This is a genomic window from Anaerococcus sp. Marseille-Q5996 (assembly GCF_946893725.1).
GTDB lineage: Bacteria > Bacillota > Clostridia > Tissierellales > Peptoniphilaceae > Anaerococcus > Anaerococcus martiniensis.
This window is the reverse complement of the sequence record NZ_CAMPPE010000002.1, coordinates 173,015-230,685: the sequence shown is the minus strand read 5'-3', so window position 1 is coordinate 230,685 and position 57,671 is coordinate 173,015. Positions and strand designations below refer to the sequence as shown.

The window sequence follows — 57,671 nt, the reverse complement described above, 5'->3', positions numbered from 1 at the left end:
ATTAGGATCTCTATCTTCCCACCATCATCTGTAAATTTTATAGCGTTGTCAATTATATTGATAAACACTTCTTTCATACGGTTTTTATCAGCATAAACCATTACGGATTTGTAAATACTTGTTATGGTAAATTCTATATTTTCATTTGTAGCACGTGGTGTAAGTTGAGTGTGGACCTGTTTTACAAGCTCTACAATATCGAGCCTATCTTTATTGTATTTAAAATTACTTGATTGTAGTCTTGAAAAATCTAGTAAATCCTCTACCATCATTGATAATCTATCGCCTTCACTTTCAATAATTGATAGTCCTTGATTGAGCATATCATGATTTTCTTGTATATCTTTTGATTGAAGGGTTATAGCCCATCCTTTTATTGAAGTTAAAGGTGTTCTAAGCTCGTGTGAAACAGAAGATATAAACTCATTTTTCATATCCTCTCTTTTTACAATATTATCGCTCATAAAGTTTAAAGTAGAAGCTAATTCAGATAATTCATCATTACCTTCTACTTTGGCTCTTTGTTTAAAATCGCCTGCTGCCAGCTTTTCAGATACTCCAATCAAATCTAAAATTGGTGCAATAACACGTTTGGAAGCTAATAAGGCTACTAAAAATGTTATAATAATAACGGAAATTCCAAATATTATGTAAAAAATCATATCATTTTTTATTCTCTGATTGACTTTACTCATAGATGAAGTTAATCTGAGAATTCCCGATTGATTCTCATTAGAGCTTAGTGGATATGAAAGTGATAATACTTCTTCATTTGTTTGATTATTTATACTTTTAAATGTGCCTTGCTGACCTTCTTTTGCATTATTAACATCTAAAGTAGAAAGCTCAACACCTACTAAATTGCTAGCTTGAGAATCGAAAAGAACAGTTCCAGAATTATCCAATATTTGAACCTGGGTTTCATTATTTCTGTAAAAAGCATTTTTATCCCCGATTATTATATCTGATAAATCATATCTATTCATATAGTTGTTAAATTGCAATTGGTTTATTCTGGCTTGATTAAGCATTGATCCAATTAGGGCTGACTCATAGTAGTTTCTTATACTATTGTAAGCAAAAATCTCAAAACCTATAACAACAGTAATTACAAAAAGCATTATAATTCTAATAATAGTTTGCCTGTAGGAATTATTTGATTTTAATATGCTGGTATTTTTTGATTCTACTTCCATCTATAGCCTGTGCCCCACACGGTTTCAATAAATTGAGGTTTTGCTGGATCCTCTTCAATTTTTGATCTTATTCTTCTGATGTTTACATCAACAATTTTGGTATCATTGCTATAATTTTCTCCCCAAGTTTGCTCCATTATTTCATCTCGAGTCATTGCCTTTCCTTTATTTTGTATAAAGTTTTTAAGTATTGCAAACTCAGTTGGAGTAACATCTATCTCTGTCTGATTTTTATAAAATGATTTTGAGTACAAATCTAAGGTAAATGGACCATCGGAAAGTGTATTTGTATTTTTATTTTCTGGTTCTGCCGAGCTAAGGTTTACCCTTCTCATAAGAGACCTAACTCTTAAAATCAATTCTTGGGGGTTAAATGGTTTAATTATATAGTCATCTGCCCCTCTTTCAAGCCCTAAAATTTTATCTATGTCTTGTGATTTTGCAGAAACCATTATAATTCCAGTTCTGGGAGATTTTTCTCTGATAGCTTGGCAAACTTCATATCCACTTATGCCAGGAAGCATAACATCTAATATAGCTACTGCTGGGTTTTCTTCTTCAAAAACTCTTATTGCTTCTTCCCCACTAGCAGCCTCAACTGTCTGGTAGCCTTGATATTCAAGGTTTATTTTCATAAACTGTCTTATAGAATCTTCATCATCTAGAATCAAAACCTTATTATTTTCCATTTCTTATCCTTTCAAAAGCAATTTTTCCAGCACCTATAACACCTGCATCATTTAAAAATCTTGCTGGTATAATGTTTATACTTTCAGTTTTATTGCAAACTTGATTAAACTTTTCTATCATACCATTCCACCAAATGTCTTTAGAATGGATTACTCCACCACCAATTACAATAGCTTCTGGATCAAAAATATTTCTTAAACTTGTCAAAAAATATGCCAAATCTTTTTGATATTGATTTAAAACTTTTTCTGCTGCTAGATCTTTATGACATAATTTTAATATTTCTTCTCCTGAAAGAACTTCTCCAGTAAGTTTTTCATAGTGTTTGCTTATAGAACTACCTGCACAATAGGCTTCAACACATCCATGTTGACCGCAAGTACAATAATCCCCATCTGGATGTAAGATTATATGGCCAAGCTCTGCTCCTTGAAAATGAGAACCAGAAAGTAGACCTGATTTTTCATTATAAACTGCCCCACCTACACCTGTTCCTAGTGTAATCATTACAATATCTTTATAATTTTTAGCAGATCCAATCCACTTTTCAGCAAGTAAAGCAATATTTGCATCATTTTCTACAAATACAGGGACATCTACAAATTCTTCTACAGCTTTCTTTAAGTTAAGACCAGTCCAACCTTCTATATTTCCAGCAAAGGTAACTATTCCATTTTCCGCATCAATAAATCCTGGTGTACCTATGCCTATTGCTAAAGCATCTTTGTAATCCAGTTTTTCTATTGCTTTTCTAATATTTTGTAAGACTATATCTCTTCCCTTGCTCGCCTCAGTAACTACATTACTTCTTTGAAGGACTTCTCCATTTTCTTCTATCAAACAAGCATTTATCTTAGTCCCACCTAAATCTATACCAATAACTTTTTTCATAATCCCACCTATAAACTAAATATTCTTTCTTTTAATTTTAGTATATCATTTGTTTTCTTAGACTCAAAAGATTTATTTTTTAAATATTCTAAATTTTCTATCTCATTAAAAACAATCTTATATGCTAATAAAATTTGGTTATTGATTTTAAATTTTTGATTTAAAAACTTATTAGTATTCTTATCTCCGTATTTTCTATCTCCAATAATAGGAGTCTTATTTTGAGCTAGTGAAAATCTAATTTGATGAGTTTTTCCCGTAACTAACTGGCATTCTAAAAGTGTGTATTCTCCATTGCTTTCAATAGGTCTAAAATGTGTTATTATTCTAGATCCATCTTTAGAGCTTTTTATTTTATTCTTATTTTCATTTTTCGAAATATTTGTAACTACTGTGAAGTTTTTGGTTATTTCGCCCTTTACTAATGTTAGATAATATTTCTCTATATTATTTTCTCTAATAGCTTCATTTAAAGCTCTAAGTGAATCTGCATTTTTTGCACCAATCACAATACCAGCGGTATTTCTATCAAGTCTATTTACAACAGCAGGGTTAAAAGTTTTATCACTTTTGTCAACTTGTTGAGTTTTATAAAGATATGAGAGCATAAAGTCAACCAGATTATTTCCATAATCATTTTTATTTGTTGAATGGGTTAAAACCCCACTATCCTTATCCATTAAAATAATATTTTCATCTTCAAAAACTATATCAAAATTAAAATCAATTGGTTTAAAATCAGTTTTTGTAATCCATTTCTCATAATTTTCATCAGAAATATACATTTTTATTTTATCATTTTCATAGACAAAAGTGTCAGCCTTGGCTCTTTTATCATTTATCTTAAAATTCTTTTTTCTAATATTTTTTTGTATAACAGATAAGGGAGCATTTTCAAAATATTTTCTTAAAAATCTATCAAATCTTTGATTAGCATCATTTTTTGATATTGTAATTTCAATCATACTAATAGGTTTTATTTACATAAGAATCAATAAGTGATTGCCTTTCTTCATCTACAAAAACTTCATGTTCTTTTAGCTTTTCTAAAATTAATTTACTTTTAGAATGTAATATGGCTTGGTCCATGTTTTTCACATATATTTCAAATATTTCACCCTTTAATCTATTTGATTTTAAAATTATGTAGTAGCTTTCCATATTTTCATATCTTAAAATCTCAATCAATCTTAAGGTAGCCATATCCTTTAAGTGATAATAATTTTCTCTTTGATTTATATGTTTGATATAAATTTTCTTTTTTCTAACATTATGAATCACTTTTTGGGCATCTAGGTTAGATTTCTTTGCTAAAAGATTGTAATAATGATAATTATACAAGGCCTCATTTACTGTATTTATTGTAGTAAATGGTTTTAAATTAAGTTTTTCTAGAAAAGATAGATTTTTTGACAAAAAAGTTTCTTTATCAACTTTTGATTCTTCTAATAAATCTATGGATTCCTTTCTGAATGTTTCAAATTGTTTAAGTTTTTCTATTTCTTTAATCATAATTAAAAAACCGTCTCATAGAGACGGCCAAATATTTAGTTATTATTTAACTTCAATAATGTTAGCTTTGGTTGATTCAGGGATATCATCTTTTGACCAATCTAAACCAAGATAGATATCAGCTTTAGCATATTCAGAAAGCTCATTTAACTCATTAGTTAATTTTTCTAAATCTTCAGTTTCTAAATCAAGTATGTCATATATACCATCAACATAAACTTTTCCGATATCATAATCACGAGCAAGGATACCTGCAATAAATCCTTTTAAAGAGCAAATGCAGCAGATTCCGTAAGATTTCGCATTGATTACCCTAACTTGGTGATCTAAGATTCTTGTTTTATCGTCATCTGTATTAATAAATACGATGTTATTTAGATTTTTTTCTCTTTCTTTATTAGCCTCTTCAATTAGATATTGAGTTTTACCTGTTCCTGATTGTCCTAGTACATAATAAATCATGATTTATCCCCCTTTATTTTATCAAAAATAATTCTTTTGGATCTATCACCTTGGATATATCCTTTATTATTCATAGTTTCAATTATTTCATCTCTTATAAGCCACCATGAAGTATCCCGATTACAAAAAACTGTATCTTCTTTTGGAGCCCTACCTACAAGTCTTTGAATAGCTATATCTGGTTTTATTAATCTTAAAAAATCGATTACATTATCTTCATATTCGTCTTTACTTGGCATTTCAAATTCATTGTTTCGATACATTTCATATAGTTTTGTATCTTTAGTTATAAACAAAGAATGAATCTTAACTTCTTTTACATTAAGTGCATTTATAATTCTAGCTGTTTGTCTAACATCTCTAGTATCATCCCATGGTAGGGATAATATAACGTGAGTGCAAATTCTAAAATTAAATTTATTTAATAGATTGCAAGCGTATATAAAATCAGCTAAATCCTCTCCCCTATTTAATATTTCTAGGGTTTTATAATTTGCTGTTTGAAGTCCAAGTTCAAATATGATGTCTTTTCCAGTTTCTTTTGACCATTGGTCTAAAAAAATTAATTTATCTTCTGTTACAGAATCAGACCTAGTTGATATAGAAACCGCAACAATATAATCTTTATCACAAGCTTTAATTATTTCCTTAAATTCTTCTAAGGACATGTAAGTATTTGTGAAATTTTGAAAATATGCAATAAACATATTTGCCTTATACCTACTACCTATATAATCTTTATTTTCTTCAAGTTGTTCATCTACTGTCATATAAGAAGGTAGATTTTCAAAACTCCCACCACTTTCTCCACAAAATATGCAACCTCCATAACAAGCTGCTCCATCCCTGTTAGGGCAAGTTAGAGAAAGTTTTATAGGTAACTTATAAATTTTTTCTCCGTAGGTATCTTTGTAATATTCACTAATGGAATAGTATGGATTACTCATCTATAGAATCAGAATCCTCAAGGATATCTTCTTCGTCAATTCCATATTCAAAGTCATCCTCATCTTCAAATCCATCAAAGTGTTCGATGTCAGAATTGTACTCTTCTACAAGGTTATCAAGTGCTTCATCATCCCAATAATGAGTAAATAAGTGGAACACTTCTTCTAATTCTTCCTCATCTTCAACTACTTTCAAATCTATCTCATCATTTTCAAATGAGTCTTCATAATAGAAAATATAAATTTCATTAGTTTCACTAGAAATTAGAGCTACATAATCTATTTGATCAACTGTAAAAATATCTATTAAATAACATTCATCAGTTCTTTCGCCTAGATCTATTTCTATTACAGCCTTGCCGTTGTTTTTTAAAAATTCTAGCTCATGTCCATGAAGTTCAATTTTTTCTGTCATATTAGCTCCTTATTTTAAATGTACGATAACACATCATCTATAAGATTTGTCACATTAATTATCTCTGATAAATCAGTAAAAAACATGTTATCTTCTCTTTGTTTATATTCTACCCCTATTGACACAATCTTAACATCTAGGTTAGAAAAAATCATACTAGAATCTAAAGAATATTGAGTTTTAACTATTTCCAAGTCTTCACCCACCAATTCACGATAAACTTTAGAAAAAGCTTCTGTTAATAAATCATCCGAATTTTTCCACCTTGGTAGGCTCAATCCAATTTTAATTTTGCTTTCACTAATACTTGCAGCAGTTTGCATCTTCTCTAGCATTTCATTCATGCTTTCATCAGATAATGATCTGCATACAATTATAAAGTTAATATAATCCTCAAAAGTTCTAGCGGTTGATAAATTTATAGAGCTTATTAGTTGATTATTATTTGAATTTACTGAATAAGCACCAGTCGGTATTAACTCTACAAAAGATGATAGATGACTAAATGACTTATCTGAAATTAAACTATTAGCATCTGATTCAATTTCTTTAAGTTCTATATCCATTTCTGGTTCATATTTCAAATTTTTTTCAATATATTGATTTTTGAACAATTCAAATGTATTAATTAATTCATTTTCAAAATTAGAATTTATAATAAAATCAATACTTGCAAAATTTGGTATATAGTCATATCTATCCCCACCTTGTAATTTTACAATATCTAGGTCTACCTTTGATTTAATTTTTCTAATCAAACCCAAACAAGCTTTTATGGAGTTAAGTCTTACTTTATCTAAATCTTCTCCTGTATGGCCACCAATTAGATTAGATAAAGACAATCTAAAAGTTTTATAGGAATTATTTATCTCGTTTCTTATAATCGGTAATTTTATATTTAATAAATTAAGTGCACTAAATTCATCAGCAATACATTTTGCCTGACGAAGATTTAAGTTGATTACCTTATCACTTCTAATAACATCTTTAAGACTACTATAATTTTTTATGTCATTTTGTATATAGTTATTTGTAATTAGAACATCAAAATCATTGGTTGATAAATCAAGTAAGTTTGCTAATACAAATATAGCATTAAACAAGTAAATATTTTTCCCTGCTATAATTCTTTCTTTATCTGTTTGTTCAAATTCTAAATTTCTGTACAAAAATCTAGCGTCTGCATTTAGATGTAAAATAGCTTTTGGAGATACGCCTTTTTTGATGTAGTAAGAATCATTTAATTCTACTATCTCGTATTGATGTGATCTAGCTTTTTCTAATATAAATTTATTTACAACATCTGCAGCTGTTTCTACATCATCATAGGCCATAGTATGGTCGATATTTAATTTTAGATTATTGGTTAAATTTTCATAATCCATAAAGTTTGCCTAATAATACTTTTTAACCTCAGCCTCTTTTGAAAGTTCATTTACTAAATCTAGATATTTTTCTTGTCTTTTTAACATTTCATAGGTTGATTGTACTTGCTCTTTTGATTGCTCAAATGAACTTTGTGTTTCACTTTTATCATCTAATTTAATTAAATGATAACCAAAATCTGTCTTAACTGGTTTTGAAATTTCACCAATTTCAATCGAATCAAGGCCTTCTTGGAATTCTTTTACCATTACACCTTTTGGAAATGATCCTAGTGCCCCACCATTCATTGCTGATGGATCTTTAGAGTATTTTTCGGCAGCTTTTGCAAAGTCTAGTCCATTTTTTATTTCATCATAAATTTTATTTGCTTTATTTTCATCATCTACTAAAATATGACTTGCAGTATAGGTAACTGGCGAAAATAAGGTATCTTTGTTTTCATTATAATAATTTTCTAATTCTTCATCACTAATACTTACAGATTCAAAGACCTTATGCATAGCATAATTTTTTAGCATATTATCCTTAACAATTTCAAGTTCATCGATGAATTCTTTGTCTTGGTCATAATTTTTCTCTTTTGCATCTTTAAGTATTAATTCTTGATTTACTAATTCATCAGCAAGAACATTTATTCCTTGCTCATTATTAAATCTATCTTTATCTGGCATTCCTTGCATAAGTTCATATACATCGCTAAGATAGATTTCTTTTCCGTTTACTTCCGCTAATAGTTTATTTTCAGTCATTATATCCTCTTTATCAATTCAATTTTGTTATCAAATATTTTAATATCGTTGTTCTTATAAAGTCTTCCAATTGCTCTTTTGAAACTAGCCTTACTCATTCCAAAAGTTTTATTTATTTTATCTGGGCTAGATTTATCAGATAGATAGACAATCCCATCATTATCGTAAAGATAGTCTAGAATTTTATCACTATCATTATCTATTTCTAAATGTGCCCTTTGTCTAAGGGAAAGCTCAATTTTGCCATCAGATTTTATTTCTTTAACTCTGGCATTAACTAGCTCTCCTTCTACAAATACCCCTTTTAATTCATCAATCCTTAATAAGGAATCATATTTATCATCAATAGCAATAAATGCACCTATGGATTTATTAATTGAATAAATCCTACCGCTAACTTCATCATTTTCTTCAAAATTATGGTCAGTAGTTAGCAAATCCCTTATCTTAGAAGTAAGAAATACTTCTCCATTACTATCAACTTTAAAGGCTACTGGATAAATCATATCTACTATTATCCTATAGGTTCTTTCTGAAAAAGGCATAAAAATATGATTTTTATTTGGCATTTCAAAATAGACACCTTTTTTGTCAATTTTTACTGCTCTTAAATCGTAGACCCTTTCAAATTCATAAGGGAATTCTTTTGTAGCTTTTAGTACATTATTTAAATCTTGATATAGATAAACTTTAACATTATCCCCTTGATTAAGATCCTTAACTTCTTTTTTATCTATTATGGCGTCCCCAAACTTTGTAGCAAGATATGCCTTGTTTTTATTAAATCTTTTAATTCTATACTCTTTAATAATCTAACTCCTAACGTAACTCTTTTATAGAGAAGCCTTCCCCGAAAACTTCTGAGATTGTATATGAGAAGATGAATGCCTTATCATCCATTTTTAATATTTCTTCCCTAATAACTGGAAATCTACGCACACTTGTAATAGTTAGAACTAATTTTTTCTCTCTACCTGTATAACCACCTTCAGCATGAAGCAATGTAACTCCTCTTTTGTATTTATTTACCAATAAGTCGTTTATTTCAGCATACTTATCACTAATAATAAATACTGCAATTTTTCTACCCAAACCTTGGCTGACATAATCAAGGCACATAGATTGGATAATTATGGCTAATACTGCATACAATGATGGTTCAAATCCTAATATAAACATAGCCATAATTATAATAGTAAAGTCTGTAAGAAATAAACAAATATGGATGGGGATCTCAGAATATTTATTTATAATAGTTGCGATAACATCTGTCCCTCCAGAAGATCCTCCATTATAAAAAATGAGTCCTAATCCCACAGCAACTATTAAAGGTCCAAATATTACATTTAAGATTAAGTCTTTAGTTAGGATAATATCAGGCAAAAATCTTTCTAATAATATAATTGTAAAAGATACTGTGGCTGCTGATAGTATCGATCTTTTTGCAAAATCTTTACTAATAAAAATAGAACCTAACAAAAGTATGACTATATTTAAAACTAAGTTTATAGGACCAATAGGTAGTCCTAAAAGTCGAGATAGTACAAGTGATATTCCTGAAATACCTCCAGCTGCTATATTATTTTGAAGTAAAAAAAAGTATAGACCAACAGCAACAAGTACTGATCCGGTAACTATATAAGCATTTTTTCTCATATTAGGCCCTCCGTAATTTTCTATTAAAAGTCTATCACAAAAAATATATTTGTACAATTGCAGAAAATAAAAAGAAGGCTATTCACCTTCTTTTATCCACTTCGGAACATCTGTATTAAAATTATCATACATTTTTAGTAAATTCTGTAAATCATCCTTAGTATAAATACTAGGTTTTTCTTGCCTATGAGCGACAATATTATCTAAAATATTATATGCTTCATATAATGCCAAGAGTCTAAAAAACTTTATGGGTGCCTTTTGATGTTGAAAATATCCCTCAAAGCAACCTAGGGCAAAGTCTTTAGATTCTAATGCCATATTATTTATTTTTACAAAGTCATATACACCATCACCAATCTTTGTGAAATTTATTCCAGAAATAATTATATTTTCATTTTTATCAACAAAAATATGATTAAAATCAAGATTATTAAAAATATATGATTGGCGGATGCTTTTAGTTAAATGACGATTATGATTAATGTAATCAATTAATATATAGTCATCATCACCTATATTTTCATGTATTCCATGCATATAGAAAAGATAATTTACTTTAGTATTAAAAAAATCAAACCATACTACTTTTTCCTCTGGAACAATTGTGTGAATTTCTTTAAGTAAGTTCCCAAATCTTAATCCTAGTTTATAATTTTCTTTTTCATTGTGGTTTTTTAAATATTCTTCTAAATTAGTTAGATTATCAGATTTACTTATTTCAAAATAGTGATTTTTATCAAAAGAACCGGTCTTGATAGCAGATTGATTATGAATAGATAATTTTTTAAGCTTATCCAAGCTATTTTCATGAAAAATATGAAGTATAAAATCATCATCATCCGTGACGATTTTATACATTTCATCATTTAAAAAAATTATATCCTTGATATTTAAATTATTGTTTTTAAAATAATTTATTTCTTGAATTTGATTTTTTATATTAGCAGGCATTTGTCTAATTATGTTCTTTTACCTTTTCTTCAACTTCTTCTGGAGTTTCTAAATCTAATAGTCCATTTGCAAACTCTTCTTCTTCTTTAAGGTTTGATTTTATAATTGTATCTTTAACTTCTGCAATTTTTGATGAGGATGCTGAAAATTCATCTAAGCCTAAACCTAAAAGTAATTTTGTTGCTTCTGGATCAGATGCAAATTGACCGCACATACCTGTCCATTTGTAAGCACTATGAGATGCATCAATTACATGTTTTATTGCTTTTAATACGGCTGGATTGTAGTTAGAATATAATTCAGATATATTTTCATTACCTCTATCTACTGCTAGGGTATATTGTGAAAGGTCATTTGTACCAATTGAGAAGAAATCAACATATTTTATAAATTGATCAGCCATAAACACTGATGCAGGAGTTTCTATCATAATACCTACTTCAAGATTTTTGTTGTATTCAACCCCATTTTGATCTAACTCACTTTTAATTTCTTCAATAATTTCTAAAGTTCTTTTAAATTCAGAAATATTGATGACCATAGGAATCATTATTTTTAGATTACCAAATGCTGAAGCTCTAACTAAGGCCTTTAGTTGAGTTCTAAATATATCTTCTCTATCTAAACAAAGCCTAATTGCTCTATATCCTAAAAATGGATTTTCTTCAACTGGGAATGTAAAATAATCTAAGCCTTTATCACCACCTATATCCAAGGTTCTAATAATAAGTGGTTTTTTTTCAAGCATTTCTGTAGCTTCTTTATAAACTTCAAATTGTTCTTCTTCAGTTGGAAAATGATCATTTTCCATATATAAAAACTCTGTTCTAAACAATCCTACACCATCACATCCATTTTCAATGGCGATTTTTAAGTCTTCAATGTTTCCTATATTAGCAGCAACCTCAACTTTTTTACCATCTTTTGTGATAGCTTCTTTATCTTTAACTTCCTTTAATCTCTCTTGTTTTTCTTTTTGTACTTTGATTTTTGATTCATAGTCAGCTATTAAATCTTCTGAAGGATTTAGGATAATTACTCCCTCATCTCCATCTATTATTGCTTTTTCTCCCCCCTGTACTTTTGTTGAAATATCTTGCATACCAACTAAAGCGGGAATATCTAAAGTTTGTGCGATAATAGAAGTATGGCTTGTTTTACCACCAAGATCTGTAGCAAATCCTGCTACATTTTCCTTATTCATATTAGAAGTATCTGATGGTGTTAATTCTTTAGAAATTACTATAGAGTTTTTTTCAATTAAAGATAGATCCTTAGGTTTGATGCCCTTTAATTTATACATTAATTGATAGCCTATATCTTTATAGTCACTAGCTCGCTCTTTTAGGTATTCATCATCAATTTGGCTCATAATTTCCACCATTTCATTAACAGTTTCATTTAAAGCCATCTCAGAGTTTTTCAATTCATTTTCAATTTTTGAATTTATTGTATCTGAAAAGTAAGGATCTTGTAATAATTCTTTGTGGGCGTTTGCAATATTAATTTGAGCTTCATTTGCACCTTCAGTATTATCTAGCTCGCTAATGTAATCATTAATAGATGTTTCAACACGATTTTTTTCATTTTCAATCATGTTTTCTTCTATCTTTGACTCATCAATTGTTAATTCTTCCCTATTAAACAGGTAAATAGTCCCAATTGCTATTCCATTGCTTGCTTTTATACCCTCGTACCTTGTATTCATATTTATCCTTTCCTAATTATTTATAAAAAAAAGGATACTAATCAGTATCCTAAAATGTTAAATATTATTCTGATAAGTTATTAATAAAATCAACTAATTCATCTGCAAATTTATCTTCATCTTCTCCTTCAACTACTAAAGTAATATCAGTTCCTTTAGCAATTCCAAGGCTCATAACATTAAAGATTGATTTTGCATTTGCTTCTTTACCATCTTTAATAATTTTTACTTCCCCTGGATAATTTTTAACAAATTGAACTAGAGATGCAGCAGGTCTTGCGTGTAAACCAGTTTCATTTTTTATAACAACATTTCTTTCAGCCATAATTTCCTCCTCTTATATCTATAAATATATTATAGTGTTTTATAAACGTTTTTTCAACTAACTTATTTACTAGATTCCCTTGCTACAACAGTACATTCTATTACCCAATCATCAAGTAATATTTCTTCTTCATCTTTTATTCTTTTTATAAGTGCTCTTATAGCAATAGCTCCTATATCATAATATGGAATCGAAACAGTAGTTAAGTTCGGCCTATAAATATTTGCAATAGAAGAATCTCCAAATCCAACTACGGATAAATCATCTGGAACTTTTATTCCATTATCAGCACAATAGTCAATTAATCCTATTGCCATCTCATCATTCATAAGTGAAACTGCAGTAATATTGTTATCCTTGCAAATTTTTATAGCTTCCTTGCCTATGTTATACCCATCATTGCTTGATAATCCATCAATTTTTAGTACAAAATTTTCTTTGTTTAATTCATCAGCAGCTTTGTTGTATCCCGCAAATTTTGCATTATTAAGTACATTATCTTCGCTATTTCCAATATATAATACATTATCATGACCTAAGTCATAAAGATATTTTATAAGTTTATACTGTTCCTTGCTATAATCAATTTTGACAGTGTTAAGATTTTTATATGCATGATATTTATCTAGCAATATAAAAGGAACTCTTGTTTCACGAAGCTTTATTAAAGTTTCATCTGTAAGATTTTCTGTAATAATTATCAATCCCTCAACTTGTTTTGTAGCTAAGAAATCAATAGAATTGTTAAGTGCTTCTTCGATACCGTATGAACTTTGAAGTAGAATATCGTAATTGTAAACTCTTCCTATCTCTTCAATTCCTCTAATAAGCTGAGCCATATATTCGATTCCAATATCTTCAACTATGACACCTACTAAATTAGATCTTCTCATTACTAGAGATCTTGCAAGTTCATTTGGCTTAAAATCTAGCTTTGCTATAGCATCTAAAACTTTTTGCCTAGCTTCAGGACTCACTGGTTTTGAGTTATTCATAACTCTAGAAACTGTAGATATTGAAACTCCGGCAAGTTTGGCTACATCTTTAATTGTTGGTTGCCCCATATTTACCTCTTTTCAAAAAAAAGGTCATCTCATGATGACCTTAATTTATAATTATCTACCTGATATTACGTTTTTAACTATATCAACAACATCTATAACTAAGCTTGAATAATCACCTACTGATGCAATTCCTGCACCAACTGTATCAATACTATCTATAGCTGTTTCACCAACATAGTTTACTGTGTCTCTAATATCATCAGTGATACTATTAACATTAGTCATAGTGTCATTTGCTTTTGCTATAGCCATTCTCAAGTTAGGATCTTGAACAACTGTATTTACGTTGTTAACTAACATATTGGCTTGATCAACAACACCAGGAAGTTTGTCAATTACTTGATCAATATTATCTTCGTTTTTGTCTAGTACCCCATGGATTTTTTTAACTAGTTCATTTGCACTTTTTAGTGTCAATATTAAGTAAACAAGTGCAACAATTCCAACAATAGTTAAAATAATGTTTCCAAGAAGATTAAAGTTAATTGTTAGCATTTAAAACTCCCTAGTTATTTTTATTTTTTTTATTTTCGATATCTTTTTTTACTTGTTTAAGATTTTCTTTAGCTTCTTCAGCTTCATCTTTTGTTTTATCGATAGCTTTGTCAGCATTTTCTTTTATTTCTTCTTTGCCTTTGTTAGCTTCGATAGTGATTTTTTCACCTTTTTCATCAGCTACATCTTTAACATCTTCAGCACCAGCTTTAACATCATCTGCTACATTACTTGCTGTGTTAGAAACGATTTTTGATACTTCAGAAGCACCTTCAGAAAGATTGTCTTTTACGTTTCCAGCTGTTTGTGCAATTTGATCTCCAGTTTGTCTAGCGATTTCTTTTCCGTAGTCAAATCCTTCTCTAACTGGTTCTAAATCTGTGTAAGCTCTGTATTTGATATCTTCATAAGTATCTTTAGCATTATCAACTAAATCAGCTGAAGTTTCTTTTACAGTTCTTACTGTTTCATCAAAAGCTTCACCGATGTCTTCTCTAGTTTCTTTACCAGATTTTGGTGCTAATAAAATACCTGCTGATACACCGATTAATGCTCCAAGTAAAGCACCTTGAGTTCTCATTCTGCTATCGTGATTTTTAGCTTTCCAAATTTCATATTTGATTTCTCTTTGTTTAGCTCTTGCTCTGTCTTCAATATAATCTGCTATTGACATATATATTCACTCCTTTAAATTGTACTAATTATTATATACCCAGATAAATTCCAATATAACATTAATATATAAAAAATAACAAAGTATATAAAAAATCCTAAGGTGGCCCTTACTTTAATACCTTCGTTTGTGTGAAGGTGGGCAAGCTGCCTAGCATTTCTGAAGTCCACTCTACGGAGGCATGTCATCCAAGCTAGGACTACGCAATCCCTTATAAAAGTTGTAGGTTTAAATTCGGACCTGTTTGCCTTAGGATAAGTTAATTATAATATATCGTTAAAATATTTGCAACAAAAACTTTTTCATTAATGTTGACTTTTTATCTAAATTACAACATTAATAGCTTAGAAAAGTATTTCCAAATTTCAAAATTTATTTTAGTTATATTTATATTTATGATTTTCCTGACTATGATATAATATTTGTGAGAGGTATAGATAAATGACAAATATTATCAATGTTTTTAAAAATAGATCAAAATTTAGTAAAAGTGTATTTTATAAAACAAAAGAAGCACTTGAAAAACACGGCTTTGTTGTAAGTAATTCTTATGATACTGAGGCTATTTTAAACCTAGTTATTGGAGGCGATGGTACTTTTTTAAAGGCAGTCCATGATACGGATTTTACATCCATTCCTTTCATAGGCATTAATACCGGGCATCTAGGTTTTTACCAAGAGGTTGAAGCAAATGAAATAGAAGACTTTATACTTGCTTTTAAAAATGGCCAATATCAAACTCAGGAGCTTACTATATTACAATCTACGGTAAATAAGAAAAGATTCGATTCTTTAAATGAAGTTGTTGTAAAAAGTAACAAAAATCAAATTCTAAGATTAAAAGTTTTTATAGATGGCAATTTTATAGAAAATTTCTCTGGTGATGGATTAATTATTTCAACTCCTCATGGATCTACAGCTTATAACCTTTCTTGTGGGGGTTCAATTCTTCATCAGTCTTTGAAGGGTTATTCTCTAACACCTATTGCTCCTATTTATTCTAACTTAAATAATGCAATAATTAGCCCTATTGTCTTGCCAGAAGATGCTACTGTGGAGATTTTAGTTTCTAAAAGAGATAACTACCACACTGTATTTATATTTGATGGCAAGGAGTATAGCAGCAAGGATTATAAAATTACTATAAAAGTTTCAAATAAGACAATAAAAAAACTTATTCTCGATAAAAACCATTATTGGTCAAATATCAAAAATAAGCTTATATAATTAATCTAATCTCACTTGATTAAATATGTCTCTCATAAGATTTCTCGCTATCGGTGCTACAGTGACACCACCAGTATCTGCTGCATCTTCGACAACTATTGCAATAGCAATTTGTGGATCATAGGCTGGTGCAAAACCAACAAACCAGGCATCGATAAATCCATTTGATTTATCGGTGGTACCAGTTTTTCCTGCTACTTGGATGCCATCAATATAAGCAGCCTTCCCAGTTCCTTCATTTACTACATCAACCATCATATCCCTAATATTGTTTGCTCGTCTTTGACTTGTTACAATTGATAATTTTTCTTCCTTGGCCTCATATAATTCTTTTCCTTCTTTGTCAGTAATTGTTTTTACAAGTCTCGGTTGCATCATAACTCCACCATTTGCAATCGTAGAAGTTACCATTGCCATATGCAGTGGAGTTACCTGACTTTTACCATAACCAAATCCTGTCATCGCAAGATCTACTTGATTTAACTCTTTATAAGGAATTATGGAATCGTATTTTTCTAAATCAAATGGATAAGTTTTATTAAACATATAACGATCTGTCATATTTGCTAAAGTTTCCTTGCCCATTTCATTCGTTTTAGCTGCAAAATAAGTATTTGAAGAATACATAAAGGCTTTTCTTAAGTCAAGATTTCCAAATGTCAATCCATCAAAGTTTTTAATCTCAAAATTTTGTATTAATTCTGAACCTGTATCTTCATAATTTTCATCAATATTACTTTCTAACATTGCATTTGCTGTTACAATTTTAAAAGTTGATCCAGGTCTATATAGTCCAGTTGTAGTTCTATTAACAAGGGGTCCATTATTATTTGCAATTAGATTATCCCAATTTGCATCGATGTTATTTGGATCAAAGGTTGGATTTGAAACCATAGCAAGTATTTCACCTGTTTTTGGATTCATAACCACTGCTGCACCAACGTGATCACTCATATAATTATAAGTCAAATTTTGTATGTTTTGGTCAATTGTCAAATGTAAATCATTGCCCACATCATTTGTCACCACCATTTTTCTAAAATTACTCATATTTTCATCTTTTAGATTAAGTAGCCATTTATTAAATGTTTTTTCAATGCCAGTTTTACCATAGGTTTTTGAATTATATCCAGTAACGGTTGATGATGCTTTTCCATAGTTATAATATCGATATTGATTACCATTTTGATCGTAGTCACTATATGCTAAAACATTGTCATTTCTATCTAAAATTTTGCCGCGAGCAATTGTATCTTCATTTATCCAATTTCTACGGTTATTTTCATTGCTCGCTATTGATTTTGCTTTAAAAAGTTGAAAGTAAACTAGATATAAGGCAAGCCCCATAAAAAGTAACACAAAGAAAATCATTACAAAAAGTAGTCTTTTGTTTAAAGTTGATTTTGATAGAACCTTTAACTCTCTACTATTTTTCAATCTTTGGTTTTCTTCTTTTCTTTTAATTTTGTCTAAAAAACTCTCATTTGATGTACGTTTTTTATTTGCCTTTCTATTATTATTTTCACTCATCTGTCTCATCTCCATATTTTATATCACTTGCACAATATTGTAGGCATCCTAGGAGGATAAAACCTGAAAGCATTGATGACCCACCTTGGGAAATGAATGGCAAGGTTACACCTGTAAGAGGAATAATTTTTAACACGCCCCCAAGAATTATAAAAGTTTGGAAAGCAAATAATACTCCAATACAAAATGCAAGTATAGATAAAAATTTATCTTGTTGAATTAGGGAAATTTTAAATGATCTGTATACCAAAATCATAAATAATAGTATAACTGCAAGTCCCATAAAAATGCCCATTTCCTCAGAAATTGCAGAAAATATAAAATCTGATTCTGCAACAGGAACATAATCTGGATGACCTAATCCAATTCCAGTACCAAAAAGTCCTCCGCTAGCAGTTGCAAATAGTGCTTGAGTTATTTGATAGCCTGTCACATCAATATCTGACCATGGATCTAACCATGTTGCAACTCTTACTCTCACGTGTCCGAACATAAAGTAAGCTAGGATAGATCCAAAAATCATTGCTACAATATTTAATGTTATTAAAACCCTATCTTTTTCATAAACAAATTGACTTAATATCATAAGTCCAAAAAATATAAGGGCAGTTCCCAAGTCTTTTTGTAAGAATAGAAAACCAATAAAAATATATATTAAAATATTCATATAGTATCTACCAAAAGGCTTCATAGAAACTTCATTATATCTTGAATAAAAGCTTGCCACAAAAAATGCCAATGGTATTTTAATAAATTCAGATGGTTGTACAGTTATTGGTCCTAAAATAATCCAGTTTTTGGCTCCTCCAATATAAGAACCAAAAACAAGGGTAGCCATAAACAGAGCTACTGAAATAGTTACATAAAATAAACTTATCTTATTCCAAAACTTAAATGACTTTAGAATAAAAAAAGTTAAGAAAAATAGAACTATACCTACCAAGTAAAATTGCAATTGTCTTTTCCCATAAGATGGATTTAATCTATAAATCATGGCTACCCCAATAGCAAAAAGCATATTTACTATAAGCAGCAATATGTTATCTGCCTTGGTAATCTTGGGTGTAAGAATAGTTGATAAAACTATTACAACCAGAATAGCTATGTAAGTGTAAATATCAGTTGTACTTACATTTGAAATATTAAAAATTAAGGCTAAGGATAAGGCTAAAAATGAGAAAATAAACAGTAGAAAAATTGATTTTCTTATATATTTTTTTTCTTTTTGTTCTACATCTAAAGTTTTAAGCATTTTCTTCACCTTGGATAAACAAAAATTGCATTTGTCCTATATGGATAATGTCATTTGTCTTTAGTTCAATCGCATCTTCTATTTTTTCATCATTTAAAAATGTTCCATTTGCAGATTCTAGATCTTCTAGGAAATAAATATCCTCATCTTGGATAATGCGGGCGTGAAACTTGGATAAATACTTATCCTTGATACAAATAGTATTTCTATCGTCACGGCCAATAGTGTTGTCCTCACCTATAAAATAATATTCTTGGACAATAAATCTAAATCCGTCATTTCTATTTAGTAATTTTAAATAAGTATCTGATTCTTGTTCTTTTTTCAATGTTGTTCTTACATCATAGTAAATAATTCTAATAATAGAATATATAAAATAAAAAACTACTATGACAAAAATATATTTTAATATTGTTGAAAATAATTGGTATAGGGTTAAATTTCCTATAACCTGTACTGAAAAAACATCATCAATAGCTTTCAAAAATTTTTCCATATAAACCATCCTTTACGATTTGTATATATTTTACCACATATGATTTATTTTTGAACTTGATAAATGTTTAAACAAAAAAACTAGGGCTAATACCCTAGCTTTAATTTATTCTACACTGTCAATTATTTTTTGCATTTGATCTTCTAATTGTTCTTTTTTATCGTTTGCTGCTTTTTCATTATCCTTAGAAACTGCGTTGATATATAGTTTTATTTTTGGTTCTGTACCCGATGGTCTAATAGCTACCCAAGATTCATCTTCAAAGTAGTATTTAAGTACATTTGATTTTGGAAGACCTGTTTCATCTAATTTATAATCTATAATTTTTCTAGTTTTTAAATCCGCTAGAGATTCTATAGGATTGTTTCTAAATTCTTCCATGATTCTACCTATGCGAGCTTTTCCATCGAGCCCTTGTAGGGTAATAGAGATAACATCGTTTGAGTAGTATCCGTGTTCTTTATACATATCATCTAGTACATCTAGTAATGATTTTCCTTGTTTTTTATAATATGCCGCCATTTCTGCAATCATCATTGCAGAGTTTACAGCATCTTTATCTCTAACAAAGTCTTTATAATTGTAACCAATTGATTCTTCAAAACCAAAGATAAATTTTCCGTCGTTATTTTTCTCAAGTTCATTTGCTACGGCATAGATGTTTTTAAATCCAGTTAGTACATCATATTTTTTGACACCATACTTTTTAGTAACCGGAGCTATCAAATCACCAGTTACAATCGACTTAACAACTGCTCCATTTTCAGGAAGTTCTCCATTTTTATCAAGAGCTTCTAAAATGTAGTTTGTAAGTAGGGCACCAATTTTATTTCCAGTTAAAAATACAAAATTTCCATTTCCATCATTTATTTCTACTGCACATCTATCAGCATCAGGATCGGTTGCAAGTAGTAAGTCTGCTCCAACCTCTTTTCCTAATTTTTCTGAATATTCAAAGGCTGCTGGCATTTCTGGGTTTGGATAACCCACAGTAGTAAAGTTTGGGTCTGGGTTTTCTTGTTCTGGAACAATGTGGATATTTTTGAATCCTCTTTCATCAAGGATTCTTCTAACTAGTTTATTTCCAGTTCCATTAAGAGGTGTATATACAATATTTATATCTTTGTCAATATCTTCATTTATAGTACAATCTAAGACTTTTTTTACATAATCTTCAACCACACTTTGATCTACCCATTCAATAATTCCATCATCAATACCTTTTTCAAAATCTAAACGTGGAATTTCAAAAAAATCAGGGTGTTCGGCAATATGGCCTAAAATTTTATTAGCAGTTTCATCTAGAATTTGGCTTCCTTCTGCATTATAAGCCTTATATCCATTATATTCCATAGGATTGTGGCTAGCTGTTATCATTACTCCTGCTGATGTTTTTAATTGTCTGACTGTATAAGATAAAACAGGTGTAGGTTGTATTTCTTTATGGATATAAACTTTTATGCCATTAGCTGCAAACACTTCTGCAGTTATTTTTGCAAATTCTTCTGACTTGTGACGTACATCATAGGAAATAGCAACACCAGCTTTTTTTGCATCTTCTCCCATTTCAGCAATTGTATCAGCAAATCCTTGGCTAGCCTGAGCTACCATATACTCATTCATACGGTTTGTTCCAGCACCTAGTTTTCCACGAAGACCTGCTGTTCCAAATTCCAGTGAATTATAAAACCTATCTTTTATTTCTTCATCATTTCCTCTAATTTCTTCTAATTCTTTACGGGTCAAATCATCAAATTTTTCATTATTTAACCAAGATTCATAATTTTTTATATAATCCATTTTTTTCTCCTAATATATTTTATATACATTTACTGATAACTTATCGAGGCTTATATCCTCTTCTATATTATTATATTTACCCTCTTTATCAAAAATTTTCTCTATTATAAAATCATTATATCCTATAAAAGAATTTAATCTTTTAGTACTAATAAACTTTTCTTCAAGTCCTGCATTAATAGCAACCAAAATAAATCCTTTTTTAGCTTTTATTTTATAAATTATAAGAGAATTTTCTAAATTATCCATAAAACTTAAAGATTTTCTAATATGATTAGGGTCTATTTTATTAAATACTTTTATATTTTTTCTAAGAGCAATTATGTCTTTTGTATAATTAAATACGTCTATGTTTTCCTGCTTATCATTCCAATTAATAGCATTTATAAACAAGGGTGAATTGTAGGAATTTCTGTCATTATTTTTGCTATGGTTAAATTCATTTCCTTCATATAAAAACGGTTTACCAAAGGATAGCATAATTAGTCCAATAGCAAGCTTTACATAATCATTTATATTGTCTAAATTATTCAATGAAATTTGTAATTTATCATATAAAATTAAATTGTCATGGCAATTAAAATAGTTTACTGTTTCAGATGCAAAGTCAGTAAATCCCCATCTTTTTTTATCAAAATGTATTGATCCAGCAATTGCCTCTTCTATAGTCGGTTTAAGAAAGTGATTACCTTGAATATAGCCTATGCCAAATGAATTCGTATCACCCTTTATAGCATCCCTATATATATCATTAAAAACTCCAAAATCATTTGATTTTTGGGATCCCTTCACAATTTGCTTTTCATAAGGCAATGTTGTACCAAGGGCCATCCATGGCTCTCCATAGATGATTAAATTTGGATTTATTTCCTTTAATTCCTCTAATGCAATTTTTATAGTGTCTATGTCAATTAAGGCCATCAAATCAAAGCGAAATCCATCAATCTTATACTCCTTGACCCAATGTTTTAAGGAGTCTATTATTAGCTTTCTAACAAAGGGTCTTTCACTTGCAATTTCATTTCCAACACCAGATCCATTTGAAAATGTTCCATCATTATTCATTCTGTAATAATAATTTGGCCCCAAAGTATTTAAATTGGAATCATATGACTTAAAAGTATGGTTGTAAACTACATCCATGATTACAGCAATATTTGCTTCATGTATAGCTTGAATCATCTTTTTGAGCTCATAGACCCTTGATTTTGAATCTTGTGGGTCAGTTGAATATGATCCTTCAGGAGCAAAGTAAAGTTCAGGATCATAACCCCAATTGTAATTATCATCATCAAAAAATCTATCGCTAGATTCATCTACACTTATAAAGTCATAGATTGGTAATAATTGCAAATGTGTTATGCCAAGTTCTTTCAAATGTGAAAGACCTGTTTTAAATCCATGGTAACTAGTATTTTTTTCGCTAAGTCCTAAGAATTTTCCTCTGTTTATAACTCCGCTGCTTTTATCGGCTGTGTAGTTTTTAACTGACATTTCATAAATAATTGCTTCTTCTTCGGGTATTTGTGGCACTATACTTTTTCTAAACCCCTTAGGATCAGTTTCTCCCATATCGCAAACCACTGAATACATTGAGTTTATAGAACTTGTAAATGAATAAGGATCAGTTACTTCAAATTTATCATCTACAATATAAGAATAATAATATCCATCCAAATCTCCACTAACTTCTATCTCCCAAACTCCCAATTCATTTTGCTTCATAGGAAAAATATCTTTTCGGGGATTATTATAATCAGTAGTTAATGTAAGCTTTACACTTTTTTCCGGAGCAAAGACTCTAAAGATAGTTTTTTCTTTAGAGTAAATGGCTCCTAATTCATAGTCTTTTATTTCTTCATAGGTAAGTTTTCTATAATTTTTTATCAAAACTCATATCCTTTTTTATGTGATTTAAATTAAATTCATTGGCCCATAAAATATTTTCAATCTGTTTTTGAGTCCAAATTTCTTGATGAAGATAATCATTGGATACTTTCCTTCTAATATTGACTAAATTTTCCAAGTCTAAAAATATTTCAAAAGAATCATTATACAAAATTATTTCTTCATATAAGCTTTTGAAATCATAAGGAAAGTTTTCTCGAGATTCTTTTAGTAAATTTTCTATAGTATATTTAACTTTTCTATTCTGACTAATAACATCGTCTAATTTATGAGATTTATTTTCTCGTCTCTTTTCATAAGTTTTGTAGCTATCATCTAAGAGATAAAATTCATTATCTTTTTCTATATTATCCACAATGCCTCCTCTAGTTGATATTATATTTGACATATTGAATATAGAATTTAAAATATCAAAATTTTGGTTATCGTAAAGTGGATAAGTCAAATTGGAGTAGACATCACAAGCTGGATATAATTTTCTTAAATCTCCAACTGATAAATTTTCTACATATACTATTTTTAATTTTTCTCTAATTACCTTATCAGATTCTAATAGATTTTTTAAAGCAATTATAAATTTAATAGTTTCTTTTGCCATAAAATAGCCTTCATTGGCCTTCCCGGAAAATATATAAGTTTTTGGAATTGCATATGCATTTCTGTTATCTCTTAAAAAGTAAAATTCATAAGCGATAGCCATTGCATTTAATATCTGTCTTTTGCTTTCATGCATAATAGATAATTGCATATCAAATATTGAGTAAGGATTTATATTTTTTTCTTTATCATTTAATGATTCTACAAATGATTTTTTATTCTTAAATTTAATTTTCTCAAGTCCATCTAAAAAATCCTTATCCTTAACAAATAATTTGAATTTATTAAAATCATCAGTTTTTGTAATATCTATATCATAGTTTTTCAAATACTCAGTCAGATTAGAATTAGCACTTTTAGCATACATTAGCCTGTCTGTACCAAGATTAACATAGGAGTAACTCCTATTACTTTTTCTATTATCAGATAATGATTTTGATAAAAAAAAGTAATCCTTACTTAGGGCTATATTTATATTTCTAAAGATCACAAAGCCATCTTTAATAAATGGATTGAAATTTTCTTCAGCTATTAACTCGTTTTGAACATCAGTTATGGTTGTTAATATATCAGGATTCATTTTCCTAATTTCATCAACTGGATAACGTTCCAAAGAATCATCAGTTATTGAAAATACCAAATGATAAAAAATATCTCTAGTGTATTGAATAGCTAGTTTTGTAGAAAAATTATAGTCAGATTTTAATATTCTTATAAATTCTATAAGGGCAAGGGTTGGATGAATATCATTTATAATTACATTTGTTTGCTTATTAATATTTTTTATGTCTTTATAATATAAGATATATCGACGAATGAAATCTCTCATAGCAGATGCTGAGAAAAAATATTCTTGTTTAAGCCTTAAAATCTTACCTTCATAAGAAGAATCATCTACATATAAAAATTCTGTAATTGCGCTATTATTGATGTAATCATCATATGCATCTATAATATCACCTTTTGAAAATTTGCTTAAACTAATACTTTTACTTGGTTCTGACTTAAATAATCTAAGGGTATTTATAAAACTTGCATCATCAGAGATTACTGGCATATCATAGGTTATAGTTTTATGCTTTTTTCCATAGATTTCTATTTCATTTGTGAAAGATTTTCTATGTTCCCAATTAGATCCATTTTTAAGCCATGATGATGTTTCTGCCCTTTGCATTCCATCTTTTATCACTTGCTTGAAGTTGCCAGATTCATAACGTAAGGCATAAGCAGTTGCTTTTATTTTTTTGTTTGAAAGTTCATTTATCAAATAAGATGAGCCTATGCCCATATCTGCAATTCCTAGATCTGGTTCTGGATCATGTTTCAAAATATTTTCATAAGAAAATCCCATTTCATCGAGAGCTGATCTAATTTCAGATTCTAAATCTAATTTATATATTACATTTCCTAAAAATCTACCAGGTAGGTATTCAAAGCTTAAAATGTAAACTTCATAACCTTCTTTTATTTTCTTTGTATCAACCCATTTTTTGCCAACTATCTCCATAAGGTATCTACAAAGACAATCATAAATCTCATTTTCCCTAGCCGTTTTTATGTCTTTAGCATAAAAAGAATACAAATAATTTTGTATTCTTTCTATAATTATTTCTTTATTTGTAATCATCCTAAGCTTTTATATCCTCATATAAGTCTAAGTATTTAGTAGCTGACATTTTCCAGTCGATGTCTTGGATCATTGCATTTTTTATTAATCTATTATGATTTTCTTTTTGAGTATTATAGATGTTTATAGCATTTTTTATTGTAAATAAAAGCTCATGGGCATTAATATTTGAAAATGAATATCCAGTACCTTCCACAGTATATTCGTTATAAGGAATAACAGTATCCTTTAGTCCACCAGCCTCACGAACTATTGGTAATGTACCGTAACGCATAGCAATTAATTGGCTAATACCACATGGTTCAGATATAGATGGCATAAGATAAAAATCACTAGCTGCATATATTTTGTGGGCTTCTGCTCCACCAAAATAAATTCTACTAGACATTTTTTCTGGATATTTCCATGCAAAGTAATTAAACATTTCTTCATAAGTATAATCACCTGTTCCAAGTAAAACAAATTGAATATCCTCTTGCAATAATTCATCCAAAATATATCTTATTAAATCCATACCCTTCATTTCATTTAGTCTAGAAACAAGTCCTATCATAGGAACATCTTCCCTTTTTGGTAATCCATAGGCTTCTTGAAGGGCAAGCTTATTTAAAACTTTTTTATCAATACTATCTACATCAAAGTTTTGATCTATCATTTTATCAGTTTTTGGATTCCATTCTTTATAATCAATACCATTAACAATACCAGAAAGCTTGTAGTCATATTGGCGGATAATACCATCTAGGCCTTCTCCATAAAATGGATAATGAATCTCTCTAGCATAATTTTCTGAAACTGTATTTACAGCTGTCGCATGAATTATTCCAGCTTTCATAAAGTTAATGGCATCATAAAATTTTAAATCATTTTCGTTAAAATATGAACCATCAAGCCCTGCTAATCTTAAATTCTCAGGGTCAAATACTCCTTGATACTTTAAATTGTGAATAGTAAATAAGGTTCTAATATCATCATAGTAACTATCTCCACGCCTATAATCATTTACTAAAACATTTACCATAGCTGTATGCCAGTCGTTTGTGTGGATAATATCTGGTTTAAAATTAATTTCTTTACCTAATAGTGTGCAAGCTTTAGAATAGAATATAAATCTTTCTGCATCATCATCAAATCCATATGGATGGTCACGGTCAAAATATTCCATGTTATCAATAAAATAATATTTCACACCATTAAATTCAAGACCGTATACTCCAGCATACTGGTGTTTCCAATCAAGATCGACATAAAATTCCGTAATCTTTTCCATCTTTGATTTATATGATTCATCAATTGTGCTATAAAGTGGCAATACAACTCTGACATCTGCTCCAAGATTAACAAGTTCTTTTGGAAGGGAACCTGCAACATCTGCAAGTCCCCCTGTTTTTACAAAAGGTACAGCTTCAGCTGTCAGAAATAGAACATTCATTAGTAACTCCAATCTTCTAAAACTTCATTTTTACTTGATACGAAAGGATGAGATCTATTTCCAAATAATTTCACATTTTTTCCTACATGGGTGCCCTTCTCAGTAATTACAAAATTTAATATAGAGTCTTCGCCAATAATACTATCTTGGAAAATAATTGAGTTTTTAATTACAGCACCTTTTTTTACTTGAACTCCCCTAAATATTATCGAATTTTCTACCTCGCCTTCTATAATTGCGCCATTAGCTATCAATGAATTCTTTACTTTACTTTCTTTAGTATAGGAAGTGGAAGGCTCATCTTTTGATTTTGTATAAACCAAACCGTCGTTGTAAAATAAATTGTCAAAATATTCTCTGTCTAGTAGTTTAATATTGGAATCAAAAAATGAATTGGTATCCATTACGATTTCTAGTTGATTATTAACCCTATAAAAGTCTATGTCTAAATTTTCAGGGTATTCAAAAATTGCATTTAGTAAATTAGAAACAGAATTTTTTTCTTCAGCATATCTTAATACTTTTATAAATAATTCACGCTTAATTAGAATAGATCCAGCAAATAAATCAAATTCATCACTTGTGCCTAGATTTAAGCCTGCATTATCTGGCTTTCCTTCTTCGTTTGAATTAATTATTTTACGGTTTAGGAAAAAACCATCCTTATCTTCTGTTTTTTTTGTAAATATCAGAACATCGTTGCCTTGATTTTTAAGTTGCTCTTTTGCATCTCCTATATCAACTTTATTGATATACATAGGATTTGTAACAAATATATAATCGGCATTACTTTCTTCAAATGCCCTTAGGGTATCAAAATATCTTTCTATTTCCGAAGCATTTTTAACATCGAAATTAGGAGGATTAATTGTAAGTCCACCTCGTCTTCTATTAAGCTCCCAGCTTCTACCATCGCCAATGTGATCTAGGGTAGAACGCATCCTGTTTCCTGCATATAAAATTACATTGCTAATGTCGTAATTTGTTAAATTTGATAAAGTAAAGTCTATAATCCTATATCTACCAGCATATGGTAGCATATAATCAGGCCTAACCTTACATAATTCACCATAAGCCGCTGGATTAAATTCTGAGCTGTATACTAATGCTAAAACACTATCCATATTATTCCTCCCCAATGCCTTCAGAACTTACTAGATATACTTTATCAGTATTTTCATCACCTATATCTTCTGTAATTTCTATATCTTCAGCTACTACACAATTATAAATTTTACATCCAGCTTTTACTTTTGAACCATTTAATAAGACTGAATTATAAACCTCTGCCCCTTCTTCAATACTTACGTTTGAAAATAAAACCGAGTTATTAACTGACCCGTCGATTACACAGGCTTCATTTACCAAGGCATCATTGAGTTTGCCATTTGGCCCAATTCTATGTGGTGGTAAATTTAAGCTAGTTGTATAAATTTTCCAATCTTCATCATATATTCCTAATTCATTATTTGGATCTATTAGATCTAGGTTTGCTTGCCAATAGCTTCTTACTGTACCAACATCCTTCCAATATCCATCAAATTTATAGACATAAAGTGGTTCACCCTCAGCAAGCATTTTAGGGATTATGTCCTTACCAAAGTCATTGGAAGAATCTGGATTTTCGTTATCTTCTATAAGAGTTTTTCTTAAAACTTTCCAGTTAAATACGTAAATTCCCATTGATGCAAGATTTGATTTTGGATTATCTGGTTTTTCTTCAAATTCAGTTATTCTACCATCTTCATCAGTATTCATAATTCCAAATCTACTTGCTTCATCCCAATCAACTTCCATAACTGCAATTGTAGCATCAGCACCCTTTGCCTTATGTATATCAAGTAGTTCTCTATAGTCCATTTTGTAAATATGATCACCAGATAATATTAAGACGTATTCTGGATTTACTAAGTCTAGGTAGTTTATATTTTCATAAATGGCACTAGCAGTACCTTCAAACCATTTTCCACCTTCTTCTGTATAGTAAGGAGAAAGTATTCTAAGACCTCCATTATTTCTATCATAATCCCAAGCCGCACCTATACCCAAGTGGCGATTTAATAGTTGTGGTTTATATTGAGTTAAGACACCAATATCTTTAATTTCTGAATTAGTTGAATTACTTAATGCAAAATCTATGATTCTGTATTTTCCGCCAAAAGGAACAACTGGTTTTGCCATATCTTTTGTTAATGCTTTTAGTCTAGATCCTTGTCCACCAGCTAAAAGCATTGCTGCTGTTTTGTTCGAATTTCTCATATGCCCTCCTTCACAAAAGACTTGATTGTTATAATATATTAATACCCTAAATAAAATATAAAATGTTAAAAAAACCTTTTCTTAAATTATATTTTACAAAATCCTAGCTACTTTGACAATATGATAATGGACAAGTATAGTATAAGTTACCTGGGGATGCCATGGTTTCGACGTGGTCGAGGAATTATTAATAGCAAGTCGAGTGTGGAACGTAAATCTACAGTTTAAATATAAACGCAAACAACAATAGCGAAGCTAACTTCGCACTAGCTGCCTAAGAATCTGGTAGCAATGAATTGTAGGTTTGCCACGAACTTACAATTTGTTTCATAATTTTAGTGGCAACTAATATACCAAAGCTTTGAGGTATATTCAGTAAGATGAAGCTAGCATAAAAATTATTTGTAAGTTTACTGGTTTTTATGCGAATTTTCTAAACTTACTAAGCTTGTAGAGGTTAATAAGGAGACTTCCACGGACATGGGTTCGACTCCCATCATCTCCACCATAATAAAGTTTTAAGCGTTAAAAACTTAGTGTTTAAAACATATAAAGTTACAAATTTTATAACAAATTAGTATGTATAAAATTTGGTATAAAAAAAGAGCCCTTTGGGCTCTTAATTTTTTCCTTACTTTTGATAATACAAATCGTCGGATGGTATATTTTCTCCAACTAGTGATTGATCAATTTCTTTTAATTTTTCAAGGAACATTTTATAAGTATCTTCCATCTTGTCTCCATCTATAAATACTGGATGGGATTTTTTTAATGCCATTTGTGCTTTTTCTTCTGAGATGTCATATTCTTTTAAAATCTCATCAGATATTTCTATATCAAAGTCAGTTTCTTCTAGTTTTTGTGTAGCTTCTTTATAGTCTTCTAAAAACTTATCAAACTCGTCTCTATTGTTTTTTAGATAATCTTTATTTGCTATAATTATTTCGCTAACAAATTCCCCTTTTGAAATTGGAAGTATACTTGCGAGATCTGAATCATAGTATCTTTTATCTGTAACTTTAGAAAAATAAGGATCTGTTAATAATGTCATGAAGTTTGAACTTTTTGACATTTTTTCAACTATATCATCCATATTTTTATAATATTCTAGTTTTAATCTTAAAACGAAATTTAGTGGTCCTATTTTCTTGTCTATAGCTTTTGATAGGTTACCAGCTGGATCTGGTATTAATAGAGTTTTGCCCCTTAAATCATTTTGATTTGTAATATTTTTATCTGCTACTATATGGATATTATCAAGAAGTGTAATAGCTGCAATTTCTATATTTTGATTTGTTTTCTCATAAAAATATGGTCCGAGATAGCCTGGAACTACAGCAATGTCAAATTCTCCTTGCTCAATCTGTGCATAGTTTGGGTTTGAAGCAATGATATAGGATATATCAGAAGAGTTTTTGATATTTTCTAATACATTTTTTGATGCAAAGCTTGTAGCTTTGATGTTTAGTTCTTTTTTTACTGTTTTTTCTTGCTCTACTTCAACTACTTGTGTATCATATTCAATTACTTCTTCCTTTTTGCCACAACTTGTTACAAGGGCAAAAATGGATAGTGCCAACATAAATTTACTAAATTTAGTCACGGATTTCCCTCCTATCCTCTATTGCTCGCTCTAGGGTAAGCTGATCAAAGTATTCTAGATTTGATCCGACAGGAATTCCTTGGGCTATTTTTGATACTCTCACGTCTTTTTCATTTAAAAGACTGGTTAAAAATAGTGTGGTAGTTTCTCCTTCTATAGTTGAAGAAATTGCTAGGATTATTTCATTTATACCTTCATCATCTATTCTTTTTAGGAGTTTATCGATGTTGAGCTCATCTGGTCCTATGCCTTCTGATGGAGCTATTAATCCACCAAGTACATGATATTTACCATGAAAGGCCCCAGATTTTTCTATAGCTATTAGGTCCTTTACATCCTCAACTACACATATAAAATCTTCATCACGGGTAATATCTTTGCAGACATCACAAATCTCTTGCTCTGTAAGATTTCCACAAATCTCACATTTATGAATCTTTTCTTTTACTTCCATCAAGGCCTTAGAAAAATCATTTATATCAACTTCATCACGTTCTACAATATTCATTGCAAGTCTTTCGGCAGATTTTCGGCCAATAGTAGGAAGTTTTTGAAATTCTCCTATTAGGTTATTTAAAGATTCTGGAAAAATTGCCATTACATAAATCCAGGGATGTTTAGCCCACCTGTAAGTTTGCCCATTTTTTCTCCACTGTATTCATCAGCTTTTTTAAGTGCATCATTTACTGCTGCAATTATTAAATCTTCTAGCATTTCGCTATCTTCTGGGTCTATTACATCTTCATCAATTTTTAGTCCAACTAGCTCTTTTTTTCCATTTACAGTTGCAGTGACAACTCCACCACCTGAAGTTGAATCAAATTCTTTTTCTTCGATGTCTTGCTGAGCTTTTTCCATCTCTGCTTGCATCTTTTTAACTTGTTTCATCATATTGTTCATATTTCCCCCACCTGGGAATCCGCCTCTTGCCATAATTTTCTCCTATTCTATAATTAATTCATTACCAAAGATTTCCATCAGTTTTTCTGAGTGATCTTCAGTTTTTTTTTCCTCTATTTGATTTTCAGTTTTACTTATATTATTATTCATATTATCAAATGAATCAATAGTAAAACTATAATCAGCTGCTAGTATTTCTTTTAAATTAGCTTCTATTTCATTTATTTTAGTTTCTATAAAGATTTTATAAAAATCATCTTTGATATAGAAAATAAAGTTATTCTGATTTATATTATAGTTAAATCCTTCATCAGCAAATAGTCCATTCATTACACCACCTGCTGTTTTTGTGAGCATAGTTTTGATTTTTTCTTCATCTACTGATGATAATTCATTTTTATCATTTGCCTTATCAAAAACTTCTTCTTTTTCATATTCTACTTCTATATTTTTATTTTCTACTTTTTGATTTAATTCTGGATCTATTGGTTTTTCGATTTCTTTGCTAGTTTGTGTTATCCTATCTGTGGAATTTAGATTAAAATTAGCTAGTTTACTATCAACTATCTTTGTAACCAAATCTACTATATCATCACCAGTGTTTTTTTCTAAATAAGAAATTCTAGATTCTATGTTATTTATATTTTTTAAATTTAGAAGTCTTAATATACAAACTTCTGTAAGGACGTCGGTATTTTCTGTAAGTTTTAACTTATTAGAATATTCTATTAAAACATCTAAATAATCTCCTAGCTCGACATCTGTTATCTCTTCAACTCTCTTTGTAAGAAAGTCTAAGTACTCACCATTATCAAAGTAAGTATCATCAGCTGTCAATTTTAAAATTAAAATATCATTAAAATAAGAAATCAGACTATCGATTATATCTTTATTGCTCTTATTATTTTCTCTAAGTTTAAATACAATATTCAAGCTAGCCTTGGCATCTTTATTAATAATTGATCCTGCTAGGCCATCTACATCATAAAAATCAACTACACCCAGCAAACTCTCAACTTTTGATAAGTCGTAGGACTTTTCGCCATATGAAACAACCTGGTCAAGTATGCTTAGGGCATCACGCATAGCTCCATTTGCTTTTTTGATAATCAAATCGATAGCTTCATTATCAATAGATATTTCTCTATCTGTTAGGATTTGATTGATTTGACTTTTGATATTTGAATCATCTATTTTATTAAATTCAAATTTTTGGACACGAGATAGGATTGTACGTGGCACTTTTTCTATCTCAGTTGTTGCCAGTATAAAAACTAGATGGCTTGGTGGCTCTTCCATGATTTTAAGTAAGGCATTAAATGCTTCGCGAGTAATCATGTGGGCCTCATCTATAATATAAACCTTATATTTTAGTTTATTTGGTGGATAAATGACATTATCTTTTAAGCTTCTGATGTCATCTATCCTACGATTGCTGGCAGCATCCATTTCCACAACATCAATTGTAGATTCTTCCTCAATTGCCTTGCAATTTTCACATTCTAAACAAGGTGAACCATCTTTAGGATTTAAACAATTTATTGCCTTTGCAAATATCTTTGCACAAGAGGTTTTCCCCGTACCTCGCTCACCAGAAAATATGTATGCGTGGCTAATTTTGCCAGTTTTTACTTGGTTTTTAAGGACATTTGTGACCCTATCTTGGCCTAAAACTTGGTCAAAAGTTTTGGGCCTATATTCTCTATATAATGCTCTTGCCATAATATTCCTTTCTAGTTTATTATACCATATCAAATATTTTTGCATTTATAAAAATTCATAGTATAGTCTAATAATGTAATCATATGGAGAGCTGTCCGAGTGGTTGAAGGAGCACGATTGGAAATCGTGTATACATATTTCATGTATCATGGGTTCAAATCCCATGCTCTCCGCCATGCACTAGACGGGGAACTAGCGATGCCTTGTAACCTGCAATCGCTATAGCAGGGTCGAATTCCCAGCCGAGGGATATTTTCTTACTACAAGCCTATATAAACTAGTGTAGACTGCTGGGTCTTGCGCAACAGGAAACTATGAACCATGTCAGGACGGGAACGTAGCAGCATTAAGTAGATCTTTCTGTGTGCCGCAAGGTCACCTATCACGAGCTAGATTTATATAGATACTCTAGTGAGTTTTTATTTCGAAGCTGGGTGTGCTTACATAACCTCGAGGTTTATCCTCGGGGTATTTTTTTACTTTATTTTTATCTAAAACTAGTTTATAATCTTAGTAAGGAGCTAAATATGATTGGTAAAAATATAGAAAAAATGTTTAAAGAACCTACCGAAAATATAATGATTCCTGCAAGTGATGTAGCAATTGTTCGCGAAGATGATTCGCTAGTCCATGCCATCCTTGTTTTATCTTCATCTGGATACCAAACTATACCTGTTCTTGATAAAGAAAACAGGGTGAGAGGACTAATTTCTATTTCATATATAGTTACTAGCACTGAAGACTTATCTATTTTTGATGAAGATAGACTTGCTCAGATCAAAGTAAAAAAGGTAATGAACCAAGTTGTGCCAATTCTATTTGATAACTACAATCTGGAAGATGTTTTAAGGTTGCTTGTTAACCATAACTTTATATGTGTTACCCACAAAAACGGATATTTTGTTGGTATCATTCCTAGAAAAATTATATTAGAAAGATTTACAAATATAGCACATAACTTGGAAAATCAATATACATTAACAAAAAAATAAAAAATAGGATGAGAAATAATTCTCATCCTATTTTATTTTAAAAATTGCCGAAGCAAATGGCATTATATTTATAAAATCACCCTTAATTGTTGTCCCATTTATATTGCCATTTCCTCCATAATCAAGATTTTCTGAATTAATGGTTTCTTCTAAATCAAATGGACTTTGAATTTTGTATTCTATATCAGTAAGATTTATAATGACTAAGTATTTCTTGTTCTCAAATTCCCTAATAAAGGAGAAAATACTATATCCGCCAATATCTAAGATCTTGGTATTTGATAGATTTAAATTTAATTCATTGTTATAAAAATCTACCAAATCATTATAGAACTTATTAAAGGCCTGATTCTGCTTATTATCCGAATTTATATTCTTAGGCTTAAATACTGAAAAAATTTCAAAATCTGCAAGCTCATCCCCCATAAATAGCATTTTAGAAGAATTTAAGCTATATAAAAGTGTAAAAAGACTTTTTAATTGACTGATTTTATCTTCTCCATACATTTTCATAGCAAGGCTAGCCTCATCAAGGTAAGAATCTACATATGTAAAACCCAGTATTTTATTACTATTATCAGCCATTATTAATTTTTGCACTATATTTTTATAATTATCCCTATCAAACGGTGCTTTCTGCATTATTCTTATTATTTCTCTAAAACTTAAGTCATATATATAATCAAAATTTACATCTAAATCATAAACCCCATTAAAACTAGCTAGAACATAAGCATCATTTTTATGAATCAAGTCTATAATATCTTTTAGTAGTAAAATCCAATTCTCATTAAGTCCCCTATTTTTATCTCCCTGCCAATAAATTGCATTTTCAATATTAGCTAGCATAATTCCATCAAGATTAAATTCATTTAACCAATAATTTATTACAGATAAAAGATAAGATTTACTTATATTTTTGCTTGGGTCAAAATTTACTCCACCATAATAATTGTACTTTATATCCTCATAATCATATCCGAAAATATTTGACCCATCAAAGTTGTCTAAACTAAATTTATTATTGTCAAACTCATAAATATCTAATTCTGCTATTACACCAATATTATTTTTATGGGCCAGGTCTATAAACTCTTTAAATTTATCTGCTTGTCCGTATCTTTGAGAAAAAGCAAAAAGACTCAAGTTTTTATATCCATAAGACTTATAGTTTTCGTATTCTGCTAAGGGTAAGAAAGAAATCCAGTCAAAGTTATTTGATTTACAATGATTGATTAATTTATCAAAAGAAAATTCCTCATCCTTAAAAAGTGACCCTAAGTGAACTTGGTAGATGTTTTTAACTTTTGTTTTTACTTTTTTATTTTTAAATATATATTCGCTATCGCCAACAAGAGCACAATTTTCATCAAGTGAAATCTTTCTTGCAAATGGATCTATCTTTATGATTTCTGTGCCGTATTGATTATAAATTTTATGCTGATACCTATCATTTTCTTTTGCATTTTTAATAGTTGTCGAAAACACTCCGCTACTATATCTTCTTAAATTTTGTCCCTGCCAATCATTAAAGTCTCCAATAATTTCAACCTTACTTGCATTTGGCGCATAGACTCTAAAGATATATCCTTGATTTTTCTTATGGTTGCCAAAAAATGTATAGGCATTAGTTGATCTTCCTTTTAAAAATGATTTTGTATCCATAATTCCTCACTATTATTTTAAAAAAAGACAGGTTACATTCCTGTATCATCTTTAAAATTTTCAATCATTGCGTTTGCAACTTCTATCATCATCCAATTTACTTTTTTTGACCAATCTGGGTCTGTTGCATAATTTATACCAATGGCATCTGTCGAAATACCATTATAATATGGCCCTTCACTTGATAAATAATTTTCCTTTAAGTGTTTTGCTACTGTATTTATGGAATCAGCAGGAGTATTAAAATCTGTGGCCATATTGTAAGGATCATGGTCAACTGCATTAAATCCAAATAAATTATTCTTATTTATAAATAATTCACTTGTTCCATTGCCAGTTTCATGTTTTGCCATTGCCATTAGCAATATTGGATTTACTCCATAAGTATCTCCCGCATTTTTAAAATCTTTGCCAAGTCCAGCTAAACCAGTACCATCTAAGGCAGTTTCATACTCTTCTTCGGTAAATTCTGGTACATTTAGAGCATAAAACATATTTTTAGAGTCAATTTTACTTGAACCTTTGTCGTAAAAAATATTTAAATCATCTTCTAATTTAGAAAATTTTTCTGCCCTAGTTTTTTTGAGCAGACTTGATTCGTAATCTATTTTATTTATCCCATTCAATAAATTTGATTTTGTTTGATCTTTTGACGCTAATACAGTTTTTGCACTTAATATAATTAGGCAAAATGTTATGGAAATAAGTCTTAAAATTGATGACGTCATTTTTTTATTTTTCATATATAAATTAAATCCTTGCTTTTTTATAAATTATATTAGCTAGGAAATAAATACGCAAATTATTGTATGATTTTTCTTGACCCAGGTTTTACAGCTTCTGTATTTTTTAAGTGTTCTGGTAAGTCATCTGCGTCATAAGTATTTACGTCTATTTTGCTTGCAGAAATTATTGGCAATCCATTTATTTCATCTTTATTTGATCTATTTACTATAGATGCAAGAGCAACAACTTCAGCCCCATATGATCTAATTACATCTACAGTTTCAAACGAAGATTTGCCTGTGGTAATTACATCTTCTACTACAATTACCCTTGCCCCTTCTGTGATTTCAAATCCACGTCGCAAGGTCATTTCATTATCTACTCTTTCTGTAAAAATTGCATTTGTTCCAAGAACTTTTGCTACTTCATAAGAGATAATAACTCCACCCATGGCAGGTCCTACACATAAATCAACATCAATATTAGCTTCTTTTAATTTTTCTGCAATTATTTCAGAAACTTCCTTACAGTATTCTGGGTGTTGGATTAATTTTGCACACTGGATGTATCTATCAGAGTGTTTTCCGCTTGAAAGTAAGAAGTGACCTTCTAAAAGAGCATCTGATTTTTTTAATAATTCTATAGTCTTATCCATATTCTCTCCTAAATAATTCCTGTGATTTCTTTTATATCTTCTATATTATTTTCCAGTAAGTAATTTTCTATACCTAGAGCAACATCTAGCATGGTATTGTAGTCTACAAAATTTGCAGTCCCTACTTGGATAGCAGATGCTCCTGCCATTATAAATTCTAGGGCATCTTTGTAATCCATTATTCCACCCATGCCAATAACTGGAATATCTACTGCATGAGCTGCTTCATAAACCATTCTTAAAGCTATTGGTTTTATGGCTGGTCCCGATAGACCTGCAGTTTTGTTTACAAAAACTGGAGCTTTTGTATTTATATCTATGGCCATAGCGTTAAAGGTATTTACTAATGAAATTGCATCTGCCCCATTATCCTCAGCAAGCTTTGAAAAATCTGAAATAGATCCTACATTTGGAGAAAGTTTTACTATAAGTGGTTTTTTAGTTTCTTTTTTTACTTTTGATATGACTTCACTGGCCTTAATTGGATTTGTACCAAAGGCCATACCACCCTCTTTGACATTTGGGCAAGAAATATTTAGTTCTATCATAGGCACATCAGTTTTTTCTAGGATGCTTGCGCCTTTTACATAGTCTTCTATTGAATGGCCGCCTAGGTTTGCAATTGTAACTGTATCCTTGCTAAGTAAAAATGGAAGTTCTTCATTTACAAAATATTCTATACCTGGGTTTTGAAGTCCAATTGAGTTCATAATACCTGATGGGGTTTCGTGGATTCTTATACCGGCATTGCCCAAGTTTTTATTTAATGTAAGGCCTTTAGAACAAATACCACCTAGCTTATTTAAGTCTATATAATCTGCAAATTCTTTTCCAAAACCAAAAGTTCCACTTGCAGCTATAACTGGGTTTTTAAAGTGGATACCACAAATATCTACTCCTATATTCATTCAAAAACCTCCCTTGCATCAAAAACTGGGCCGTCCTTGCAGACTCTTAAAAATTCTCCATCAGCACTTGGCACTGTACAACCAAGGCATGCTCCAATCCCACAAGCCATATGCGCTTCCATGGATACTTGTAGGTGTGCTTTGATATTTTTGTCATGAATTGCCTTAAGCAAACCATTTGGACCACAAGCATAAATTACGTCATAGTCATCTGGATTTAAATATTCTGTGATAAACTTTTTATCATTTTTAAATGAGGTAGTAGTTACTGATTTTACATAGGGTCTAAAGTCATCTACAAAGTAAGGGTCAAAGGTAAATCCTGCGTAAAAATCTGGTTTATGAGGTAAATTTTTTACTAAATCTAAAAGTGGTGCTATACCTATTCCTCCAGCTACTACAGCAACTTTTTTATCCTTAGCAAGGTCAATATCAAATCCTCTGCCTAAAGGACCTAAAAGCTTTACCTTATGGCCTGGAGTGAGTCCTGCCATAATTTCAGTGCCTGCACCTACCACTTGGTATAAAAATGTAAGCTCTTCATCGTCTTGATCGCAAACTCCAAAAGGACGAGATAAAAGTGGCTCGTTTCTAAAACTTTCTGTTCTAAACATAAAAAATTGGCCAGATTTTGCCTTTAAACCTATATCGACTTTCATTTTCCAAATACTAGGAGCTATTTCAATATTTTCTGTAATCACACCATTTTTATAGGTCTTCATTTTTTAAAATATCCTCTCTGGTTTTTAAAACAGCTTCTCTAGCGTATTTACCAATATTATCTGCCCCATCTTCGTAGTTCATATAAGCTTTTAATACGCCACGGGAATTATTAACCACTCCACCGTTATTGTCATTTAAAAGTTTATAAACATTTAAGCTATCTGCTCCTTGGGCACCAAAACCTGGAATTAAAAAGAAATTATTTTTATATCTTTCTCTAATTTCTTCAACTTCTTTGGTATGGGTTGCTCCTACTACAAAGCCTACTGGACCATAACCGGATTCTCCTATATATTTTTCATTTAGCTCTTGTAATTTATCTCCTACTTTAAAGAACAATTCTTCTCCATCTGTTTTTAAGACTTCAAAGTCGTTTGCCCCAGGATTTGATGTTCTTAGTAAGACAAAAACTCCTTTTTTACCACTTGCTAAATATTCTTCATAAGGCTCAATTGAGTCCATTCCCATATATGGATTTAGGGTTATAAATTCTGTTTCAAAATCTCCCTCAAAGTGGGCTTTGGCATATTGACTTGCAGATGCTGCTATATCTGATCTTTTAATATCACCTATGGATAATAAATCTTCTTCTTTTAGATATGCTAGAGTATCCCTATAAGCAAGCATTCCTTCAATACCGTAAGACTCATAATAGGCTATTTGAAGCTTATAGATGGCTGTTATGTCACAAGTAGCATCTATAATTTCTTTATTGAAATCAAAGATAGCCTCATGAATGCTTTTACTTTCCTTATTTTTTTCTGGTATGTAATCGAGGGAAGTGTCAAGGCCTACACAGACAAATCCCTTTTCTTCCACTTCTTTATATAATCTATCTATTATCTGCATATTTTAGGACACCTTTCTTATAAACTTTTTTAACCTTGCCAAAAAGTTCTTGATCTATAAATAAAGAATTTTTTGATTTTGATTTTATATCTTCTTCTTTATAAATATAAGATTCATCTAGGTCTATTAAGGTAAAGTCTGCTTCATATCCTACTTCAAGTTTTCCTTTATTTAACCCCAATAATTTTGAAGGATTTGTTGCCATTATTTTTATCAAATCGTTTAAAGAAATTTCACCCGATTTTACTAAAACTTCATAGCAAGTTGAAAAAGCAGTTTCTATACCAATAAAACCTGGTGCACCTTTTCCCTTATCTTCCTTACTATGAGGAGCATGGTCTGTGGATATTGCATCTACAGTACCATTTTTAATCATTTCTATTAAAGTTTTTCTATCCTCTTCTTTTCTTATAGGTGGATTTACTTTTACTTCTTCGCGTCCTTTATCAGCTAATAATAAGTGGTGAGGAGTAACTTCGCAAGTAATTGGTGCACCTAAATCTTTAAAGTATTTTATAGCCGTGATAGCACCCTTGGTTGAAACGTGAGAAAAATGTACAGGGCAATTTAATTTATAAGCATAGTAACAATCACGAAGGGTCATAGCATCTTCTGCAATTTCATAATCCACATCAGAAACTTCATCAACTTCTTCATGTAGGGTCATAACAACGCCTAGTTCTTTTGCTTTTTCCATAGCCTTATACATAACCATATCATCATTTACTCCATGCCCATCATCTGAAATATATTTTACAGATTCTGGCATATAATCTAGGTGGTCTAGTGTTTTACCATCAAAATTTTCAGTAATAGTATATACTTGGTCAATATCAATTAAATCTAATTCTTTTCCACGCTTTATAATGTCATTATAAATATCTGGACTAGATACAGTTGGTTTTGTATTTCCCATTAAAAGTACAGAAGTATAGCCACCTGCAAGGGCTGAGTGAGATCCTGTTTCTAAGTCTTCTTTGTAAGTAAATCCTGGATCTCTAAAATGTACGTGCATATCTACAAAGGATGGGACTAGGGTTAAGTTTTCACAATCAATTACTTGATCAGCTTCATTTTCTTTAAATGCCTCAACAATTATTCCATCTTCAACATAGATTGGTTTTTTTGAAATCTTTACATCATCAAAGGCATAGCAATTTTTAAATATCTGTTTCATTATTCTTCCACATCATAAATGTGATCACAGTAGGCACATTTGTATTTTGTTTCTTCAGGGTTAATAAGGATGAATTTTGATGTTACTGATCTTTCTGAGGTTGAAATACATTTTGGATTTTGGCAGGTAAGAATATTTTCTATAACTTCTGGTAATTCCAAGACCTTTTTTTCTACTACTTCTTCGTTTTCGATAATATTTACAGTAGCAGTAGGATCTATAATAGATACTATATCTAGGTCTAAATCTTGGTGGTTTTCCACTTTGATTATGTCTTTTCTGCCCATATTTGATGACTCAGCATTTAATATTAAGGCTACTTGATCATCAAGATCAGCGAGTCCTAGTAGTTCAAATATTTTTATTCCATTTCCTGGCTTAACGTGGTCAATAACTATTCCGTTTTTTAAACTTGTAATCTCAAGCATTATTCGCCTCCAATAATTTCACAATAAGAGCCATTCTTATATACATGCCGTATTTTACTTGATTGAAGTAAACAGCTCTTGGATCTTTGTCTACTTCTGTTGCAATTTCATTTACCCTTGGAAGTGGGTGCATAATAATCATATATTCTTTAGCTCTTTTAAGTTTTGCCTTATCTAGGATATACGAATCTTTAAGTCTTGTGTATTGGCTCATTGAAAAGAATCTTTCCTTTTGGATACGAGTCATATAAAGAATATCAACTTTATCCATAACCTCATCTAGGTTGGTTGTTTCGATATAGTTTTGCTTATCTTTAAATACATCTTCCTTTACATATTGAGGTAATTTTAATTCTTCTGGGGAGATTAGAATAAAGTTATTATTATCAAATAAATTCATAACCTTTAAAAGCGAATGCACAGTTCTTCCGTATTTTAAATCTCCTACTAGACCAATAGTATGATTTTCTAAAGAGTCCTTGTATTGGCTAATGGTTAATACATCTGTTAGAGTTTGTGTAGGATGTTGGTGTCCCCCATCACCAGCATTTATTATAGGACAATCTGCAGTTAATGATGCTAAGTATGCCGCACCTTCTTGCGGATGGCGCATGGCAATGATATCTGCATATTGGCTAACTGTTCTCACCGTATCTTGCAAACTCTCACCTTTTGTAGATGAAGATACATTTGCATCGGAAAATCCAACCACAGATCCACCAAGCCTAATCATAGCTGATTCAAATGAAAGTCTAGTCCTAGTTGAAGGTTCAAAAAAAAGAGTCCCTAAAATTTTCCCCTCACACATATGAGAAAAATCTAGTGGACTCTTAATAATTTCATTTGCTAAATCAACTATTTCGTATATATCGTCTTTAAAAAGTTCTTCTGATGTCAATAAATTTTTAATGCTAATCATTTATACTCTCCTTTAATCCTTAAAGATATTACACGAAATATTTCTTTTAGTCAAGTTTTTACATATTTAATTTTGACCTAAGTTCTGTAATAGATTCAGTACTTACGTTTTTTTTGTCAATATTTAGATCAGCTAATATCTCATCCATCATATCCCCATTTGTAAATTCTATCTCCATATATGGGTCTGGATAAGTTTTTTTATCCCAAATATCGATATCAAATCTTTGGCCCTTATATGAGTAAGAAATACGTTCTTTCTCTCCCTCGTATTCTAAATTTATACCAATTTCTTCCAGAATTTTAATCATCATAGATACAGAATCAATATTAACTGTGTATTCGTTATTTACCCTAAAGTCATTATCACTTTCAACTCGTTTAAAGGTAAGCTCTATATATTGTTTTTCTCCATCAATTTCTGTTTCACGAATTCTTAAATATCCGTGTTCAAATTCTCCTTCTTTTGGGGCAAAAGTGTAATTTTTTTGGAACTCATGGGAGATTTTTTTCCCACCTAAATTATTTAATTTTTCTTCAATTTCTTTTGGATTTATATTTAATACTTTTACTTCAATTTCTCTTTGCATTTATACTATCCTCACCGGTGTAAAATTTATATAATCACCTGCTACGCATTTGATGTCTATGCCTTCAAATTTTCCTTCTTTAATAAGATTATGGCCAATACCATGTAGGTGACCATAGATTAAATATTCTACATTATTATCTAAGCAAATATCATAAAACTCATTAAATGTTTTATCCTGGTTAATTGGCGGATAATGAAGCATGATAATTTTTTTATTATCCCCGCTTGCCCTTAATGAATTACCTAATCTCATTAGTTCACGGGTGAAAATTTTTTCATCATGGTCAGTAAAATCCTTATGGTCTCTTGGTATCCATCCTCGTGTCCCGCAGATATCGTATCCATCAATATTAAAAGAATTGTTTTGTAAAAAATCCACGGAATCTAGACCCAAATTATTGATTTTATTTAAAGAGGTCCACCAATAATCGTGGTTGCCTTTCATTAGGATTTTTCTGCCATTTAGCTCATCTATTTTTTTTAGATCAATGGCTGCATGATCTAAGTCCATGGCCCAGGAAATATCCCCTGGAATTAGAACTGTATCACCAGATCCTACAACATCGTTCCAATTATTAAAAATACGGTCCTGATAATTTTCCCAATTTAAACCGAAGACTTCCATGCTCTTTTCCCCTGTATAATCAAGATGCAAGTCAGCTAGGGCAAAAATCATATTTCCTCCAAATCAATCATATTAAATTCGATGTTTTCATTTTTTAAAACCTCTTCTTCTCGATTATGGCAAGTAAGATATATAATTTGCCTATCATTTGCTAAATCAAGCAAAAAGAACAAGGCTGATCTCAGTCTTTCTAAATCATAGTTTATAAATGCATCATCGAAAATAATAAAATTATCTAGTTTATTTTCATTTATCAAAAATTTAAGGGCAAAGTTAATTTGATCATAAAATCCAGTTGAAAGTTTATCTATACTTAGAGATTCGCCAGTGTTTGTTATGATACTTGGATTAAGTTCAGTATCATAAGAAATATTCCTATATCTATCCTTGCTTATAGTAGAAATTAAATCTGATATTTTTCTATCAAATTCTTTCCTGTCGGTATTAGAACTTTGGCTTATTTCTATAATCTTATCTTTGGCAAGATTTATGGCTTTTATTTGATTTTCCATATCATTTAGATTTTTCTCTAAAGTATTTAGCCTATCTACCAAGTCCACCTCATTGTTTAGCTCATTTTCAGCACTTGCTAGTTTTCTTTCCAAGTAAATATTATTATTTCTTAAGTCTTCTAGGTCATTTTCTAGTTTTTTTATCTTAGCTTCAGTATCCTTAATATCAAGCTTTTGAATCTCTTTAATACTTGACCTATCCCTAGTTTTATCTTGATTTTCTAGGACTCTTAGAACTTCTTGGATTTTTTCCTTTTCGTTAACCAATCTTAAATATTCGATGTATCTCTGATCATTATACTTTTTATCATCACTATCTGAAAGATTTGCATCTTTTTTATCAATAGCAATCATCATAATTGGCAAAATTATAGCTATGGCTAGCAGATAATTTTGCTTAAAATATCTCCAAAAAAAGATTAGTAAAATGGAACCTAGAAAATATAAGCCATAGTGTTTATAAAGTTTTTTATCAGATAAGTTTTGAGTTTTTTCCTTCTTTTCTAAATTTTCAGAATTTATAAAATCATCGTATTTTTTAAGTTCATCCTCTACATAATTAAGCTCATTTTTATACTTAATCTCATCTTCAAGATTTTTATAAGCCACATTTTCCCTATAAGCATCACGGGTGTTTTTTAATTGCTTAAGCTTTTCTGTTTTGTTTTTAATATCATCGCGGTTTCTATATAATTTAGCAAAGTCTATATTCGTTTCATTTCTAAGACTTTTTAGTTCTAAAATTTCTGCTGAAATCTCTTCTATCTCTGCTTTAGTTTTTGCATATGGCTTGGTATATGCACGGTTTGTTCCGATTTCAGAAAGTTTGCTATCTAAAATATTTATAGCATCACTTGCTGAAAAATTGTAGTCATCTCGATTGGTAATTAGCTCAACAATTTTTGCCCTTGCCATATCAGATGACTCCTGTGCCTGGTAGTTAGAGATGATATTTTTATATATTTCGTAGGGTATATCTAGTAAAAATTCTCCTGGATAATTTAGGTTAATAGCCTTTGCATCAACCACTTCATTATTATTTAGATCAAATATTTCGTATTCACCATTATCAAAATTGCGGCTGATTCTATAATTTCTGCCATTTTTGTTAAAAAACCCAAAACCTGCATACTTATAAGAGTTTAAAGGTCTATAGATTTCTTGTTTTTTGTTAAAGTGGCGGACACGGTTACCATCATCAAAACCGTAAAGAAGTCCCTCTATAAAGCTTGCAATAGTTGATTTCCCAGATTCATTTTTGCCATATATTAGGTTAAAACTTTCAGTAAAATCAATACTTGTATTTTCAAACTGGCCAAATGAAATTATATGGAGCTTTTTAATATATATAGTCATTTTTTACTCCTTAATATTGCCTCTAGGCCAACTTGTCTAGCAAGCATGCTTATTTGATCATCAGCATTTTCAAATTGCTTGTCAAATTTGCTTAAAAGGGAATTTGGATATAAATCTCCTAGATTAAATAAATCCTTATCGTAGGCTTCATTTATTTCCACATATTCAGCATTTATTTTTTTCTTTAAGTTCTTATAATCAATTTCTGATTCTTCTTTGAGATTTATCCTTAAAAAATTTATCTTATTACTAAGTTTTTGATTGATAAAATCTAATATTTCAGCCTCAGATTTAAAATCATTTGGATATATATCTAGACTATTAAAACTTAAAAGTGATGAATCAATGTGGTTGATTTTACCATCATCGTAGCGGATATATCCATAGTCATATATATCAGTAAAATCATGGGGCTCTATGCTACCTGGATAGTAAATATTATTAATATTTGAAGCCTTATGTATGTGTCCAAGGGCGATGTAGTCAAAGGCTATTTTATTTAACTTTAATGGATCTAAGTCTAAGTAATTTGTAGGATTTGGACTGATGTCACCATGGACAAGTAGTATATTAAAAAATTTATCATCCAATATTAAATCATAAGGAAAATCATTTTTATAGATGCGGTCCTTATATGATAGTCCATAAACTCTAAGATTTTCTTTTTCAAATAGGGATAGGTTTTCTTCGGTAAATATATGGAGGTTATTCGGCTTATTATTTAAGAAAATAGTATTATAATCATCAAAATAATCATGATTTCCACTAACATAGTAAATATCTTTGCCAAAGTTTTTAAAAATATCAAAAAGTTTATCAAAATCTTTGGGTGAAAAAAACAGTCTTTCAAATAAGTCTCCTGCTATTAGAGCAAAGTCTACATCTTTATTTGCCATAAAAATATTATGAAAAGATTCCCAAGATTTTTTCCTAATCATAGATCCCATATCATTATTAAAACAAGACTTATCCGCTAGGTGAGCGTCAGCTAGGTGGATAAATTTCATAAAAGATTTACACTTTCTATAATTTTTCTATCTTCTTCAATCCTAAATACTGTAATAGACCCATTTTCTAGCCAAAATCTTTCCCAATTTTCCTTATCTTTGAGTAGCCAAAATAAAGAAGATTTGATGGCCATGCCGTGGCTTATGCAAAGGATATTTTTATTATTCCTTGATTTTTCTTCAAAGAATTCACTAGTTCTTTTTATGACATCGTTGATAGACTCTCCACCAGGGTACCTTAAATTAAATAGGTCTTTTTTTTGCTTTTCAATAAACTCAATTTCACTTGCCCTAATATCATCAAAAAACTTGCCCTTAAATTCTCCAAAATCAAGTTCATTAATACGACTGTCGATTATGTAATCTGTATATCCAAGCCTTTCTGCAGTTTGCTGGCTTCTTTTTAGTTCTGATACATAAACTTCATCTATATCATATTTTTCTAAATTTCTTCTTGTATTATTTAATACACTAAATCCACTTTCGTGCAAAATAGTATCTTCTAAGGAATAAAATTTCGAAATATTTGCTTCACTTAAACCATGTCTAACTAAAATTATTCTCATTATTCTCTCCTTTCATACTATTATATCTTAAAACTCATAAAGAAAAAAACAAGGCCATAAGACCTTGTTTTAAAAAATTAAACTATATTTACACCCTTGATAAGTTTTTTGCCATCCTTTATATCAAAAATGGTTACTGATCCATTTTCTATCCAAAAACTATCCCAATCAGATTTATTTTTTAAAATCCAAAATAGGGCTGATTTTATAGTTAATGAGTGGCTAATGCACAGAGCATTTTCATCCTTTTCAACTAGCTCATCTAGAAAATCGCCTACCCTTTTTATAATATCATTACGGCTCTCATTTCCAGGATATTTTACATTGAAAATGTCATCTTCATTTTTTAAAACACCCTCATAGTGTTCGTTGATTTCTTCTAACAATTGACCGCTATATTCACCAAAGTCCAACTCATTTAATCTAGGATCAATTGTGTAATCGTGGTATCCAAGCATATCAGCAGTTTGGGTAGCATCTTTTAATTCTGAGGTGTATACCTTATCAATATTATATTTTTCAAGATTTCTTCTAGTATTAACTAGGACATTAAAACCACTTTTGTTTAATTTGCTATCTTCAAATGATTCAGTTCTAGCCCTATTTGATTGGGTAAATCCATGTCTTACTAAATAAATTTTCATTATAACTCCTTAAATAATTATTCACCACTACTCATAGCCTCAGCCATATTAATTTTTTTAAGCCTTTTATGGACTATAAATAGTAATATTATTGAAATAGCGATTGTTATCAATCCACTATATAAAAATGGGTTTAAGTGGACCCTGTAGGATAATAAAATATCAGATGGTGCCACTACGTATATTATATACCTAAACATAGCATATCCTAAACCAAATCCTACAAAAATTCCAAGTATGGTAAGGATAAATATTTCTCTAAATATATAAGAAGTTACTTCTCTTGGATAAAACCCGAGAACCTTTATAGTTGCAAGTTCCCTTTTTCTTTCACTAACATTTATATTAATCAGATTATATAAAACTACTAGGGCCAGTAGACCAGAAATAATTGTTATAATCCCTATAACTATATTTAAATTAGCTAGTAGTACATCCATAGATGCATAGATTACAGATGCATTAATTATTGCGCTTACCGCCTTTTCATTTTCAATATTTTTTATTATATGACTTGCATCTCCTCTAAGATAGTCAGCGTTAAATTCTGGATTTTTGCCAGATATATTTTCAAAGTTTTCTTTTGAAATATAAATGTAATGGCCGGTGTAGTTTTCTGCAATATTCGTGACTGGCAATTCAAAATCCTTGCCATGATAGGAGAATTTTATCTTATCGCCTTTTTTAATACCTAGCTTATCAGATGCTTTTTCTGTAATAACAGCCTTTTCATTTGATAAATCTATTGGTCTTCTATCTAGACTTTTAAGGCTTACAAAGTCATCTATTTTCTTATAATCCTCAGGAATCACTAGATTTACATTTAATTTATTAGCCTTATTATTGATATTTGCTTCTTCAAAACTAATTGATAGAGAGTCGTAGTCATTAATTTTTTGTTTATAATTTTTGAACTCTTCATCTGTAGCATTTTCATCCACCATGGCTATGACATCATAGTGATTAATCCTATTTTGCTGCCAGTCTACAGTATCTTTTATAGAATCAATCATTGCAAATCCAAAAAATGTAAGGGCTGTACATCCACCAACTCCAAAAAGGGTCATAAACATTCTGGACTTATATCGAAATAGATTTCTTGATGTGATTTTTTGCATAAAGGAAAGATTTTTCCAAATTGGCTTGATTCGTTCAAGAAGTATTTTCTTTCCAACTTCTGGTGATTTGGGCCTTAATAAAGCTGCTGGTGTCTCTTTTACTGTTTCTTTTGATGAAAAATATACTGTAAGGGCAACTAGACCTATTGATAAAAGTATGGCCAGAAGTATATATGGGAGAGAATTGACATAATCTATACCAAGATTTCCAAACCCAGATGAGTAAGCATTTATTATGACACGACTTACTAAAAATCTCCCTATTAAAGAACCTATTATAGATCCTATAAGTGTTGGAATGATACCATAGAGGTAAAACCTTTGGCTGATTTGCTTATCAGAATATCCTAGGGATTTAAGGGTACCATTTATAATTCGTTGCTCATCGATATATCTTTTCATGGTCGTAAGGGTAACAAGCATAGCTACTAGATAGAAAAATGTAGGAAAAACTTTGGTTAGGTCATCCATATTTAAAGAATTTTGGTAGTAGGTATCTATACCCTCATTGTCAAAAATAGTCTCTACATCATATTCTGGGTCAACTAATTTTAATAAGGCTTCTTTGTTTTCTTTTATCTCATCCTCTCCCTTGTTTATATCATCAAGGGCATCTGACTTTTCTTTTTTGAACTTATCTAAATTTTTCTGGTACTCATCTTCCCCATCCATAAGCTTTTTATATGAGTCTTCTAATTTTTTTTGTCCGTTTATTTTTTCTGACTGAAGTTTATTAAGACCTGCATTATAATCATCCCAACCAGCATCTATATTAGCTTGATTTTGGTCAAGTTCATTTTTAGCTGCACTTAAGTTAGACCAGCCTTCATTTTTTTGAGCCTCTAATTCTCTTTTTCCTTGATTAAGTTCTTCCCATCCTGCATCTAGCTCTGATTTTTTATTATTTATTTCCCTTTGCCCTTGATCTATTTTTTCTTTTTCAGACTGATAATTTGATTCTAAGGTATTTTTACCTGTTTCGTATTCCTGAAGTCCTTGTTCATATTGATTCCTTAGACTTTCAATCTCTGCCTTTAATTGATTAAGGTCTTCATAATTTATATTTAAATTATCATCTTCCAAGCTGGACAATTGATTTTGTCTTTCTTCTAAGTAAATTTTTAAATCATCTAATTGGGATTTTTTTCTAGTTAATTCTGCCCTTGGCTTTTGAAATTCATTTTCTAATTTTTGATAACCAGCATTTAGGTCAGCTTGCGCTTTTTCCAATTCACTTTGTCCAAGATTTAGCTCTTGCTCTTTAGAATTTATTTCATTTTGACCAGCATTTATTCTATTATTATATTGATTTAGATTTGTATTATAGGTGTCTCTACCAATATCAATTTGATTCTGGCCATCGATTAGCTTTTTCTTTGCAGCTTCTAATTCATTTTGGGCATTTGTTGTTTCTTTTGCAAATTTCTTTTTGCCCTCTTCATAATCTTTATAGCCCTGGTCTAAATCTGCTCTAGCTTTTTTTAATTCCTTTTCAGCATTAGAAATCTCTGTTTTTGCATCATCAATTTCATTTTGGGCATCATCCAAGTCATCATTTGCATCTGATCTTATTTTTTTAAGCACCTCTCCCGGACGATTTGCTATAGCATTTTCCAAATTTTCTTTTTTATTATCTACAAAACTTTGATAATCATAAGATGATTTATCTAAATTTTTAGTACTTTTATAGATAATATTAGCTTCCCCATATTTATCAGTATCAAAATTTTCATCAAGGACATAAGCATATCCATTAAGTTCTTTTTTTGCACTAAAAGACAGCTCTCTCATATCCTCCATAAAATAATCTGATGTTCTAAAAAATCCTACAACTTCATATTCCAAATTATCCATGACTTCTTCGTCAAATTTTGGATTATCTACATATGAAAATTTAATCTTATCACCAATTTTATATTTGTCTTTCAAAATTCTATCTAAAATTATTTCATTTTTCTTTTTCGGTTTACGTCCATTTATTATTACCGATTTTGGGATAGTTTCATTGTAGCTTTTAACCCTGATTAAGGTCTCATCCTCCAGTAAATCAGCAGTTTTTACCAAGCTTATCTTATCTATATCTTTATCCTTTTTTATAATCATCTCATCTTCATAGTCAAGTCCATAAGTTGATTTTAAGATTAAATCTGGATGATTGTATGTTTTTAGGGAACTATTTAAGGTTTTCCTCATAGTAGGGCCTGTTAAGGTCAAAGCGACCACAACTAAAGCAGCAAGTCCAACCATGGTTGCAATAGATGTTACCTTTCCCTTGGTATTTTTTATATCCTTTAGGATATTTTTAAAATATGTTTTATTCACAAAGATCACCACTCAATATTTTCAACCGGTGTTGGGTCAGTATTTTCATAATTTTTGATTACTCTTCCATCACGCAACTCAATAACTACGTCAGCCATTGGCTTTATTAGTGAGTTATGAGTAATGATGATTACTGTCGCTCCTAGTTTTCTTGATGCATCTTGAAGTAGCCTTAAAATATTTTTCCCAGTTTCAAAATCTAGAGCCCCTGTAGGCTCATCACATAATAAGATTTTAGGATTTTTTGCTAATGCCCTTGCAATAGCAACCCTTTGTTGCTCCCCACCTGATAATTGGGCTGGGAAATTTTCTGATCTATTTTCTAATCCTACATTTGCTAAAACTTCTTCTGACTTTAAGGGATTATCAGAAATTTCTGCAGCTAGTTCTACATTTTCAATTGCAGTAAGATTTGGTATGAGATTATAGTGTTGAAATACAAATCCAACATCATTTCTCCTATAAGTAGTAAGGTCTTTGTCATCAAGTTTTGTTAAATCCTTGCCATCAATTAAGATTTGTCCGCTACTTGCTTGCTCCATACCACCAAGTATATTTAAAAGAGTTGTTTTTCCAGCACCAGATGCACCAACAATTACTAAAAGTTTACCACGTTCTAGATCAAAACTGATATTATCATTAGCAACAATAGTTGATGAACCAGATTTATATTCTTTTGATAAATTATTTAATTCTATATAAGCCATTTAATAACCTTTCTAAGCTGTGCTAATACAATAATTATACCAAGTTGTATGACTATGTCATTTTCCCTTTACCTTGATACGATTATTATCATCTAAATAATAATATAAATTAATGACAAATCTTTAGCATTATTTTAGTTATCAATCATCTTTATATTGGGGACTACCTTTCCTAACCTTATATTTTGTTTAAAAAATAATTACATACTATAGTTCATGGTTGATAAAAATATATATTCCATTATCTGAAAGTTATTATATAAATTAAATAATATATCTTTGCCCTTAAAAGAAAGATTAGGATAATTCAGATAACGATTTTAAACTAAGGTATAATTATCACCACCTTTTTGACACTCATTAAATACTCCTTCATTTATATATAAAGAGAAGAAGGTCGGAAATTATCCCATAAAGATTTCTATTTGCATAGGGTAAACAATTTCTAATATTATCTGAACATAGATTCCCATGTGTGAGGGATAAACAAAATGTTGCATATTTTCTTTTCTAGCGCAATATTCTAAATTGTCTAATCTATTGTTTGTTTTGTCTCCATCGATATTGTTTACATCTAGCCACGAAAACTCATTACTCGACCCAAGTTAGACACATAATAACTTCCGTCAGTCCATGTTAACTCTTTGAGACGTTTTCTTTATACTCTTTATTCATTCCATACTCCGTTCGGGTAATTTAATAGTATTCCCACGGGATTGTCTTTCGGTTTTCCCGTTAACATCACCTATATTTAATTTGGCGTTAGCTAATGTCGACCCTGTGGCTAGGTGTATTCTATCGTGTGTCCTTTTTATATCAGAGGCAAAAGCAAAAATATTATCTACTGTTTTACCTGCCCTTACCGCACCCTCAGCTATGTTGTAGGTATTCTTGGTCGCTTGTCTTATATACTCCTTGTGCTTTTCTTTAAAGACAAAGTCTATTGTTTTTTTTACTCCTTGTCATCTAGCAGCCCGTATATTTCCTCCTCGATCTCGGATAAATCCTCAATCTCTTCACCTATACCTTTTATTTTATCAATCTCCGCTTGTAATTTAGCAATTTGCACCTCGCGTCTTTTGATTTTCAATGATTGGTATGCCTCCCTGCTAATTCGAGCTTATTCCCTATCTTCCAAATCTTTTCTAGCACATAAAAATAATTGTGTATTTGCAGTGCGTATTCCATTTATTTGCATATCTTGATAAGAAAGCTTCATCGCATTATACGTCATTTTTTGACTTTCTGCAGGGTCATATATAAAATGTTCTTCATATTCAGCCCTTTTAATTTCCCTAAGTTCTTCAATTCTTTTACTTACTTCTGATTTCGTTCGTAATTGATATGCTTTAGAGGCTACAGATTGATTTTTCCATTTTTTGGATTTAGGATAAGCTGAACGATATGCATCTGAGTAGCTTTTCTCTTTTATTATCTCTTCAATAAATTTCTCTTGTTGATTGGTAATAGCCACATTAATGCACACCTCCTTTTTTATAAAGATTTATAAACTATATATCATCTATATATAATCTTGATTAAAGCAAAAAGACGGGCTTTTATTCCCGCCTTAATTTACTATTTATTATCTCTTCTTTGTCTAATCCATTCTTCAATTTGTTTCAAATCTTCTTCATCTGCCCAATCTCTAATATAAATCTTTGCACTTGATTTATACCTAGACTTTTTTACTATATCTGGGTTTTTAGCATTCCGCTTTTTACTAGCTTTGATTTGGGCATCACTAGTTTTATTTTCTGTCATTGTTATTTTTTGTATTGCTATATGCCTTAATAGAAATTACTAAGGCAATTATAGCAATTATCAATGCTATCACTCTAATTATCATTGATTTTTTTAATGAATTTAATATAATATTAATAACCCCTATTAGGGGGAGGATAATTATTTATCCTCTTTTTTACTAGCCTTATACGCTATAATCGCAGCTGCTAAACTGATTATTGCCGTTATAAGGCTTATTATTTTTTCTATTAAATTCATTACTTCCTCATTTCTGATCACAGTATACATCATAAAGTATATGAGAGCAAGCATTTGGTGGTCTTTTTTTGTCTATTTTTAGCAGTTTTGGAGCGGTTAGGTCGGACTCGCACCGCCTTTTCTATATTGGATATATAGCGTTTTACTAATAAACTATAACCACATATAAAAGGGACTATCTTTTCTCGCCCCTATACATACCTGCACCCGATTCTTTGATTTTATAAATGGTATTATAGGTACATTTAATTTCGCTTTCTTATCTATGTTTTATATAAAAGCTCTTATTTTAGCATCGATCAGTTCACTAGCAATTATAAGAGGAACTTCTTCTAAACCTAATTTCTTGCTAGCTAATAATCTTGTATGTCCCGCCACCACCTCATTTTTACTATCTATCACAATAGGCTGCTTAAAACCAAAGTTTTTAATTGATGAAGCTACAGCATCGATTGCATTTTCATTATTTCTAGGATTATTTATATATGGTATTAATTCATCTATACTTTTATATACAATATTTAATTTATTATCCATTGATTGCCTTTCTTGTTTCACATAAAAATAGCACCATAAGGTGCTAATAATATTTTGATTATTTAATTTGTAATTCTTTTTTTAAAGCTTCTTGTAACACTAACGAGAAGTTTATATTATTTTCAATTCACGCTTGATTTAAATAGCTAGGTATTGTTAGTGTCTTTTCAACTATTTTTACGCTAGTTTTTCTTACGTATTCAGATAAATCTAATGTTACATAGTTTTTAAAACTACTGTTATATTGAAAATATTCTAAGTCATCATCATCGATTTTTATTTCTACATCTTCGATTTTTGATGAATTAGGCATCTCGTTTGGTTTATTATAATATTCGAATAGATAAGCGCCCAAAACATCTTGCGCCATTTCTAATGCATCATAAACATCATCTCCACTAGTAACGCACCCTTGCAAATCTGGGAAAGTCACAGTATAGCATTCACTTTCTTTTTCTTTTAAAAATAAAGCTGGATAAGTTACAAACATATAATCCTCCGTGTATTCTATAAATGAAGGTAGGGTCTCATGTCAGTATACACCACAAAAATATATAGTAATACTTTAATACCTCTCTATTTTTGATATTAATCATTATACGAGTATAGGCTTATCTAATAAAGCCCTTAAATCAAAAAAATCCATAACGCCCGCGGAATTCAAATATAAATAGGTGCATAATGGGTGGCGTTATGGACATCAGAGAATTGATTGACTTTAATCTGACTAGGAAAGAGTTTAGAATTCATTTCTAACTCATATTCATATTATAGGATCACCCCCGCGTATGCGGGATAAACTGGAATTTTCTATAAAAAAGATGGGATTGTGCAGGATCACCCCCGCGTATGCGGGATAAACTAGCTAATGTAAAAAGTGCAAAGAAACCAAATAGGATCACCCCCGCGTATGCGGGATAAACAGCTGGGGTGGACCAAAAGAACATCGAGCCTTAGGATCACCCCCGCGTATGCGGGATAAACTATTAGTGCTATAGGAGGGTCTTTTGATTAAGAGGATCACCCCCGCGTATGCGGGATAAACTAACTTTTGTACGTAACAATATGCCTCCTATCAGGATCACCCCCGCGTATGCGGGATAAACGAAACTTGCAAAGCATAATGTTTTTTAAGTTGAGGATCACCCCCGCGTATGCGGGATAAACTATTTACGATTGATTTCAAAATTTGCTATAACAGGATCACCCCCGCGTATGCGGGATAAACAGTTGAAGATTTAACAAAACAAGCTAATGATTAGGATCACCCCCGCGTATGCGGGATAAACATAAGAAACATCCTCATCAAATTCCTTAAAAAAGGATCACCCCCGCGTATGCGGGATAAACCTGGGGCGTGTTTGTCTTTGGCTGTGCAAGGTAGGATCACCCCCGCGTATGCGGGATAAACTCATAAGTAATACCACCCGTTTCAGCATCAGTAGGATCACCCCCGCGTATGCGGGATAAACAATCTTACAATTTGCGTATCCCTAGCCCTTACGGGATCACCCCCGCGTATGCGGGATAAACGTGAGGAGTGGCTGGAGTATAGGCAACTTGGTAGGATCACCCCCGCGTATGCGGGATAAACGTTCTTAACTTCTTCAAATCCATCCTCTAAAAAGGATCACCCCCGCGTATGCGGGATAAACATACCACGTTTTGAAAGGATTGAGAAATGAATAGGATCACCCCCGCGTATGCGGGATAAACGTTTAGAGAAAATTTCAAGCTCGTTTTTTGAATAGGATCACCCCCGCGTATGCGGGATAAACATTCTATGTACTTTGATATGGATATTGAAGATAGGATCACCCCCGCGTATGCGGGATAAACGTTGGATTTGTTTTTCTTAATCCACTCATCATAGGATCACCCCCGCGTATGCGGGATAAACTTAACTTAACTATTTTGTCTTTCTCATAATCTAGGATCACCCCCGCGTATGCGGGATAAACACACCTATCAAAATTGTTTGATGTATCTATTGAGGATCACCCCCGCGTATGCGGGATAAACATTTTTTCTAGTTAAATGTAAAGCATTTCTATAGGATCACCCCCGCGTATGCGGGATAAACTTCAATGATGATAATAAAAATGGTAATGGTATAGGATCACCCCCGCGTATGCGGGATAAACAGTAATTAGATCCCTATTTTTAGCCCTTCAATTTTATTTTTTCTTTAAAAAAATTTACTTTTGTTGAAAGCTCATAGGTTAATCTGGCATCAGCTAGAGCCCTGTGTGGTACTTTTTTATCGATCCCATATGATTTTAATGCTGTTTCTAGTTTATAGTTTTCTAGCATTATTTTTTCTTTTTTTACATATCTCATTAAGTCTATGGTCTGATTTTTTATATGTCCTAAATTATGTTTATTTAGAGACTTATTTAAAAAATTAATATCAAAGTTATTTCCGTAATTTACTATGGTTAACTCCTTGATAAAATCTAGTAGTTCTCTTAGAGCTTCTTTTTCATCTTCTCCATTTTTTTCTAAAAACTCATCAGTTATTCCGGTAAGGTTTACTATTTCTTTAGGTAAACTATGATCTATTTTTATGGATGTAGCAAATTCTTCTAAATTTCCATTATAGAGTTTTACACATCCAATTTCTATTATACTATTTTTATTAAAATCTAATCCATCTGTTTCTATATCTATTACTACATATGATGGTGATTTTTTTGTTTGTTTTTGAAATTGTCGTGCTTTTCTTAATTTTGAGGCTCTACTGTATCCTAATTTCGCTTGATCATTTACTTTGATTTTTTCTTTTTTATCTACCATTACTAAAGGTATGCCATCAAAATCTATAATAGAAATATCTTTGCTGTTTGTTTTAAAGTCATAACCTATTTCATTGCGTGAAGCATAGCATATTGTAGCTTCGCCTTCTTTTACATTTTCTATTACTCTTTTCCAAAGCTCTTCTCTTACTTTGCTATTAAAGTTTCCTATATATACCCCTGTATCTATTTCTTGCATCCATTTTGTAAGATCACCACGGAGTGATGAAGGAGTCTTTTTTAATGTTATTACTGTAAATGGCATTAATACTCACTATAATTTATTCCATATTCTACATGCTTTTCTTTATCATCCCATAGATGAATTTGATCTATTTCTATTTCTTCTTCTTTGGGTACTTCCAAAAG

The 57,671-nt window shown here is 30.5% G+C and carries 58 protein-coding genes, 1 tRNA gene, 2 other RNA genes, 1 pseudogene and 1 CRISPR repeat array (2 of these 63 running past the window's edge); of the genes and pseudogenes, 5 read left to right on the top strand and 57 right to left on the bottom strand.

The genetic code is table 11. The annotated features are described in order from the left end of the window. The 19 genes and pseudogenes from OC526_RS03615 to OC526_RS03525 all read right to left on the bottom strand — a co-directional run. Positions 1-1,196, bottom strand: the 5' portion of a protein-coding gene (locus OC526_RS03615; protein ID WP_262122225.1) for a sensor histidine kinase. 253 nt of this gene lie to the left of the window's left edge; 1,196 of the gene's 1,449 nt are visible here — the first part of the coding sequence; it begins with the start codon at positions 1,194-1,196; the stop codon falls past the left edge of the window. Further along, positions 1,187-1,885 carry a response regulator gene (locus OC526_RS03610; RefSeq protein ID WP_262122224.1) on the bottom strand — a complete coding sequence of 233 codons (699 nt, stop codon included), beginning with the start codon at positions 1,883-1,885 and terminating at the stop codon, positions 1,187-1,189. Before OC526_RS03610 ends, OC526_RS03615 begins: the two co-directional genes overlap by 10 nt. Further along, positions 1,875-2,777: an ROK family protein gene (locus OC526_RS03605; RefSeq protein WP_262122223.1), complete on the bottom strand. Its 903-nt coding sequence runs from the start codon at positions 2,775-2,777 to the stop codon at positions 1,875-1,877. The genes OC526_RS03610 and OC526_RS03605 overlap by 11 nt, the downstream gene beginning before the upstream one ends. 8 nt (positions 2,778-2,785) lie before the next feature. Continuing rightward, positions 2,786-3,742 (bottom strand): RluA family pseudouridine synthase, encoded by a 957-nt coding sequence (locus OC526_RS03600; RefSeq protein WP_262122222.1) that lies wholly within the window; start codon positions 3,740-3,742, stop codon positions 2,786-2,788. Between the two features lies 1 nt (position 3,743). Further along, positions 3,744-4,289, bottom strand: coding sequence for a DUF6648 family protein (locus OC526_RS03595; protein ID WP_262122221.1), 546 nt, complete (start codon positions 4,287-4,289; stop codon positions 3,744-3,746). A 42-nt stretch (positions 4,290-4,331) separates the two neighbouring features. After that, entirely contained in the window at positions 4,332-4,751 is a 420-nt protein-coding gene (locus OC526_RS03590; protein WP_262122220.1) for a hypothetical protein, read from the bottom strand. Further along, positions 4,748-5,698, bottom strand: coding sequence for a TIGR01212 family radical SAM protein (locus tag OC526_RS03585; RefSeq protein ID WP_262122219.1), 951 nt, complete (start codon positions 5,696-5,698; stop codon positions 4,748-4,750). Before OC526_RS03585 ends, OC526_RS03590 begins: the two co-directional genes overlap by 4 nt. Beyond that, positions 5,691-6,113, bottom strand: coding sequence for a DUF1292 domain-containing protein (locus tag OC526_RS03580; RefSeq protein WP_316043766.1), 423 nt, complete (start codon positions 6,111-6,113; stop codon positions 5,691-5,693). The genes OC526_RS03585 and OC526_RS03580 overlap by 8 nt, the downstream gene beginning before the upstream one ends. Positions 6,114-6,127: 14 nt before the next feature. Beyond that, the gene (locus OC526_RS03575; protein WP_262122218.1) at positions 6,128-7,498 is read right to left on the bottom strand and encodes a hypothetical protein; all 1,371 of its coding nucleotides are present in this window, start codon (positions 7,496-7,498) and stop codon (positions 6,128-6,130) included. Between the two features lie 9 nt (positions 7,499-7,507). Then, positions 7,508-8,248, bottom strand: coding sequence for a peptidylprolyl isomerase (locus tag OC526_RS03570; RefSeq protein WP_262122217.1), 741 nt, complete (start codon positions 8,246-8,248; stop codon positions 7,508-7,510). After that, positions 8,248-8,817 carry an RNA-binding protein gene (locus tag OC526_RS03565; protein WP_262122216.1) on the bottom strand — a complete coding sequence of 190 codons (570 nt, stop codon included), beginning with the start codon at positions 8,815-8,817 and terminating at the stop codon, positions 8,248-8,250. The genes OC526_RS03570 and OC526_RS03565 overlap by 1 nt, the downstream gene beginning before the upstream one ends. 90 nt (positions 8,818-8,907) lie before the next feature. After that, a pseudogene (locus OC526_RS03560) lies at positions 8,908-9,042 on the bottom strand (S1-like domain-containing RNA-binding protein); the annotation flags it as partial. 25 nt (positions 9,043-9,067) lie between these two features. Then, positions 9,068-9,904 carry a YitT family protein gene (locus OC526_RS03555; protein WP_262122215.1) on the bottom strand — a complete coding sequence of 279 codons (837 nt, stop codon included), beginning with the start codon at positions 9,902-9,904 and terminating at the stop codon, positions 9,068-9,070. Between the two features lie 78 nt (positions 9,905-9,982). Further along, complete coding sequence (locus OC526_RS03550) at positions 9,983-10,858, bottom strand: kanamycin kinase (RefSeq protein WP_262122214.1); 876 nt, start codon at positions 10,856-10,858, stop codon at positions 9,983-9,985. Between the two features lie 4 nt (positions 10,859-10,862). After that, positions 10,863-12,566, bottom strand: coding sequence for a phosphoenolpyruvate--protein phosphotransferase (gene ptsP, locus OC526_RS03545; protein ID WP_262122213.1), 1,704 nt, complete (start codon positions 12,564-12,566; stop codon positions 10,863-10,865). A 64-nt stretch (positions 12,567-12,630) separates the two neighbouring features. Beyond that, positions 12,631-12,891 (bottom strand): HPr family phosphocarrier protein, encoded by a 261-nt coding sequence (locus tag OC526_RS03540; RefSeq protein ID WP_262122212.1) that lies wholly within the window; start codon positions 12,889-12,891, stop codon positions 12,631-12,633. A 62-nt stretch (positions 12,892-12,953) separates the two neighbouring features. Beyond that, positions 12,954-13,955, bottom strand: coding sequence for a LacI family DNA-binding transcriptional regulator (locus OC526_RS03535; protein WP_262122211.1), 1,002 nt, complete (start codon positions 13,953-13,955; stop codon positions 12,954-12,956). A 51-nt stretch (positions 13,956-14,006) separates the two neighbouring features. Then, positions 14,007-14,450 carry a hypothetical protein gene (locus OC526_RS03530; RefSeq protein WP_262122210.1) on the bottom strand — a complete coding sequence of 148 codons (444 nt, stop codon included), beginning with the start codon at positions 14,448-14,450 and terminating at the stop codon, positions 14,007-14,009. 10 nt (positions 14,451-14,460) lie between these two features. Continuing rightward, a complete protein-coding gene (locus tag OC526_RS03525; RefSeq protein WP_262122209.1) occupies positions 14,461-15,123 on the bottom strand; it encodes a YtxH domain-containing protein in 663 nt (220 codons plus the stop codon). Positions 15,124-15,564: 441 nt separating this feature from the next. On the opposite strand from OC526_RS03525, the gene OC526_RS03520 reads away from it, so the two are divergent. Then, entirely contained in the window at positions 15,565-16,350 is a 786-nt protein-coding gene (locus OC526_RS03520; protein WP_262122208.1) for an NAD(+)/NADH kinase, read from the top strand. Here OC526_RS03520 and OC526_RS03515 read toward each other — a convergent pair whose 3' ends face one another. The 9 genes from OC526_RS03515 to OC526_RS03475 all read right to left on the bottom strand — a co-directional run bounded on the left by OC526_RS03515 (position 16,351) and on the right by OC526_RS03475 (position 29,251). Then, positions 16,351-17,880 (bottom strand): peptidoglycan D,D-transpeptidase FtsI family protein, encoded by a 1,530-nt coding sequence (locus OC526_RS03515; protein ID WP_262122207.1) that lies wholly within the window; start codon positions 17,878-17,880, stop codon positions 16,351-16,353. Beyond that, the gene (locus OC526_RS03510; protein WP_262122206.1) at positions 17,873-19,132 is read right to left on the bottom strand and encodes an FtsW/RodA/SpoVE family cell cycle protein; all 1,260 of its coding nucleotides are present in this window, start codon (positions 19,130-19,132) and stop codon (positions 17,873-17,875) included. Before OC526_RS03510 ends, OC526_RS03515 begins: the two co-directional genes overlap by 8 nt. After that, complete coding sequence (locus OC526_RS03505) at positions 19,125-19,628, bottom strand: FHA domain-containing protein (protein ID WP_262122205.1); 504 nt, start codon at positions 19,626-19,628, stop codon at positions 19,125-19,127. The genes OC526_RS03510 and OC526_RS03505 overlap by 8 nt, the downstream gene beginning before the upstream one ends. 105 nt (positions 19,629-19,733) lie before the next feature. Further along, the gene (locus tag OC526_RS03500; RefSeq protein WP_262122204.1) at positions 19,734-21,428 is read right to left on the bottom strand and encodes a phospho-sugar mutase; all 1,695 of its coding nucleotides are present in this window, start codon (positions 21,426-21,428) and stop codon (positions 19,734-19,736) included. A gap of 9 nt (positions 21,429-21,437) precedes the next feature. Next, positions 21,438-23,318 carry a type I pullulanase gene (pulA, locus tag OC526_RS03495; RefSeq protein WP_262122203.1) on the bottom strand — a complete coding sequence of 627 codons (1,881 nt, stop codon included), beginning with the start codon at positions 23,316-23,318 and terminating at the stop codon, positions 21,438-21,440. Then, positions 23,302-25,560 carry a glycogen/starch/alpha-glucan phosphorylase gene (locus tag OC526_RS03490; RefSeq protein ID WP_262122202.1) on the bottom strand — a complete coding sequence of 753 codons (2,259 nt, stop codon included), beginning with the start codon at positions 25,558-25,560 and terminating at the stop codon, positions 23,302-23,304. The genes pulA and OC526_RS03490 overlap by 17 nt, the downstream gene beginning before the upstream one ends. A gap of 1 nt (position 25,561) precedes the next feature. Continuing rightward, a complete protein-coding gene (gene glgA, locus OC526_RS03485; RefSeq protein ID WP_262122201.1) occupies positions 25,562-26,992 on the bottom strand; it encodes a glycogen synthase GlgA in 1,431 nt (476 codons plus the stop codon). Then, on the bottom strand, positions 26,992-28,116 hold the full coding sequence (gene glgD / locus OC526_RS03480) for a glucose-1-phosphate adenylyltransferase subunit GlgD (protein ID WP_262122200.1): 1,125 nt from the start codon (positions 28,114-28,116) through the stop codon (positions 26,992-26,994). Before glgD ends, glgA begins: the two co-directional genes overlap by 1 nt. A gap of 1 nt (position 28,117) precedes the next feature. Continuing rightward, entirely contained in the window at positions 28,118-29,251 is a 1,134-nt protein-coding gene (locus OC526_RS03475) for a glucose-1-phosphate adenylyltransferase (protein ID WP_262122199.1), read from the bottom strand. 152 nt (positions 29,252-29,403) lie between these two features. Between OC526_RS03475 and ssrA the strand changes: the two genes are divergently transcribed. Further along, positions 29,404-29,759, top strand: a transfer-messenger RNA (tmRNA) gene (gene ssrA / locus OC526_RS03470). 123 nt (positions 29,760-29,882) lie between these two features. Here the strand turns inward: ssrA and OC526_RS03465 are convergent. Genes OC526_RS03465 through dnaX form a run of 4 tightly spaced genes read right to left on the bottom strand, consistent with a single transcriptional unit; the run spans position 29,883 to position 33,476 of the window. Beyond that, positions 29,883-30,854 carry a hypothetical protein gene (locus OC526_RS03465; protein WP_262122198.1) on the bottom strand — a complete coding sequence of 324 codons (972 nt, stop codon included), beginning with the start codon at positions 30,852-30,854 and terminating at the stop codon, positions 29,883-29,885. Then, positions 30,847-31,452, bottom strand: coding sequence for a recombination mediator RecR (gene recR, locus OC526_RS03460; RefSeq protein WP_262122197.1), 606 nt, complete (start codon positions 31,450-31,452; stop codon positions 30,847-30,849). The genes OC526_RS03465 and recR overlap by 8 nt, the downstream gene beginning before the upstream one ends. Continuing rightward, positions 31,452-31,787, bottom strand: coding sequence for a YbaB/EbfC family nucleoid-associated protein (locus OC526_RS03455; RefSeq protein ID WP_262122196.1), 336 nt, complete (start codon positions 31,785-31,787; stop codon positions 31,452-31,454). The genes recR and OC526_RS03455 overlap by 1 nt, the downstream gene beginning before the upstream one ends. Positions 31,788-31,796: 9 nt before the next feature. Next, positions 31,797-33,476 (bottom strand): DNA polymerase III subunit gamma/tau, encoded by a 1,680-nt coding sequence (gene dnaX / locus OC526_RS03450; protein ID WP_262122195.1) that lies wholly within the window; start codon positions 33,474-33,476, stop codon positions 31,797-31,799. An 85-nt stretch (positions 33,477-33,561) separates the two neighbouring features. Between dnaX and OC526_RS03445 the strand changes: the two genes are divergently transcribed. The 3 genes from OC526_RS03445 (at position 33,562) to cbpB (ending at position 34,468) form a co-directional block, all read left to right on the top strand. Then, a tRNA-Ser gene (locus OC526_RS03445) sits at positions 33,562-33,652 on the top strand. Then, positions 33,652-33,918, top strand: an RNA gene (gene ffs / locus OC526_RS03440) — signal recognition particle sRNA large type. The genes OC526_RS03445 and ffs overlap by 1 nt, the downstream gene beginning before the upstream one ends. Before the next feature lie 85 nt (positions 33,919-34,003). Beyond that, entirely contained in the window at positions 34,004-34,468 is a 465-nt protein-coding gene (cbpB, locus tag OC526_RS03435) for a cyclic-di-AMP-binding protein CbpB (RefSeq protein WP_262122194.1), read from the top strand. A 27-nt stretch (positions 34,469-34,495) separates the two neighbouring features. On the opposite strand, the gene OC526_RS03430 is transcribed toward cbpB, so the two are convergent. The 25 genes from OC526_RS03430 to cas1e form a co-directional block, all read right to left on the bottom strand. After that, positions 34,496-36,133, bottom strand: a complete 1,638-nt coding sequence (locus OC526_RS03430; RefSeq protein WP_262122193.1) for a GlgB N-terminal domain-containing protein — start codon at positions 36,131-36,133, stop codon at positions 34,496-34,498. Between the two features lie 32 nt (positions 36,134-36,165). Further along, on the bottom strand, positions 36,166-36,876 hold the full coding sequence (locus OC526_RS03425; RefSeq protein WP_262122192.1) for a glucosaminidase domain-containing protein: 711 nt from the start codon (positions 36,874-36,876) through the stop codon (positions 36,166-36,168). A 59-nt stretch (positions 36,877-36,935) separates the two neighbouring features. Further along, on the bottom strand, positions 36,936-37,514 hold the full coding sequence (gene pyrE / locus OC526_RS03420) for an orotate phosphoribosyltransferase (RefSeq protein ID WP_262122191.1): 579 nt from the start codon (positions 37,512-37,514) through the stop codon (positions 36,936-36,938). An 8-nt stretch (positions 37,515-37,522) separates the two neighbouring features. After that, on the bottom strand, positions 37,523-38,422 hold the full coding sequence (locus tag OC526_RS03415) for a dihydroorotate dehydrogenase (RefSeq protein ID WP_262122190.1): 900 nt from the start codon (positions 38,420-38,422) through the stop codon (positions 37,523-37,525). Further along, positions 38,419-39,144: a dihydroorotate dehydrogenase electron transfer subunit gene (locus OC526_RS03410; RefSeq protein ID WP_262122189.1), complete on the bottom strand. Its 726-nt coding sequence runs from the start codon at positions 39,142-39,144 to the stop codon at positions 38,419-38,421. The genes OC526_RS03415 and OC526_RS03410 overlap by 4 nt, the downstream gene beginning before the upstream one ends. Further along, positions 39,131-39,994: an orotidine-5'-phosphate decarboxylase gene (pyrF, locus tag OC526_RS03405; RefSeq protein WP_262122188.1), complete on the bottom strand. Its 864-nt coding sequence runs from the start codon at positions 39,992-39,994 to the stop codon at positions 39,131-39,133. Before pyrF ends, OC526_RS03410 begins: the two co-directional genes overlap by 14 nt. After that, positions 39,978-41,171 (bottom strand): dihydroorotase, encoded by a 1,194-nt coding sequence (locus OC526_RS03400; protein WP_262122187.1) that lies wholly within the window; start codon positions 41,169-41,171, stop codon positions 39,978-39,980. The genes pyrF and OC526_RS03400 overlap by 17 nt, the downstream gene beginning before the upstream one ends. Beyond that, a complete protein-coding gene (locus tag OC526_RS03395; RefSeq protein ID WP_262122186.1) occupies positions 41,171-41,599 on the bottom strand; it encodes an aspartate carbamoyltransferase regulatory subunit in 429 nt (142 codons plus the stop codon). Before OC526_RS03395 ends, OC526_RS03400 begins: the two co-directional genes overlap by 1 nt. Beyond that, positions 41,592-42,518, bottom strand: coding sequence for an aspartate carbamoyltransferase (pyrB, locus tag OC526_RS03390; RefSeq protein ID WP_262122185.1), 927 nt, complete (start codon positions 42,516-42,518; stop codon positions 41,592-41,594). Before pyrB ends, OC526_RS03395 begins: the two co-directional genes overlap by 8 nt. 58 nt (positions 42,519-42,576) lie before the next feature. Beyond that, positions 42,577-43,107 (bottom strand): class IV adenylate cyclase, encoded by a 531-nt coding sequence (locus OC526_RS03385; protein ID WP_262122184.1) that lies wholly within the window; start codon positions 43,105-43,107, stop codon positions 42,577-42,579. Then, entirely contained in the window at positions 43,108-43,785 is a 678-nt protein-coding gene (locus OC526_RS03380) for a metallophosphoesterase (protein ID WP_262122183.1), read from the bottom strand. After that, positions 43,782-45,602 carry an ATP-binding protein gene (locus OC526_RS03375; RefSeq protein ID WP_262122182.1) on the bottom strand — a complete coding sequence of 607 codons (1,821 nt, stop codon included), beginning with the start codon at positions 45,600-45,602 and terminating at the stop codon, positions 43,782-43,784. Before OC526_RS03375 ends, OC526_RS03380 begins: the two co-directional genes overlap by 4 nt. After that, the gene (locus OC526_RS03370; RefSeq protein ID WP_262122181.1) at positions 45,599-46,609 is read right to left on the bottom strand and encodes an exonuclease SbcCD subunit D; all 1,011 of its coding nucleotides are present in this window, start codon (positions 46,607-46,609) and stop codon (positions 45,599-45,601) included. Before OC526_RS03370 ends, OC526_RS03375 begins: the two co-directional genes overlap by 4 nt. Continuing rightward, positions 46,606-47,175: a histidine phosphatase family protein gene (locus OC526_RS03365; RefSeq protein ID WP_262122180.1), complete on the bottom strand. Its 570-nt coding sequence runs from the start codon at positions 47,173-47,175 to the stop codon at positions 46,606-46,608. The genes OC526_RS03370 and OC526_RS03365 overlap by 4 nt, the downstream gene beginning before the upstream one ends. A 77-nt stretch (positions 47,176-47,252) precedes the next feature. Continuing rightward, a complete protein-coding gene (locus OC526_RS03360) occupies positions 47,253-47,819 on the bottom strand; it encodes a histidine phosphatase family protein (RefSeq protein ID WP_262122179.1) in 567 nt (188 codons plus the stop codon). A gap of 17 nt (positions 47,820-47,836) precedes the next feature. Then, positions 47,837-51,259, bottom strand: a complete 3,423-nt coding sequence (locus OC526_RS03355) for an FtsX-like permease family protein (protein ID WP_262122178.1) — start codon at positions 51,257-51,259, stop codon at positions 47,837-47,839. 5 nt (positions 51,260-51,264) lie between these two features. Further along, entirely contained in the window at positions 51,265-51,966 is a 702-nt protein-coding gene (locus tag OC526_RS03350; protein ID WP_262122177.1) for an ABC transporter ATP-binding protein, read from the bottom strand. Positions 51,967-52,370: 404 nt separating this feature from the next. Next, positions 52,371-52,529 carry an HNH endonuclease gene (locus OC526_RS08340; RefSeq protein ID WP_410050267.1) on the bottom strand — a complete coding sequence of 53 codons (159 nt, stop codon included), beginning with the start codon at positions 52,527-52,529 and terminating at the stop codon, positions 52,371-52,373. 389 nt (positions 52,530-52,918) lie between these two features. Beyond that, a complete protein-coding gene (locus OC526_RS03345; protein ID WP_262122176.1) occupies positions 52,919-53,056 on the bottom strand; it encodes a hypothetical protein in 138 nt (45 codons plus the stop codon). Between the two features lie 30 nt (positions 53,057-53,086). Continuing rightward, a complete protein-coding gene (locus tag OC526_RS03340) occupies positions 53,087-53,440 on the bottom strand; it encodes a hypothetical protein (RefSeq protein ID WP_262122175.1) in 354 nt (117 codons plus the stop codon). Between the two features lie 104 nt (positions 53,441-53,544). After that, complete coding sequence (locus OC526_RS03335) at positions 53,545-53,730, bottom strand: hypothetical protein (RefSeq protein ID WP_262122174.1); 186 nt, start codon at positions 53,728-53,730, stop codon at positions 53,545-53,547. Between the two features lie 510 nt (positions 53,731-54,240). Next, positions 54,241-54,507, bottom strand: a complete 267-nt coding sequence (locus OC526_RS03330) for a ParB N-terminal domain-containing protein (RefSeq protein ID WP_262122173.1) — start codon at positions 54,505-54,507, stop codon at positions 54,241-54,243. A 127-nt stretch (positions 54,508-54,634) separates the two neighbouring features. Further along, entirely contained in the window at positions 54,635-54,997 is a 363-nt protein-coding gene (locus tag OC526_RS03325) for a type II toxin-antitoxin system HicB family antitoxin (RefSeq protein WP_262122172.1), read from the bottom strand. 282 nt (positions 54,998-55,279) lie between these two features. Then, positions 55,280-56,651: a CRISPR direct-repeat array (repeat unit 29 nt; unit sequence AGGATCACCCCCGCGTATGCGGGATAAAC). Positions 56,652-56,670: 19 nt separating this feature from the next. Beyond that, complete coding sequence (cas2e, locus tag OC526_RS03320) at positions 56,671-57,567, bottom strand: type I-E CRISPR-associated endoribonuclease Cas2e (protein WP_262122171.1); 897 nt, start codon at positions 57,565-57,567, stop codon at positions 56,671-56,673. Next, positions 57,567-57,671, bottom strand: the final stretch of a protein-coding gene (gene cas1e / locus OC526_RS03315) for a type I-E CRISPR-associated endonuclease Cas1e (protein ID WP_262122170.1). The gene runs 834 nt beyond the window's last position; 105 of the gene's 939 nt are visible here — the last part of the coding sequence; the start codon falls outside the window, past its right edge; its stop codon occupies positions 57,567-57,569. The genes cas2e and cas1e overlap by 1 nt, the downstream gene beginning before the upstream one ends.

Excerpts from the sequence above, each read along its gene's own strand:
- OC526_RS03610 (WP_262122224.1), bottom strand. The coding sequence starts at position 1,885 with ATGGAAAATAATAAGGTTTTGATTCTAGATGATGAAGATTCTATAAGA.
- OC526_RS03605 (WP_262122223.1), bottom strand. The coding sequence starts at position 2,777 with ATGAAAAAAGTTATTGGTATAGATTTAGGTGGGACTAAGATAAATGCT.
- OC526_RS03600 (WP_262122222.1), bottom strand. The coding sequence starts at position 3,742 with ATGATTGAAATTACAATATCAAAAAATGATGCTAATCAAAGATTTGAT.
- OC526_RS03595 (WP_262122221.1), bottom strand. The coding sequence starts at position 4,289 with ATGATTAAAGAAATAGAAAAACTTAAACAATTTGAAACATTCAGAAAG.
- OC526_RS03590 (WP_262122220.1), bottom strand. The coding sequence starts at position 4,751 with ATGATTTATTATGTACTAGGACAATCAGGAACAGGTAAAACTCAATAT.
- OC526_RS03585 (WP_262122219.1), bottom strand. The coding sequence starts at position 5,698 with ATGAGTAATCCATACTATTCCATTAGTGAATATTACAAAGATACCTAC.
- OC526_RS03580 (WP_316043766.1), bottom strand. The coding sequence starts at position 6,113 with ATGACAGAAAAAATTGAACTTCATGGACATGAGCTAGAATTTTTAAAA.
- OC526_RS03575 (WP_262122218.1), bottom strand. The coding sequence starts at position 7,498 with ATGGATTATGAAAATTTAACCAATAATCTAAAATTAAATATCGACCAT.
- OC526_RS03570 (WP_262122217.1), bottom strand. The coding sequence starts at position 8,248 with ATGACTGAAAATAAACTATTAGCGGAAGTAAACGGAAAAGAAATCTAT.
- OC526_RS03565 (WP_262122216.1), bottom strand. The coding sequence starts at position 8,817 with ATGCCAAATAAAAATCATATTTTTATGCCTTTTTCAGAAAGAACCTAT.
- OC526_RS03555 (WP_262122215.1), bottom strand. The coding sequence starts at position 9,904 with ATGAGAAAAAATGCTTATATAGTTACCGGATCAGTACTTGTTGCTGTT.
- OC526_RS03550 (WP_262122214.1), bottom strand. The coding sequence starts at position 10,858 with ATGCCTGCTAATATAAAAAATCAAATTCAAGAAATAAATTATTTTAAA.
- ptsP (WP_262122213.1), bottom strand. The coding sequence starts at position 12,566 with ATGAATACAAGGTACGAGGGTATAAAAGCAAGCAATGGAATAGCAATT.
- OC526_RS03540 (WP_262122212.1), bottom strand. The coding sequence starts at position 12,891 with ATGGCTGAAAGAAATGTTGTTATAAAAAATGAAACTGGTTTACACGCA.
- OC526_RS03535 (WP_262122211.1), bottom strand. The coding sequence starts at position 13,955 with ATGGGGCAACCAACAATTAAAGATGTAGCCAAACTTGCCGGAGTTTCA.
- OC526_RS03530 (WP_262122210.1), bottom strand. The coding sequence starts at position 14,450 with ATGCTAACAATTAACTTTAATCTTCTTGGAAACATTATTTTAACTATT.
- OC526_RS03525 (WP_262122209.1), bottom strand. The coding sequence starts at position 15,123 with ATGTCAATAGCAGATTATATTGAAGACAGAGCAAGAGCTAAACAAAGA.
- OC526_RS03520 (WP_262122208.1), top strand. The coding sequence starts at position 15,565 with ATGACAAATATTATCAATGTTTTTAAAAATAGATCAAAATTTAGTAAA.
- OC526_RS03515 (WP_262122207.1), bottom strand. The coding sequence starts at position 17,880 with ATGAGTGAAAATAATAATAGAAAGGCAAATAAAAAACGTACATCAAAT.
- OC526_RS03510 (WP_262122206.1), bottom strand. The coding sequence starts at position 19,132 with ATGCTTAAAACTTTAGATGTAGAACAAAAAGAAAAAAAATATATAAGA.
- OC526_RS03505 (WP_262122205.1), bottom strand. The coding sequence starts at position 19,628 with ATGGAAAAATTTTTGAAAGCTATTGATGATGTTTTTTCAGTACAGGTT.
- OC526_RS03500 (WP_262122204.1), bottom strand. The coding sequence starts at position 21,428 with ATGGATTATATAAAAAATTATGAATCTTGGTTAAATAATGAAAAATTT.
- OC526_RS03490 (WP_262122202.1), bottom strand. The coding sequence starts at position 25,560 with ATGATTACAAATAAAGAAATAATTATAGAAAGAATACAAAATTATTTG.
- glgA (WP_262122201.1), bottom strand. The coding sequence starts at position 26,992 with ATGAATGTTCTATTTCTGACAGCTGAAGCTGTACCTTTTGTAAAAACA.
- glgD (WP_262122200.1), bottom strand. The coding sequence starts at position 28,116 with ATGGATAGTGTTTTAGCATTAGTATACAGCTCAGAATTTAATCCAGCG.
- OC526_RS03475 (WP_262122199.1), bottom strand. The coding sequence starts at position 29,251 with ATGAGAAATTCGAACAAAACAGCAGCAATGCTTTTAGCTGGTGGACAA.
- recR (WP_262122197.1), bottom strand. The coding sequence starts at position 31,452 with ATGGCAATTTTTCCAGAATCTTTAAATAACCTAATAGGAGAATTTCAA.
- OC526_RS03455 (WP_262122196.1), bottom strand. The coding sequence starts at position 31,787 with ATGGCAAGAGGCGGATTCCCAGGTGGGGGAAATATGAACAATATGATG.
- dnaX (WP_262122195.1), bottom strand. The coding sequence starts at position 33,476 with ATGGCAAGAGCATTATATAGAGAATATAGGCCCAAAACTTTTGACCAA.
- cbpB (WP_262122194.1), top strand. The coding sequence starts at position 34,004 with ATGATTGGTAAAAATATAGAAAAAATGTTTAAAGAACCTACCGAAAAT.
- OC526_RS03430 (WP_262122193.1), bottom strand. The coding sequence starts at position 36,133 with ATGGATACAAAATCATTTTTAAAAGGAAGATCAACTAATGCCTATACA.
- OC526_RS03425 (WP_262122192.1), bottom strand. The coding sequence starts at position 36,876 with ATGAAAAATAAAAAAATGACGTCATCAATTTTAAGACTTATTTCCATA.
- pyrE (WP_262122191.1), bottom strand. The coding sequence starts at position 37,514 with ATGGATAAGACTATAGAATTATTAAAAAAATCAGATGCTCTTTTAGAA.
- OC526_RS03415 (WP_262122190.1), bottom strand. The coding sequence starts at position 38,422 with ATGAATATAGGAGTAGATATTTGTGGTATCCACTTTAAAAACCCAGTT.
- OC526_RS03410 (WP_262122189.1), bottom strand. The coding sequence starts at position 39,144 with ATGAAGACCTATAAAAATGGTGTGATTACAGAAAATATTGAAATAGCT.
- pyrF (WP_262122188.1), bottom strand. The coding sequence starts at position 39,994 with ATGCAGATAATAGATAGATTATATAAAGAAGTGGAAGAAAAGGGATTT.
- OC526_RS03400 (WP_262122187.1), bottom strand. The coding sequence starts at position 41,171 with ATGAAACAGATATTTAAAAATTGCTATGCCTTTGATGATGTAAAGATT.
- OC526_RS03395 (WP_262122186.1), bottom strand. The coding sequence starts at position 41,599 with ATGCTTGAGATTACAAGTTTAAAAAACGGAATAGTTATTGACCACGTT.
- pyrB (WP_262122185.1), bottom strand. The coding sequence starts at position 42,518 with ATGATTAGCATTAAAAATTTATTGACATCAGAAGAACTTTTTAAAGAC.
- OC526_RS03385 (WP_262122184.1), bottom strand. The coding sequence starts at position 43,107 with ATGCAAAGAGAAATTGAAGTAAAAGTATTAAATATAAATCCAAAAGAA.
- OC526_RS03380 (WP_262122183.1), bottom strand. The coding sequence starts at position 43,785 with ATGATTTTTGCCCTAGCTGACTTGCATCTTGATTATACAGGGGAAAAG.
- OC526_RS03375 (WP_262122182.1), bottom strand. The coding sequence starts at position 45,602 with ATGACTATATATATTAAAAAGCTCCATATAATTTCATTTGGCCAGTTT.
- OC526_RS03370 (WP_262122181.1), bottom strand. The coding sequence starts at position 46,609 with ATGAAATTTATCCACCTAGCTGACGCTCACCTAGCGGATAAGTCTTGT.
- OC526_RS03365 (WP_262122180.1), bottom strand. The coding sequence starts at position 47,175 with ATGAGAATAATTTTAGTTAGACATGGTTTAAGTGAAGCAAATATTTCG.
- OC526_RS03360 (WP_262122179.1), bottom strand. The coding sequence starts at position 47,819 with ATGAAAATTTATTTAGTAAGACATGGATTTACCCAATCAAATAGGGCT.
- OC526_RS03350 (WP_262122177.1), bottom strand. The coding sequence starts at position 51,966 with ATGGCTTATATAGAATTAAATAATTTATCAAAAGAATATAAATCTGGT.
- OC526_RS03335 (WP_262122174.1), bottom strand. The coding sequence starts at position 53,730 with ATGACAGAAAATAAAACTAGTGATGCCCAAATCAAAGCTAGTAAAAAG.
- OC526_RS03330 (WP_262122173.1), bottom strand. The coding sequence starts at position 54,507 with ATGGATAATAAATTAAATATTGTATATAAAAGTATAGATGAATTAATA.
- OC526_RS03325 (WP_262122172.1), bottom strand. The coding sequence starts at position 54,997 with ATGTTTGTAACTTATCCAGCTTTATTTTTAAAAGAAAAAGAAAGTGAA.
- cas2e (WP_262122171.1), bottom strand. The coding sequence starts at position 57,567 with ATGCCATTTACAGTAATAACATTAAAAAAGACTCCTTCATCACTCCGT.